Origin of the sequence: Lysobacter sp. CA196 (assembly GCF_052078695.1) — a bacterium.
Taxonomy (GTDB): domain Bacteria; phylum Pseudomonadota; class Gammaproteobacteria; order Xanthomonadales; family Xanthomonadaceae; genus Lysobacter.
Genome location: NZ_JBQJIN010000006.1, coordinates 110,900 through 167,167, shown reverse-complemented (window position 1 = coordinate 167,167; position 56,268 = coordinate 110,900). Strand labels below are relative to the sequence as shown.

At 67.8% G+C, this 56,268-nt stretch carries 48 protein-coding genes, 1 other RNA gene and 1 pseudogene (2 of these 50 only partly in view); 20 read left to right on the top strand and 30 right to left on the bottom strand.

Annotated features, from left to right (window positions below):
• On the top strand, positions 1–759 hold the end of the coding sequence (gene recN, locus ACTOWK_RS08280; protein ID WP_441329700.1) for a DNA repair protein RecN. 924 nt of this gene lie to the left of the window's left edge; only the last 759 of its 1,683 coding nucleotides appear in the window; the start codon falls outside the window, past its left edge; the stop codon is at positions 757–759.
• A gap of 161 nt (positions 760–920) precedes the next feature.
• On the opposite strand, the gene ACTOWK_RS08275 is transcribed toward recN, so the two are convergent.
• Together ACTOWK_RS08275 and fur are read right to left on the bottom strand one after the other, a co-directional pair.
• Positions 921–1,433 (bottom strand): DUF2199 domain-containing protein, encoded by a 513-nt coding sequence (locus tag ACTOWK_RS08275; RefSeq protein ID WP_441329699.1) that lies wholly within the window; start codon positions 1,431–1,433, stop codon positions 921–923.
• Positions 1,434–1,441: 8 nt separating this feature from the next.
• The gene (gene fur, locus ACTOWK_RS08270; RefSeq protein ID WP_031372717.1) at positions 1,442–1,843 is read right to left on the bottom strand and encodes a ferric iron uptake transcriptional regulator; all 402 of its coding nucleotides are present in this window, start codon (positions 1,841–1,843) and stop codon (positions 1,442–1,444) included.
• 221 nt (positions 1,844–2,064) lie between these two features.
• Between fur and ACTOWK_RS08265 the strand changes: the two genes are divergently transcribed.
• The gene (locus tag ACTOWK_RS08265) at positions 2,065–2,466 is read left to right on the top strand and encodes an outer membrane protein assembly factor BamE (protein ID WP_441329698.1); all 402 of its coding nucleotides are present in this window, start codon (positions 2,065–2,067) and stop codon (positions 2,464–2,466) included.
• A 99-nt stretch (positions 2,467–2,565) separates the two neighbouring features.
• Here ACTOWK_RS08265 and ACTOWK_RS08260 read toward each other — a convergent pair whose 3' ends face one another.
• Positions 2,566–2,847, bottom strand: a complete 282-nt coding sequence (locus ACTOWK_RS08260) for an RnfH family protein (protein ID WP_441329697.1) — start codon at positions 2,845–2,847, stop codon at positions 2,566–2,568.
• Between the two features lie 23 nt (positions 2,848–2,870).
• A complete protein-coding gene (locus ACTOWK_RS08255; protein WP_031372714.1) occupies positions 2,871–3,338 on the bottom strand; it encodes a type II toxin-antitoxin system RatA family toxin in 468 nt (155 codons plus the stop codon).
• A 424-nt stretch (positions 3,339–3,762) separates the two neighbouring features.
• Here ACTOWK_RS08255 and smpB point away from each other — a divergent pair, with 424 nt between their 5' ends.
• Entirely contained in the window at positions 3,763–4,275 is a 513-nt protein-coding gene (smpB, locus tag ACTOWK_RS08250) for an SsrA-binding protein SmpB (protein WP_441329696.1), read from the top strand.
• A 208-nt stretch (positions 4,276–4,483) separates the two neighbouring features.
• Here smpB and ACTOWK_RS08245 read toward each other — a convergent pair whose 3' ends face one another.
• From ACTOWK_RS08245 to ACTOWK_RS08235, 3 genes are read right to left on the bottom strand one after another with little or no spacing between them, the layout of a single operon-like run.
• Complete coding sequence (locus tag ACTOWK_RS08245) at positions 4,484–6,709, bottom strand: CHASE domain-containing protein (RefSeq protein WP_441329695.1); 2,226 nt, start codon at positions 6,707–6,709, stop codon at positions 4,484–4,486.
• Positions 6,710–6,764: 55 nt separating this feature from the next.
• The gene (locus ACTOWK_RS08240; protein ID WP_441329694.1) at positions 6,765–7,133 is read right to left on the bottom strand and encodes a hypothetical protein; all 369 of its coding nucleotides are present in this window, start codon (positions 7,131–7,133) and stop codon (positions 6,765–6,767) included.
• Positions 7,133–7,456 carry a hypothetical protein gene (locus ACTOWK_RS08235; RefSeq protein ID WP_441329693.1) on the bottom strand — a complete coding sequence of 108 codons (324 nt, stop codon included), beginning with the start codon at positions 7,454–7,456 and terminating at the stop codon, positions 7,133–7,135. Before ACTOWK_RS08235 ends, ACTOWK_RS08240 begins: the two co-directional genes overlap by 1 nt.
• Positions 7,457–7,643: 187 nt before the next feature.
• On the opposite strand from ACTOWK_RS08235, the gene ACTOWK_RS08230 reads away from it, so the two are divergent.
• The gene (locus ACTOWK_RS08230) at positions 7,644–8,015 is read left to right on the top strand and encodes a helix-turn-helix domain-containing protein (protein WP_031373591.1); all 372 of its coding nucleotides are present in this window, start codon (positions 7,644–7,646) and stop codon (positions 8,013–8,015) included.
• A 210-nt stretch (positions 8,016–8,225) separates the two neighbouring features.
• Positions 8,226–8,579: a transfer-messenger RNA gene (gene ssrA / locus ACTOWK_RS08225) on the top strand.
• Positions 8,580–8,752: 173 nt separating this feature from the next.
• Here the strand turns inward: ssrA and ACTOWK_RS08220 are convergent.
• From ACTOWK_RS08220 to ACTOWK_RS08190, 7 genes are all read right to left on the bottom strand, one after another.
• The gene (locus tag ACTOWK_RS08220) at positions 8,753–9,736 is read right to left on the bottom strand and encodes a hypothetical protein (RefSeq protein WP_441329692.1); all 984 of its coding nucleotides are present in this window, start codon (positions 9,734–9,736) and stop codon (positions 8,753–8,755) included.
• Between the two features lie 595 nt (positions 9,737–10,331).
• Entirely contained in the window at positions 10,332–11,171 is an 840-nt protein-coding gene (locus ACTOWK_RS08215; RefSeq protein WP_441329691.1) for a hypothetical protein, read from the bottom strand.
• Between the two features lie 297 nt (positions 11,172–11,468).
• Positions 11,469–11,738, bottom strand: a complete 270-nt coding sequence (locus tag ACTOWK_RS08210) for a DUF2845 domain-containing protein (protein ID WP_441329690.1) — start codon at positions 11,736–11,738, stop codon at positions 11,469–11,471.
• Positions 11,739–11,968: 230 nt separating this feature from the next.
• Positions 11,969–12,355 (bottom strand): hypothetical protein, encoded by a 387-nt coding sequence (locus ACTOWK_RS08205; RefSeq protein ID WP_441329689.1) that lies wholly within the window; start codon positions 12,353–12,355, stop codon positions 11,969–11,971.
• A gap of 224 nt (positions 12,356–12,579) precedes the next feature.
• On the bottom strand, positions 12,580–12,780 hold the full coding sequence (locus ACTOWK_RS08200) for a hypothetical protein (RefSeq protein ID WP_441329688.1): 201 nt from the start codon (positions 12,778–12,780) through the stop codon (positions 12,580–12,582).
• Positions 12,781–13,024: 244 nt separating this feature from the next.
• Positions 13,025–13,471, bottom strand: a complete 447-nt coding sequence (locus ACTOWK_RS08195; RefSeq protein WP_441329687.1) for a hypothetical protein — start codon at positions 13,469–13,471, stop codon at positions 13,025–13,027.
• A 298-nt stretch (positions 13,472–13,769) separates the two neighbouring features.
• A complete protein-coding gene (locus tag ACTOWK_RS08190; RefSeq protein WP_441329686.1) occupies positions 13,770–14,246 on the bottom strand; it encodes a GNAT family N-acetyltransferase in 477 nt (158 codons plus the stop codon).
• A 165-nt stretch (positions 14,247–14,411) separates the two neighbouring features.
• Here ACTOWK_RS08190 and ACTOWK_RS08185 point away from each other — a divergent pair, with 165 nt between their 5' ends.
• Positions 14,412–15,035 (top strand): antitoxin Xre/MbcA/ParS toxin-binding domain-containing protein, encoded by a 624-nt coding sequence (locus tag ACTOWK_RS08185; RefSeq protein ID WP_441329685.1) that lies wholly within the window; start codon positions 14,412–14,414, stop codon positions 15,033–15,035.
• Between the two features lie 34 nt (positions 15,036–15,069).
• Positions 15,070–15,546 carry an RES family NAD+ phosphorylase gene (locus ACTOWK_RS08180; protein WP_441329684.1) on the top strand — a complete coding sequence of 159 codons (477 nt, stop codon included), beginning with the start codon at positions 15,070–15,072 and terminating at the stop codon, positions 15,544–15,546.
• Positions 15,547–15,658: 112 nt separating this feature from the next.
• On the opposite strand, the gene ACTOWK_RS08175 is transcribed toward ACTOWK_RS08180, so the two are convergent.
• From ACTOWK_RS08175 to ACTOWK_RS08160, 4 genes are read right to left on the bottom strand one after another with little or no spacing between them, the layout of a single operon-like run.
• On the bottom strand, positions 15,659–16,432 hold the full coding sequence (locus ACTOWK_RS08175) for a DUF4166 domain-containing protein (RefSeq protein WP_441329683.1): 774 nt from the start codon (positions 16,430–16,432) through the stop codon (positions 15,659–15,661).
• Positions 16,359–17,915 (bottom strand): TIGR01777 family oxidoreductase, encoded by a 1,557-nt coding sequence (locus tag ACTOWK_RS08170; protein ID WP_441329682.1) that lies wholly within the window; start codon positions 17,913–17,915, stop codon positions 16,359–16,361. Before ACTOWK_RS08170 ends, ACTOWK_RS08175 begins: the two co-directional genes overlap by 74 nt.
• Before the next feature lie 13 nt (positions 17,916–17,928).
• The gene (locus tag ACTOWK_RS08165) at positions 17,929–18,366 is read right to left on the bottom strand and encodes a thiol-disulfide oxidoreductase DCC family protein (RefSeq protein ID WP_051884494.1); all 438 of its coding nucleotides are present in this window, start codon (positions 18,364–18,366) and stop codon (positions 17,929–17,931) included.
• 55 nt (positions 18,367–18,421) lie between these two features.
• Entirely contained in the window at positions 18,422–19,114 is a 693-nt protein-coding gene (locus tag ACTOWK_RS08160) for a GbsR/MarR family transcriptional regulator (RefSeq protein ID WP_441329681.1), read from the bottom strand.
• Between the two features lie 414 nt (positions 19,115–19,528).
• Between ACTOWK_RS08160 and lexA the strand changes: the two genes are divergently transcribed.
• The 4 genes and pseudogenes from lexA (at position 19,529) to ACTOWK_RS08140 (ending at position 25,635) form a co-directional block, all read left to right on the top strand.
• Positions 19,529–20,191 (top strand): transcriptional repressor LexA, encoded by a 663-nt coding sequence (gene lexA, locus ACTOWK_RS08155; RefSeq protein WP_441329680.1) that lies wholly within the window; start codon positions 19,529–19,531, stop codon positions 20,189–20,191.
• 8 nt (positions 20,192–20,199) lie between these two features.
• Positions 20,200–20,823, top strand: a pseudogene (imuA, locus tag ACTOWK_RS08150) (translesion DNA synthesis-associated protein ImuA); the annotation flags it as partial.
• A 232-nt stretch (positions 20,824–21,055) separates the two neighbouring features.
• Complete coding sequence (locus ACTOWK_RS08145; protein WP_441329679.1) at positions 21,056–22,495, top strand: Y-family DNA polymerase; 1,440 nt, start codon at positions 21,056–21,058, stop codon at positions 22,493–22,495.
• Positions 22,492–25,635, top strand: coding sequence for an error-prone DNA polymerase (locus ACTOWK_RS08140; RefSeq protein ID WP_441329678.1), 3,144 nt, complete (start codon positions 22,492–22,494; stop codon positions 25,633–25,635). Before ACTOWK_RS08145 ends, ACTOWK_RS08140 begins: the two co-directional genes overlap by 4 nt.
• 328 nt (positions 25,636–25,963) lie before the next feature.
• Here the strand turns inward: ACTOWK_RS08140 and pssA are convergent, their stop codons facing one another.
• The gene (gene pssA / locus ACTOWK_RS08135) at positions 25,964–26,578 is read right to left on the bottom strand and encodes a CDP-diacylglycerol--serine O-phosphatidyltransferase (protein WP_441329752.1); all 615 of its coding nucleotides are present in this window, start codon (positions 26,576–26,578) and stop codon (positions 25,964–25,966) included.
• A 311-nt stretch (positions 26,579–26,889) separates the two neighbouring features.
• Entirely contained in the window at positions 26,890–28,905 is a 2,016-nt protein-coding gene (locus ACTOWK_RS08130) for a 3-hydroxybutyrate oligomer hydrolase family protein (protein WP_441329677.1), read from the bottom strand.
• A gap of 142 nt (positions 28,906–29,047) precedes the next feature.
• Here ACTOWK_RS08130 and ACTOWK_RS08125 point away from each other — a divergent pair, with 142 nt between their 5' ends.
• Complete coding sequence (locus ACTOWK_RS08125; protein WP_441329676.1) at positions 29,048–29,713, top strand: response regulator transcription factor; 666 nt, start codon at positions 29,048–29,050, stop codon at positions 29,711–29,713.
• A gap of 360 nt (positions 29,714–30,073) precedes the next feature.
• On the opposite strand, the gene ACTOWK_RS08120 is transcribed toward ACTOWK_RS08125, so the two are convergent.
• Together ACTOWK_RS08120 and ACTOWK_RS08115 are read right to left on the bottom strand one after the other, a co-directional pair.
• A complete protein-coding gene (locus ACTOWK_RS08120) occupies positions 30,074–33,409 on the bottom strand; it encodes a hybrid sensor histidine kinase/response regulator (protein ID WP_441329675.1) in 3,336 nt (1,111 codons plus the stop codon).
• A 441-nt stretch (positions 33,410–33,850) separates the two neighbouring features.
• Entirely contained in the window at positions 33,851–36,037 is a 2,187-nt protein-coding gene (locus tag ACTOWK_RS08115) for a TonB-dependent receptor (protein WP_441329751.1), read from the bottom strand.
• Positions 36,038–36,353: 316 nt separating this feature from the next.
• Here ACTOWK_RS08115 and ACTOWK_RS08110 point away from each other — a divergent pair, with 316 nt between their 5' ends.
• Positions 36,354–37,751: a GntP family permease gene (locus ACTOWK_RS08110; protein ID WP_441329674.1), complete on the top strand. Its 1,398-nt coding sequence runs from the start codon at positions 36,354–36,356 to the stop codon at positions 37,749–37,751.
• 107 nt (positions 37,752–37,858) lie between these two features.
• Here the strand turns inward: ACTOWK_RS08110 and ACTOWK_RS08105 are convergent, their stop codons facing one another.
• Positions 37,859–39,949, bottom strand: coding sequence for a S8 family serine peptidase (locus tag ACTOWK_RS08105; RefSeq protein ID WP_441329673.1), 2,091 nt, complete (start codon positions 39,947–39,949; stop codon positions 37,859–37,861).
• A 508-nt stretch (positions 39,950–40,457) separates the two neighbouring features.
• Here ACTOWK_RS08105 and ACTOWK_RS08100 point away from each other — a divergent pair.
• Complete coding sequence (locus ACTOWK_RS08100) at positions 40,458–41,570, top strand: glycoside hydrolase family 99 protein (protein WP_441329672.1); 1,113 nt, start codon at positions 40,458–40,460, stop codon at positions 41,568–41,570.
• A gap of 218 nt (positions 41,571–41,788) precedes the next feature.
• Here ACTOWK_RS08100 and ACTOWK_RS08095 read toward each other — a convergent pair whose 3' ends face one another.
• Positions 41,789–42,331, bottom strand: a complete 543-nt coding sequence (locus ACTOWK_RS08095; protein WP_441329671.1) for a response regulator transcription factor — start codon at positions 42,329–42,331, stop codon at positions 41,789–41,791.
• Positions 42,328–43,536 (bottom strand): ATP-binding protein, encoded by a 1,209-nt coding sequence (locus tag ACTOWK_RS08090; protein ID WP_441329670.1) that lies wholly within the window; start codon positions 43,534–43,536, stop codon positions 42,328–42,330. The genes ACTOWK_RS08095 and ACTOWK_RS08090 overlap by 4 nt, the downstream gene beginning before the upstream one ends.
• Before the next feature lie 249 nt (positions 43,537–43,785).
• Between ACTOWK_RS08090 and ACTOWK_RS08085 the strand changes: the two genes are divergently transcribed.
• Positions 43,786–44,193: a hypothetical protein gene (locus tag ACTOWK_RS08085; protein ID WP_441329669.1), complete on the top strand. Its 408-nt coding sequence runs from the start codon at positions 43,786–43,788 to the stop codon at positions 44,191–44,193.
• A gap of 92 nt (positions 44,194–44,285) precedes the next feature.
• On the opposite strand, the gene ACTOWK_RS08080 is transcribed toward ACTOWK_RS08085, so the two are convergent.
• Complete coding sequence (locus ACTOWK_RS08080) at positions 44,286–47,030, bottom strand: TonB-dependent receptor plug domain-containing protein (protein WP_441329668.1); 2,745 nt, start codon at positions 47,028–47,030, stop codon at positions 44,286–44,288.
• 481 nt (positions 47,031–47,511) lie between these two features.
• Here ACTOWK_RS08080 and ACTOWK_RS08075 point away from each other — a divergent pair, with 481 nt between their 5' ends.
• A complete protein-coding gene (locus ACTOWK_RS08075; protein WP_441329667.1) occupies positions 47,512–49,269 on the top strand; it encodes a DUF1800 domain-containing protein in 1,758 nt (585 codons plus the stop codon).
• Between the two features lie 12 nt (positions 49,270–49,281).
• Positions 49,282–50,715, top strand: coding sequence for a DUF1501 domain-containing protein (locus ACTOWK_RS08070; protein WP_441329666.1), 1,434 nt, complete (start codon positions 49,282–49,284; stop codon positions 50,713–50,715).
• Positions 50,716–51,144: 429 nt separating this feature from the next.
• Here the strand turns inward: ACTOWK_RS08070 and ACTOWK_RS08065 are convergent, their stop codons facing one another.
• Positions 51,145–52,050: a LysR family transcriptional regulator gene (locus ACTOWK_RS08065; protein ID WP_441329665.1), complete on the bottom strand. Its 906-nt coding sequence runs from the start codon at positions 52,048–52,050 to the stop codon at positions 51,145–51,147.
• 156 nt (positions 52,051–52,206) lie between these two features.
• Between ACTOWK_RS08065 and ACTOWK_RS08060 the strand changes: the two genes are divergently transcribed.
• Positions 52,207–52,989: an SDR family oxidoreductase gene (locus ACTOWK_RS08060; protein ID WP_441329664.1), complete on the top strand. Its 783-nt coding sequence runs from the start codon at positions 52,207–52,209 to the stop codon at positions 52,987–52,989.
• 63 nt (positions 52,990–53,052) lie between these two features.
• Entirely contained in the window at positions 53,053–53,232 is a 180-nt protein-coding gene (locus ACTOWK_RS08055; protein WP_441329663.1) for a hypothetical protein, read from the top strand.
• A 43-nt stretch (positions 53,233–53,275) separates the two neighbouring features.
• Here ACTOWK_RS08055 and ACTOWK_RS08050 read toward each other — a convergent pair whose 3' ends face one another.
• The 3 genes from ACTOWK_RS08050 to ACTOWK_RS08040 form a co-directional block, all read right to left on the bottom strand.
• Positions 53,276–53,716, bottom strand: coding sequence for a hypothetical protein (locus ACTOWK_RS08050; protein WP_441329662.1), 441 nt, complete (start codon positions 53,714–53,716; stop codon positions 53,276–53,278).
• Positions 53,713–54,363, bottom strand: coding sequence for a DUF5671 domain-containing protein (locus ACTOWK_RS08045; RefSeq protein ID WP_441329661.1), 651 nt, complete (start codon positions 54,361–54,363; stop codon positions 53,713–53,715). The genes ACTOWK_RS08050 and ACTOWK_RS08045 overlap by 4 nt, the downstream gene beginning before the upstream one ends.
• 248 nt (positions 54,364–54,611) lie before the next feature.
• Positions 54,612–55,055, bottom strand: a complete 444-nt coding sequence (locus ACTOWK_RS08040; RefSeq protein ID WP_441329660.1) for a helix-turn-helix transcriptional regulator — start codon at positions 55,053–55,055, stop codon at positions 54,612–54,614.
• Positions 55,056–55,383: 328 nt separating this feature from the next.
• Between ACTOWK_RS08040 and ACTOWK_RS08035 the strand changes: the two genes are divergently transcribed.
• Positions 55,384–56,268, top strand: the 5' portion of a protein-coding gene (locus ACTOWK_RS08035; RefSeq protein WP_441329659.1) for a galactose-binding domain-containing protein. Its footprint extends 654 nt past the window's final position; the window shows 885 of its 1,539 coding nt (coding positions 1–885); the start codon lies at positions 55,384–55,386; its stop codon lies off the right edge, out of view.

Here is a 56,268-nt window from a genome sequence, read left to right as displayed (position 1 = left end):
ATCGGCCGCCTGCACGAGCTGGCGCGCAAGCACCGGGTCGCACCGGAACAACTGCCGGCCACCCGCGACGGCATGGCTGGCGAACTCGACCAACTGCGCAGCGCCGGCGACCGCCTGCAGGTGCTCGACGGCGAAATCCAAAGCGCGCGCGCGCAGTGGCGCCGCGCCGCCGACACCCTCGGCGAGGCGCGCCGCAAGGCCGCCAAGAGCCTGTCCGACACCACCAGCGTGCTGATCGGCGAACTCGGCATGGGCGGCGGGCGCTTCGACGTCGCCCTGGAACCGCTCGACGAGGACCGCCCCGACCCGCAAGGCGGCGAGCGCGTCGAATTCCTGGTCGCAGCCAATCCCGGCCAGCCGGCCCGGCCGCTGCGCAAGGTCGCCTCGGGCGGCGAACTCTCGCGCATCTCGCTGGCGATCGAAGTCGCGGCCTTCGGCCTGGACGCGGTCGCGACCATGGTCTTCGACGAGGTCGATTCCGGCATCGGCGGCGCCGTGGCCGAGATCGTCGGGCAGAAGCTGCGCGCGCTCGGCGCCAGCCGCCAGGTGCTGTGCGTGACCCATCTGGCCCAGGTCGCGGCCCAGGGCCATGCCCACTACCGGGTCAGCAAGGCCGCCAGCGAAGGCGTCACCCAGAGCGCAGTGCAGGTGCTCGGCGCCAAGCAGCGCGAGGAAGAACTCGCGCGCATGCTCGGCGGCATCGAACTCAATAAAGAAGTGCGCGCCGCGGCCAAGCGACTGCTGGCCGACGTGGTCTGAGGTCGGGGTGTTCGGGACTCGGGTCTCGGGACTCGGCGCCGACATCAAGCTCAGCCTCGGAGCCGCTTCGGCCTGTATCGATCGAACAAGCTCGTTCGGTTTGTATCAATCGAGCAAGCTCGTTCGGCTTGTATCAATCGAGCAAGCTCGATTGAGCCGCCTCAATCGAGGTCCGGCAGCCCGGTGAAGAACGCCGCCCGGTGCGGGGTGATGCCCTGGCGCTGCTCGTCTTCGAGCGGATGGCCGCTGTCGACCAGGCGGAAGGTCGGCCGGGTGTCGTCGTGCAACTGCACCCGCAGCTCCAGGCCGAGGGTGCTGAACTCGTAGACGCGCGGAATGTGGTTGGCGAGGGTCCCGGCGAACTCGGGCACGCGGTCGTTGCCGGGCTCGTCCCACATCATCCGCGCCAGGCGCCAATCGTGTTCGACCAACTCGACCCAGGCGCCGATGCAGTAGTCGTCGCCGCCTTCGACCGGCAACGGGATCACCCCGCGCACGAACAACTGGCCGCTGCCGATCGCGCAGAAGTTCGCGTCGCAAAAGGTGTCCGGCGCGCAGCGCGCGGCGTTGTCGAGGGCGTGGTAGGCGTCAGGAAAGGTGAAGGAATACTCCATGTCCGACAGCGCGACGAGTTCGCCGCAGCACGAGCACGGCAACATCGTCTCGCCGGACATATCGGCCTTCACTTCTTCTTGCGCACGTACAGGACCAGCGAGTGCTCTTCGATCTCGTAGCCGTGCTTGGCCGCGATCTTGCGCTGCAGCTCTTCGATCTCCGAGCTTTCGAACTCGATGATCTTGCCGCTGTCGATGTCGACCATGTGGTCGTGGTGATGGCCGCGGTCGAGTTCGTACACCGACTGGCCGGCCTCGAAGTTGTGCTTGAGCACCAAGCCCGCCGACTCGAACTGGGTCAGCACGCGATAGACCGTGGCCAGGCCGATGTCCTCGCCCTTTTCCAGCAACATCCGGTAGATGTCCTCGGCGGTCATGTGGCGCGGCTTGGACTGCTCCAGCAGCTCCAGGATCCGCAAGCGCGGATGGGTGACCTTGAGTCCGACGTTGCGCAGGTCCTGCGATTCCATGAGTGTTCCCTTCAGATCGATTCGGCCGGCGTTCGCCGTGCCTGGGTGTTGACCGGCTGGCCGTGGCCGCGGGCGGCTGCGCATGGAGCGGACGGGGCTGGCTGGGCCGGAATGGCGGATGAACGCGAGGGGTCTCCGCGCGCCGTGATCCGCCCTTGGTGGGTGCGGGCTTCAGTGTATCATCGGCCCCGTTGCCTTCGACTGCCGCAGAACCCTACCCGATGCGTAAGCTCCTGCTCGTCCTCTCGTTGTCCATGCTCACCGCCGGCTGCGGCATCATCTACAAGCAGCCGATCTACCAGGGCAACCTGCTCGAGAAGACCGCGATCGACCAGCTCCAGACCGGCATGACCAAGCAGCAGGTGCAATTGCTGCTGGGCACCCCCTCGGTCGAAGACCCGTTCCATCAGAACCGCTGGGACTACACCTCGACCCAGCGCGTCGACCGCCTCGGCCACACCGATCGCAAGAACCTGACCCTGTGGTTCGAAAACGACAGCCTGACCAAGTGGGAAGGCGACTACTTCGCCGAGCAGGACGAGCAGATCGCCCGCGCCTCGGTCAAGCAGTTCGGCCGCAACCTGGCCAAGGACAAGGATAAGGACAAGCGCCGCCGGCGCTGATCCCCGCCGCGCGGCCTTGCGGTCGCGCCGCCTGCCGCTGTTGCAATGCCCTGCCGGTCCGGCCGCTCTGCGTCCGGGCCGTCGTTGTTTGCCGGGTCGTTATTTCTTGATCGGGTGGTCGGCGGCGCGGCGACGGCGCGCTTCTTTCGGGTCGAGCTGCAGGGGCCGCAGCAGTTCGAGCCGGTCGCCATCGCGCAGCGGCGTGTCCGCCAGCGCCTTGACCCCGAATATGGCGTAGCCGCTGATTTCGGCGTTCGCACCTTCGGCATCCGTACCCCAACCGGCCGCGGCGAGCGCATCGGCCACCGTGGCGCCGTCGGTCAGTTCCAGGCTCAGCGCCTCGAAGCGGCGCGGCCAGGCACGGACCAGTTCGATCTTCACGGCTCGATCTTCACGGCCAGGCCTCAGGCCGGGCTCGGGCCGGTCACCGACGGCAGCGCCGGTTCGGCGCCGCGATCGGCGACCCGGACGAAATCGTCGACCATGCGGTCGGCCAGGCTCTGGAAACCCAGCGCCATGGCCGGCCCCAGCAGTTTCACCGCCGGCTCGAATTCCAGGGTCAGGGTGACCTTGCAGGCCGATTCGTCGAGGGCGTGGAATTCCCAGCGCCCGCCGAGCTTGCGGAACGGCCCGTCGACCAGCTTGAGCTCGATGTGGTGCGGCGGCGACAAGCTGTTGTGGGTGGTGAACCAGGTCCGCAGCGCGCCCAGGCCCAGGTCGAGCCGCGCCACCATGTGGGCCTCGTCGGCTTCGAGCACCAGCGCCTGCTCGCACCAGTCGAAACGACGCGGGTACGCGGCGACATCGTTGACCAGCGCGAACATGCGCGCGGCGGAGTGTTCGACGAGGGCGGAACGGCGAATCGTAGGCATGTGCTTATCGCAATAAGGTCCGCGGGGCGGATTTCAAGCGGGAAGTGGATGGATCGGCCGCCCCTGCAGTCGGCTGGCACCGTTCGAGTAACCGGGCCGAGAGCTCGCTTCAGGACAGGCATCGTAGCCGGGCGGCGGTCTTGGGTGGTGTCGAATCGAAGCCGGATCGTGGAGCTAAACAAACCCGTGTCGGTGGCAACCGCCCCGGGATCGTGGAATTTCAACCTGACCTACGGCCACTTCGGTTGCCTCCGGATCGTGGATCTTCATCCAAAACCGGAGACGGCTACTCAAATGGCCTCCGGATCGTGGACATCCTCATTCAAAACCCGGAACGACTACTCAAACCGCCTCCGGATCGTGGATCTTCATCCAAAACCGGAGACGGCTACTCAAATGGCCTCCGGATCGTGGACAATCTGTCATGGCTAAAAATACGAACAACAAGGCCGGCAAGGATAAAGGAAAGGGCAGCGCGGGCGGCACCATCGCGCTGAACAAGCGTGCGCGTCACGATTACCACCTCGAGGAACGCTTCGAGGCCGGTCTGTCGCTGCAGGGTTGGGAGCTCAAATCCATCCGCGCCGGACGCGCAAACATCACCGAAAGCTACGCCGTCATCCTGCGCGACGAGATGTTCCTGATCGGCGCGCAGATCAGCCCGCTGATCTCCGCCTCGACCCACGTGGTCGCCGAGGAACGCCGCACCCGCAAGCTGCTGCTGCACCGCGAGGAGATCGACAACCTGATCGGCCGCGTCCAGCGCGACGGCTACACGGTAGTGCCGACCGCGATGTACTGGAAAGGCAACAAGGTCAAGCTGGAAATCTCGCTGGCCAAGGGCAAGCAGAGCCACGACAAGCGCGAGGCGAGCAAGGAGCGCGACTGGGCGCGCGAAAAGCAGCGCGTGATGCGTAAGCACAACCGCAACGCCTGACCCCACGCTTCACCCGGCACGAAACACCCGGCCCGCCATCGCGGGCCGCGGCCGTTGGCGCCGGCGTGCGGAGTTTCGTGGTCGCGGCTCACGCCGCTCCTACAAGGATCGGGCTGCCGCTCTCGGGGCAGGAGCGGCGCAAGCCGGCTGCTCGCCAGGCTTTAACACACCGCCTTAGCGGCCCCTCTCAGCGCACGGCTCTGCAACCTCACTCCCCTCGCCCCGCCCCGTCGTGCGGCAGGGTGAAATGGAACACCGCGCCCTCGCCTTCGCGGCCTTCGGCGCGGATCGTGCCGCCGTGGCGCTCGACGATGCGCTTGACCGAGGCCAGGCCGATGCCGTGGCCGGCGAAATCCTCGACGCTGTGCAGACGCTGGAACGGCCGGAACAGCTTGTCGACATAGGCCTGCGGAAAGCCGGTGCCGTTGTCGCGCAAATAGAACTCGCGCACGCCGCTCGCGGTTTCCTGGGTGCCGAACTCGATCCGCGCCGGGTCGCGGTCGCGGGTGAATTTCCAGGCGTTGCCAAGCAGGTTGCCGAGCAGGTTGCGCAGCAGCGAGGCATCGCCGAACACCTGCATACCCGGCTCGATCGACGCCTCGACCTTGCGCTGGGCGTCGCCCATGCGCAGCTCTTCGATCACCTCATTGGCGATCCGGCTCAGGTCGACCGATTCGTGCTTGAGTTCGCTGCGCGCCAGGCGCGACATCTTCAGCAGCGCATCGATCAGATCGCCCATGCGCGCGGCGGCCTTGCGCACCCGCGCCAGGTAATCGTTGCCGGCGGCGTCGAAACGGTCGGCGTATTTCTCGCCGAGGATGCGGCTGAACCCGTCGATCGCGCGCAAGGGCGCGCGCAGGTCGTGCGAGACGCTATAGGCGAAGGCTTCCAGTTCCTGATTGGCCTGACTGAGCTCGCGCGTGCGCAGCGCCACGCGCGCCTCCAGGGTGCGGTTGAGCGCGTGCACGCGCGCTTCCGCGCGCAGGCGCTCGGTCACGTCCTCGACCTGGACCAGGCCGCTGATGTCCTGGCCGACGTTGCCGGGCACCGGCGAATAGGTCAGTTGCACCTGGCGTGCGACACCGTGCGGACGGCGCAGACGGCGCGTCGCCCGGTGCACGCCGTCCTCTTCGGTATGGCTGGTGCCGCCCGGCAACTCGGCATCCTCGTCCTCGAGCAGGCTGTCGAAACGCTGGCCGAGCAGATGCGGCGCGTCCAGGCCGACGATGGTCGACAGAGCCGGGTTGGAGTCGACGATGCGCCCTTCGCTGTCGAGCAAGGCCTTGCCGATCGCCGAATACTGCATCGCGCTGCGGAACCGGGTTTCGCTGCGGCGGAAGTCCTCGGTCATGCGCAGTGCGATGCTGCGCGCGCGCGATTCGGTGCGCGCCAGCATCAGCGCGATGCTGTACAGCAGCAACGCCGAGAACAGCCCAAGGGCGAACATGTTGCGCAGGCCTTCCAGGCGCGGCACCGCCTCCTCGACCGGCGCCGATTCGTATTCGATGCGCCAGGTACGGCCGTAGATGTCGAATGCGGCGCGGTGCACGAAGGCCGCGGTCACGTCGGTCTTCAGGTTCGGGCTGGCGTACAACAGTTCGTCGCGCCCGCCGGTTTCATCGAAGATGCGAAAGCGCATGTCGTCATGGGTGTCGCCCAGCGCCACCTCGACGAAGCTTTCCATCCGGAACGGCACATACACCCAGCCCTGCATTTCCGCACGCCGCAGCTCCAGGGTCTGCGGGCGCCCACCGCCCAGATACACCGGCAAGGCCAGCAGCATGCCGGTGTTCTTCTTGTCGCCGTCCTGGATCAACTGGATCTTGCCCGACAGCCAAGCCTGGCCCGAATCCAACGCCGCGGCCAGGGCGGCGTGACGCACGTCTTCGGCGTACATGTCGTAGCCGATCGCGGCCACGTTGGCCGGCGTCTTCGGCTCCAGGTACAGGATCGGCCCGTAGACCTCGCGCCGGCCCTGCGGCCGTATCGACAGCAGGCCGTAACCGGCGTCGCGCCATTCGTTCTGCAACTGCACCAGCAGCCGCTGCGGCACGTAACCACTGAAGCCCAGGCCCAGCGTCGCCGGAAACCGGCGCTGCATGTTCATGCCCTCGACATAGGCCTTCCACTGCGCCGCGGTCGGCCGCTGCACCGAAGCGAACAGGGATACGCCTCCGCGCGCGACCAGTTCGTAATTGACCAGACGCTGCTGGATCAGCTCGGTGACCTGCACGGTCTGGCTGATGAACTCGGCCTGGGCCGAGCGCAGTTCGCGGTCGCGCGCGATCCGCCACGCGGTGAACACCAGGATCAAGGCGCCGATCAGCACCGCCAGCGCGAGCAGATAACCGCGGCGCGGCATCAGGCCGGAAAGTTCGGAGTCGACCCCGTCGTTCGCGGGGCGGGCGTGGGCGGCCGGATCGGTCGTCGTCATCGCCGCAAGCATACCCGCCGACTTGTCTGCAAGGCATCACAGGCCCGCCCGCCGATCAACGGTCGTCGTGCGGTTTGTCGTGCTCGTGCCAGACCCCTTCCAGCAGCAGGCAGTTGATGCACTCCAGGTGCTCGGTCGCGACCTGCCGGCACAACTGCGGCCAGTGCCGCTGCTGGCGTATCGAGACGCCGGCCTCGTGTTGGCGGATCAGAAAACCCTCGATCTCGTCGGCCAGTTGCAGCAAGGCGCGGCCGTTACGGTCGGCACGCCGGGCCAGGCGCTCGTACGGCGACAAGCGCCGCCGTCGCCACTGCCACCAACCGGCCAGGCCCGCCGCGGCGAGCAGCAGGCACATTCCCAGGCCGAGCGCGACCGGCTGCAGCAGCACCGCGCCGAGCCCCTGCCCCCAATCGGAACCGGCCATCAGCCGTCCCCCTTCGGCAAGGCCATCAGCTCGACCGCCTCGACCCGGAACTCACAGGCTTGCGCCATCAGCAGCGCCCGCGCCCGGGTCGAAACATAGCCGCGCACCCGCATGCGCCGCAGCATCGCCGCCGACACCCCGGCCGCCGAGGCCGCCTCGCGGGCGGTGACGAAACAGGCGATATAGCGTTCGATGGGGTTGGGCGATTCGTGCTGCGCCCGCCTGCGCTCGACCCGGGAGCGCGGCGCCGAACGGGGCCGAGCGGCTACTTTCGCGGTCTTCCCGGCACTCCGCCGGGCCTTCTTTTTAGCTCTGCCTTCCATAGCCTGACCTCTGACTGGCATCCATGCCCAGCCAAGTTACCACCGCAAATTGCTCTTTTCAACGACCAAAAAGAGTGATCAATTTCGGGAAGCGTACGCAACAATGAGTTGCGCTATCCTCGCCCGGCCGACAGCCAGGGTGGGCGGCGCCACGTTTCAGCCCTGCAGGATGCTCCGGCGAGACCTCATGACCAACGCGCCTCACCAAGAATTCGCCAATCGGCTGCACCAGGCCCTCGACTTTTCCGGATTCGCCAAAGGCCGGGCCCGCACAGGCGCGCTATCCGCTTACTACGACGTCAGCCGCGAAACCGCCCGCAAGTGGCTGGTGGGCCTGGCCCTGCCCGAACTCGAGCGCATGCTGCAGATCGCCGTGCAGCAACACGTCAGCTTCGAATGGCTGGCGACCGGCCGCGGCACCATCGAAGGCAAATCGCTGTCGGTGCGCGAAAACGCCGCCAAATACAGCGACCCCGACGAACTGCGGCTGATGGGCCTGATGCGCAAGCTGTCGCGCAAGAAGCGCCGCGCCCTGATCGAACTGCTCGACGGCAACTGAGCCGGCGCGGCTACGGCCGCGACAGTCCGCGCATCCAGCACAACCACGACAGACGGCCGATCCGCGCCGGCCCATCGGCGCCGTCCGGCTCGCGCGCACGCCCGTGCGGCGAGCCCCGCGCCTGAATCGCCGGTGCGTCATTACACGGTAACGCTTGAGAACCCGCCGCCAGCCCCTATACTGAACACGTCAGCGATGGTTGCTGTCCCCGGGGGTGCACTGGCTTCGACGGGGGTCGCGAAATCACTTGGCGCATGCCGAGGGGGTAGCTTTCCTCGTAAATCCAGCTGCAAACTTTTAGTTGCCAACGACGACAACTACGCTCTCGCCGCTTAAGGCGTAAGCCCCGAAATTGCTTGTGTCCGTGCTCGCAATGTAGGGTCATTATCACGGAATCGCCGGGAGTGGTTGCCTGTCAGCACCCGGTCAACTCAAAACAGGCTGGCTCCTGGATGCGCTTTGCGCGCCGTGCTGTTCGGGGGCGAGATCTAACGGAGCGCTAAGCATGTAGTGCCGGGGATGGAGTGCCTTCGGACGGCGGTTCGATTCCGCCCACCTCCACCAATACCGATCCACGGATCGCAAACGAAGCTGGAAACCTCACGGTTTCCGGCTTTTTTTGTATTTGTACCAAGCGAACACCCCAGCTCCCGCCACCGGCATGGCCGCGCCCTCCAATGCCGCGAAGCCAGCGTCCCGCACGCGCGCCTCACTACTAGTTACTAGTTTCCAGCCGCTCACTTCCCGCACCCCGGCAACCGCCCTTCCGCATAGGCGATGGCGCGCCGTGCCTGGTCGTAGGCGGTGTCGGCGGCGCGCGGCAGCATGTGCTCGCGGCGTATCGGGTCGGCGCCGTGGCCGTAGGCGTATTCCACGCGCTCCAATTCGGCCAGGTGCTTGCGTGCCGGCGCCAGCCATTCCTCGACGCTGTGTCGCTCGCAAACCGAGGGCAGCTTGAGCAATAGCTCGATGGCTTCGCGGATGCGGCGGCTGGCTTCGCCTTCGAGGCCGGGAAGTTTTTCGTAACCGACCGCAGCGGCCTTGTAGGCATTGCCGGTCGCTTCGCTGCCGAGGTCGGACGGCCGCTCATGCAGTTCCGGCCGGAACCGCGGCGACGGCGGCGGCCGCGGCTTCGCCGACTGGATGTCCTTCCCGAACAGGGCTTCGGCGATCCGCTCGGACACCGTCTGTCCTTTGCCGGTGGTTTTACCCTCGTCGAACCAGTCGTGCAGCGGCGGGGGCTGCTCTCCCAGCGGACTGCGGCGTTCGAGCAACTTCTTGGCGTAGTACTGACTGCGTTCGCCCGGTGATCCAGGCACGCGCGGTGTCGCTGCCGGCGCCGGGTCGGCCGGCGCGTTGCGGGGGCGCAAGCCGAAACGATCGGGCGCCGGCTGTTCGGCGGCAGCCGGCTTTTGCGGGGACAGCGCTGCATTTTCGGGTTGACGCATCGATTCGCGCCGCGGACCCGGGTGCTTGCCGACCGGCGCTGCCGTGCCGGGGCGCCGGATGATCGGCTGCGAAACCGCAGGCGCCGGATCGATGCGCTCGATACGCTCGATACGATCGATGCGATCGATCAGCACCACCTCCATCGCCGACGCCGTCGACGGCAACGCGACCGGGCGAAGCAACAACGCACCGATCGACAACGTCGTCGCCACCGCGATCGACGAAGCGGCGATATGCAGCCTGCGTTCCTGGGAGAAATCCGTCCTGCTCATCCAACCTCAATCCGATGCCATTGCGACGACCGTTACGGCCGAACGACGCGCAGCCGAGCGACCGCCGAAGCTGCGAGGCAGCCGGCGAGCGATTCCATGGGGTATCAACATGCGACGAACAGCGGTGGGTCTGTTCGCTTTCGATCTTCACTCGGTGGTTCTGTTGCACCGCCGGCGCACCCGTTGTCGGGCGCGACAATTTGCAACCACGCCGGCCCGGATACTTCGCAGCCTTCGTAAGCGCGCATCACGGCGATCGACTGCGAACCGAACGATACAGAGAACACCGTCTCGCAGAGAATAAAAAAAGCGTTCGTTCGGGCGCCGGAAAGAAAACCGTGCATCGGGCGTTCACTATTCTTCGAACCAGGCGGCATCGGCGAGATAAGACGGCCGCGCAACAGCGGCCGGAGCGCACGCCTTCATGCGTGATTACTGGCGCAGGACCGCCCTGCCCGGTTCGCCAGCCCTACGCCCCATGCACACGACCGCCCTCAGCGGGCGATGCCTGCGACAATGAGCGCAACCGGCTCGAGGCCTGAGTGCGAACCGCGGCCGCGGAAAGCCGCCGAACCTCGCCCGCGCAGCAGTACCGCTAGTGCGCAGCGCCTTGAGCCATACCGCGTGCAGGCGTGAGCCAATCGAGGTGAATGCCGCGCATGCCGGTGCGGGCGACCAGGGCCTCGCGTTCGGCCGCACTACAGTCGCCTTCGAGCGCACCCGGCTCGAACAGGCTGTGCAGTTGCATCTGCGCGACCACATCGCCCAGCTGATGCACAGGCGCATGCAACTTGCTCGCCATCGCGACTGCCGCAGGCTCGTCGCCGCGCCCGCGCGCATCGACGATGTCGAGCAGGTCCAGGCGCCTGCCCAAGAACCACACCTCGCCGCGAAGCAAGCGGCGAGCCTCGGCAGCAAGGGGGCGGCTGCGCTCCCAGTCGCCCCGGACCGCCGCGCTTTCGGCCTGCCCCGTCAGGGTCTGGGCGACCAATCCCGAAAAGCCGGTAGGCCGCAACTGCGAAAGCAGCTGCGCGTAGATGCGTTCGGATTTCTCCCTTTCGCCTAGCTCGTTCGCAAGCCGGGCCACTTCCATAAGATGGATCCAACGTTCGGGGGGCATGTTCGGCAGGGCTTGCTCGGCCTGGCCCAGCAAAGTCGCGGCCTGGACGCGGTCGCCGACCAGGATTTCGATATCGATCTTGCTGAGCAAGGCCCGGTAACGCGAAGCCGGCGCATTGCCACGCGCGCAGCGTTCCTGGTTGCGGCGCGCTTCCGGCACCCGCCCCAGCGCCACCAGGGGCCATACGCGCGTGCAGGCCATTTGCGCATGCGCCTCCGATTCCGGTTGGCCCACAGGCAAAAGCGGCAACAAGCACTCGGCTTGATCGACGATCTCCAAACCCTCGGCATAACGCCCACGCAGGAACAACAGCATCGCCGCGTGCTGGTCCGAAAGAATGCCGAGGTTACCCTGGCGGCAACTGAATTAACGGCCGCAGCTTCAACGGCCGGGCATCGGCGGGCGGCTCTGGCTTGTAACGGCCGGGTTTGAAACTGCCGGGCTTGTTATTGCTGGGTTTGTTACTGCTTGGCTCGAAACCGCTTGGCTTGAAGCTGCTTGGCTGCAACGCCGCACAGCGCAGCCCTGATCTCAGGCTGCGCCGCTCCCGATACTTGACCCGGGATTATCTGCGTCGCGCTGCGGCGCTGTTGCGTGGGGTCGCGCGTTGGCTCAGAACACTTCCCTGATCTCGGTCACCTTGCCCTCTACGACCGTGATCAACACGCTCTTGCGGGGCAGGTAATACTCGAAGCGTTCGGCGACCGTCGCGCCGTATTTGTTCTGTATCGGCACGATGCGGTCCGGCTTGCCGGCCACCTGCTGGACCGTGCCGACGGTGTCGCCGACGTTGATCAGTTTGCTGCCGAAGGAAACAGACTGCGCCCAGGCCGGTGCGGCCAGGCAACTTGCCAGGATGAAAGCGATGACGATGCGGCGCATGGAAACTCCCTTTCTCGTGGGGGAAGTCGAACCGGCGTCGATCCGACCGGGATCAAACCGATGACCCTAGCGCAACGCGAGGCCGGACCGTCGATGGAGTTGTAACAGTGCGACGGACGCCGCATGCAGTCGCCCGACTTGCGAAGACCGGCATCGGGTGAACACCTGGACCGATCGCATACACCGGTCGGGGAGTCCCTACTCTCCCATCCCGATTCCCGATTCCCCGATCATCCCTTGCGCCGCCCCAGACGCCTGCGATTCGCCGACACCGTGCGTGCGACCGGTGCGAGCCCGGCCGACAGGATGCGCTCGCCGTTCTGGGCGCTACGCACCCACCAGTCGGCCGGCGACGGCATCGACCACGGCGTCCATGCACCGCTCATGAGGTTGAACCAGGCGTCGTAATAGGCCTCCCACAGCGCGCCCGACATCGCCCACGACCCCTGCAAGGCGGCGGTCCATTTTTCTTCGAGCATGCGCTGCCACTCGCGTTGGTCGAGGGCCGAAGGGTTGGCGCCTGCCTCGGCGAAGCGCGCCAGACGCTCGGCAATCACGAAAGGCGCCGAGTAGGCGACATTGGACAACTGCGTGGTCGAATGCGTTCGGCGGGTCATGGCCTGTCCCATCGTGTCGAAGAAGACCCAGTCTGCCAGGGCGATGCCGCGCCGACGTGACAGCGCATCGCATCGCGCAGGCCAGCCATTCGCTGAACGATTCAGTTGCACCTGTCTGATTTTCCGATCCTGAAAATCGCAAAAAAAGCCCGCCGTCGCCGGCGAGCCCAAGGAAACGAGAGAGAGAGAGAGAGAGAGAGATGAGGAGGACAGCGAACGACGGGTTACGCGGCAGGCCACTGCGGCTCGTCGGAGCCGTCGACGCGATTGAACAGGTGGTCCACGCGCTGGAAGAAATCGGAAATGCTTTCGAACACCTCGTGACGCAGCACCAGGCCGGTGGCCTCGCGAGTGAAGTACTTGAACACCCAGCCGTTGTCGGCGCGCTCGAATTCGCCGGTCTTTTCCGCGGGGGTCGGGGTCATGTCGGTCTCCTTGAAGTGCCGGCATCTTTCCCTGCCGGCGGGGCGTAGGCGTCGGGCCCGATGAATTATCGCAAGCCGCGCTCGCACGGCCTGAGATCGCCGAAAACGCGAAACCCCGGCGCGGGCCGGGGTTTCGGGGCATTGCGGATCGGTGCCGGCGACGGCTTCGAGCCGGGCCCGCCGCGGAGCGGATGTTCAACTCGCGGCGGCGTTCGCTCGATGCGAATCGTCGCCGCAAGCCCGGTCAACGCACCAGGCGCCCACGGAACGCCGGCACCAGGGCCCCTTCGGCCAACTTGCCGTTCGGCTTCCAGACCACGGTCTGGGCCGGAAAGGATTGGTCCTTCGCATAGGCCGCGGCCTTGCTCGCCAGCAATTTCGCCGCGCCGCGCGAGGCGGGGTTCCAGGCGAACACGCCCTCGCGGCCGTACCAGACCACCGGCGTCTGCGAGTCGAGGCGACGATCCGGGCACAAGGCGTAGTTGCGTTGTTCGATCACCCGCAAGGCCGCGACCGGAATGCTCTTGATCCCGGGCGAGGTGCGTTCGGGCGAATGGTCGGGACACACGCGCGACGCGCGCGCGATGGCGTCCTCGTAGACCTGGCGGTCGCCCGGGGCCGCCATGGCCGCGGACGCCGCGGCCATGGCCAGTACCAGCCCGGTGACGAAGATCTGCGATTGGCGGTTCATGCAAACTCCTTACGTTTAACGATTGCGTTGACGCGTTTCGAGCGACGGCCCAACCGCCATGCAGAGCATAGCAACCGTAAATGGCCCTTCGATGCAGTACCAATGGCGGATGGACTCCATCGCAGAACAACGCAGAACGGCGGCGGCGCAGGCCCTGCCACCGACCCGGCATGGCTCGGCCATTGGCCGCGAGGACGCTACCCGAAGCATCGGGCCCAGCATGTGAAACCCGGGTTTTCAACGCCGGCCGCAGGTTTTTCGCGCCGCTGCTCAGCCGCTGCGACGACTCTCGATCAATCTACGGCGAAGCCGTCCCATGGCCTGCGACCTCGCCTGCGGCCGCAGGACTGTCCGATGCGTAGATGTCCGGGACATAGCGCTCCATCAGCGTCTGCGGATAGTGCGGCACCGTGAAGCCATAACGGGCATAGAGCCCATGCGCATCGGCGGTCGCCAGGGTGAAACGACGCAGCCCCTGCAATTGCGGATGCGCCAACACCGCCTCGACCAGTTGCTTGCTGTAGCCCAGGCCGCGGCATTCCGGCAACACGAACACGTCGACCAGATTCGCGAAGGTGGCGTAGTCCGACACCACGCGTGCGAACGCGACCTGCCGGTCGTCGACGAAGCCGCCGAAACACAGCGAATGGGCGAGGGATTTCTCGACCAGGGCCAGCGGGATGCCCTTGGCCCAAGTGCTGTGCCCGGACAGAAACCGATGCACGAAGCCGACGTCGATGCGTTCGCGTTGCGAAGTGATGCGTAATTCGTTCATTCCCCTGTCTCGATGGCCGGTCGTCGAGGCGACCCGATGCAGCGGTGATTTTGCCGCCGATGCCCAGCTCGCGCATCGTCCGGGCCCGGGACCGGGCTCGCCGCCCACCGTGATGGCCGTCCAGTTTTGTGCTAGAGTGAGTCCCGATCCAGACAGAGCCACGCCATGAGCAAAGCCGCCAAGAAGCCCTCGCCGGCCAAGCCGCTCGCCAAGTCGGCGGGGCGCGCGCAGCCCAGCGTGCACGAAAGCAAGCTCGGCCTGCAGGAATCGCAGGCCTACCCGGCCTCGCAACGCCAGCGCGGCCTGTCGGTCAAGGAGCCGCCGCTGGACGTCCACGGCGCCCCCGCCACGCTCAAGGGCTATGTCAGTTATCTGCGCTCGGCCACGCCGCTGCAGCGCGTGGCGGCCGAACGCCAGGGCGTGCCGGCCCAGGTCGTGAAGCACATGGCCGCGAGCATGGAGCTGCCGGCGGTGCGCATGTTCACCATCCTCGGCATCGCCAAGGCCACCGCCGAAAGCAAGGCCGCGCAGCAGGCGCGTATCGCCGGCGCCAGCGGCCAGGCCGCGCTCGGCATCATGCGCTTGCTCGGCATCACCGAGGCCATCGTCGATGCGAGCACCGCCGAAGGCGCGCGCGGCTTCGATTCGGCCAAGTGGCTGGGGCGCTGGATCGAGCAGCCGCAACCGGCGCTCGGCGGCCGCAAGCCGGCCGACCTGCTCGACACCCCGACCGGTTTCGACGTCGTCGCGCGTTTGCTCGGCTCGCTCGAAAGCGGCTCTTACCAGTGACCTCCGGCGCAGCCGCAAGGACGAGGCCCGCCTCATGAAACTCTGGCGCATCGCCACCGAAACCCGTGCCTATCGCGCCGACGATCTCAGCGGCGCCGGCGCGGCGGCGCGGCCGGGGCGTTGGAACGACGACGGCCAGCGCGTGCTCTACACCGCCACATCGCTGGCGCTGGCGGCGTTGGAAACCGCGGCCTATGTCGACGCGCACGGCCTGCCCTTGAACCGGCACGTGGTGTCGATCGAGGTGCCTGCCGCGGTGTGGAAGGCGCGCATGCAGTTGTCGCCGCAGGAACTACCGGGCGCCTGGGACGCGGTGCCGGCCGGCATGGCCAGCGTGCGCGTGGGTTCGCAATGGCTGGCGAGCCAGGCCTCGGCGATCTTGCTGGTGCCTTCGGTGATCGTGCCGGAGGAATACAACGCCCTGATCAATCCCGAACACCGCGACGCGAAGAAACTGCGCGCGACCACCGGCCGGCGCTTCCACTACAACGTGTTGTTCCGGGTGGCCTGAGCCGAATCGGTGGAGCGCAGCGCCGTCGCCCGCCCCCGCGCCAGGCCGTCCATGGCCCCGGCGCCGTCCTTGTCGGCACTTCCTTGCGCCCTTGCCGGCGTCTCCTTCGCCGTCAGACCCGCGCCGCCTCCATGCGCTCGAAGGTTCCGTCCTGATGGAACAGCGGTCCGAACCACGGGTGCACGACATCGATGGTGACTTCGAAATGCGCTGCGTCGAGGTCTCTATGCACAAGAACGAAGCGGCCCGGCCAGAACGGCCGCGGCAGCGGCAAACGCAGGCCACGCCAGTGCAGGAAAAACCCCTGGTCGACGAACACCAGCCGGTTCGGCAGCACTTCCAGGCGCACGCGCATGCCCAGGCCGCCGCCGAAATGCTCGAGCAGCTCGCCGTTTTCGCCCAGGATCATGCGCGAGCGGAAACTGAACACCTCGTCGATGAAGTGATAGGTGCGGGTCTTGATCCAGCCCAGGCCGCTGCGCAAAGGCTGCACGTCGAAACGGAACGGCACTTCATCGGCGTTCTGGTGCGGCAGCACCCGCGCGTAGCGGATCGCGCGCGCGAACAGGCCGCCCAGGCGGGTGCAGCGCACCTGATGCATGTTGCCGACGTATTCGGCCTGGGCCTCGCCGTCGCCGAGGGTGAAGCGCGCCTGGATATGCGGATGCAGCAACTTCCAGCGCGCTCCGAGCGCGGCACGCAGCAATGCGGCGAGATCGCTGGATGCTTCGGGTAAACGCGTTTCGCCGCGCGAACCGGCAAGGCCGCCATCGGTCGTCGATGCTGCGCTCACCGGAGCTGCGCCGGCCGGCTTAAAGCAGGCCGGAATGGATGCGACCGGATTCATGTCGGCCGGATTCATGTCGGCCGGATTCAACAGTTCCATGTTGGTCCCCTGGGTGTTCGTCACCCGAATAAGTAGAACGGCAAGCACGTTCGCGACCGGCGCTTAGCGCGCTGTCCAGGTCGCGATGCAGGAAGCGATAACGCTGATCGAGCAGGCGACGCGGTTCGACCTTGGGGCCGTCGAGCAGCATCGTCGACATCTCGCCGAGCGCGAGCCGCAGCGGCCAGGCCGGCATGCGCAGCCAGGCCGGCCGATACAGGCTGTGCGCCAATGCGCGGGTGAAGTCGGCCTGACTGCAGCCACCCGGCGCGACCAAGTTGTAGGGGCCGCGGATGCCGACATGCTCGACGGCTTGTTCGACGAAACGCAGCACGTCGTCCAGATGCACCCAGGCGAACCACTGTTTGCCGTCGCCGAGCACCGCGCCGGCGCCGAGCGAGGCCGACAACGACAGCATCGGCAACACCCCGCCGCTGCGGTGCAGGACCAGGCCCAGACGCATCGTGGTCAGGCGCACACCCCACTCGCTGACCGGCGCAGCGGCGCGTTCCCAGTCGCAGCACAGCTCGCTGGCGAAGTCGCCGGCCTGCGCCGCCGGCTCGCGCAATTCCGGGCCGCTGCGGGCGTGCGCACCGTACAGGCCGACCGCACTGGCCTGCAGCCACAGCGCCGGCTTGCGTTGCGAACGCTCGCACCAGGTGCGCAAGGCATAGGTGGTGTCGAGGCGGCTCGCGCGCAGCGCACGCTTGCGCGCCGGCGACCAGCGCGGGCCGACCACCGGTGCGCCGGCTAGGTTGACCACCACGTCGATGGCCTCGTCGTCGCGCAGTTCGGCGGTGTCGGCGATGCAGCGCGCGCGGCCGCCGAAGCGCAGGGCGGCGCGGCGCGGATCGCGGCTGAGCACGGTCACCCGATGGCCGCCGGCGAGCAAGCCTTCGACCAGGGCGGTGCCGATGAAACCGGTGCCGCCGCTGATCAGGAAACCGGTCTGCGGCTGATCGGCGAGCAAGGCGCGCGGCGCCGGCTCGGCGGCGTTGACGCGCGCGGCGAGTCCGTCGCGCAGCGCCGACACGCCGATGCCGAGCGCCGCGGCGCTCAGCGCCCACGAGGCCCAACCGTGCGAGACCGGCAGCAAGGCGCTCGGCGCGCTCCAGTCCTGCGCGGTCGCCAGCGCGTACACGGCGAACATCGCGCCGCCGTTGACGGCGAGGACGGTGTGCAGCACGCGCTCGGTCGGCGGCAACAGGCGGGTCGCATCCTCGACGACGAAATCCCACAGGGTGATGGCGACTTCCACCAGCACCAGGCTCCACACCAGCGCCAGCCACAGGCCTTGCGGATGCAGCCAGGCGAACACCAGGAACAACGCGCCGTAGATGAAGGCGCGCGCCGAATGCAGTTTCAGTTCGAGCGCGGCGCTGCGGCGGTTGGCGAGTTTTTCCATCAGTTCGTGATGGGCGACGGTGTCGATCGCGCCCAGCACGACCTGGATCAGCAGCAAGGCGATGAAGACACGTTCCATGATCGCGCTCCGCTCAGAAGTGGGTCGGGCAATGCTCGTTGTCGCAGCGCGGCGCCGGCTCGTGCCCGGCCTCGCGATAACCGAGCCAGCGCGACACGCGGTGCCGGTTCGGCGCGATCCAGCGATAAGCGCGCGCGGCCATGCGCCCCGCTCCGGGCACGCGCAGCGGCCAGGTCAACCAGCCCAGGCCGACCGCGCGATAGGCCTCGGCGATGCCGGGCACGCCGATCCGCCATTCGCCGTTCGGCAGGCGCACGTGCAAGGCATTGCGCAGGGCTTCCAGCTCGAAACCCCATTGCGCGGCATCGAACTCCGGCGCGGCGATGTCGACCAGTTGCAGCCGGCCGCGGCGGTCGTGGGCCTTGAGCCGGTGCATCTCGGTACGGCACAGCGGACAAGCGTGGTCGTACAGGGCGATGACGGCGTGCGGGACGGGATCGTGCTTGCTCATGGCCTGCTCCTACAGTTATTTCGGTAATTAGAGAAATTACTGGGCAAAAAAACGCTCAGGACGGGTCGTCTGCAGCTCCCGCGCGGCCGGCGCGCGCATGGCGGGCTTCGGGCTGGCCGGCTTCAGGCTGGCTGGCATCAGGGCCTGCTTCGAGGTCATCGACCGCCTCGGCATAAGGCTCGACCGGCGGCGCCTGCGGAGGCGGCAGCGGTTTGACCGGGCCGCGCACGTACTGCTGGATGCGCGCGCCCATCTTGAGCAGCTTGATCAGGGTCTTGGGGTCGAGCCGGTTCATCTCGTCGATCCAGCTCGTGCCGGTCTCCATGAAGTCCAGCACCTCGCGCATGCGCTCCAGAGTGCGCTGGTCGCGCGGGTCGGCCGGGGCGACGGCGCTGTCGAGCACCGAGCTGCGCAGCATGCTCAGGGTCGGCTCGATCTCGCGCCGGCGGCGCTCCTGGACCACGGCACGGAAGATGTCCCAGACGTCCTTGTAGGTCTCGAAGTGGTCGCGGCGGTCGCCGAGCACGTGGGTGACCCGGGCCAGGTTCCAGCCCTGCAGTTCCTTGAGGCTGGTGCTGACGTTGGAGCGCGCCAGGCTCAGGGTCTCGCAGATCTCGTCGGCGGTGATCGCGCGCTCGGACAGGAACAACAGCGCATGGATCTGGGCGACGGTGCGGTTGACGCCCCAGCGGCTGCCCATCTCACCCCAGTGGAGGATGAATTTCTCTTGGAGCGGGCTGAGCTGCATGGGGTTTTCTCTTATTTCTGTTTAGACAGAAATTAAAGAATGATCCGGCCGGCGTCAATCTCCGTTCGTCGGGGCGTCGCCCTCCTGGGCTCTGGGTAGGAGCGGCGCGAGCCGCGACACGCAGCCGCAGCAACGACGCCGTTGCGATGCCAGACCATTAGAAGCCCGAATACGCAGGCCCTTCGGATCATTCCGAAGCGGCGCAGCTTTCGACCAGCGGCAACCTCCCGGCCAGACGTCGCGGCTTGCGCCGCTCCTACCCCAAGCCCCAAAACACGAAGCCCAAAGCACGAAGCCGCGATCTCACCCTGCGCGACCGGCCCGACGCAGGCTCGCCGAGCGAGCCGCCGGACCATCCGTCGGCTGCTTCGATCAAGTCTTACCGGCTTGCCCATTTGTTACTAAGATTAGTACATGAGCCTGACCGACACCCGCCGCGCCCTCCTCGCCTACCTGCGCGAACGCATCGCCGCCGACGGCCTGCCGCCGTCGCAGCAGGAGATCGCCGCGCATTTCGGCTTCCGCCAGAACCGCTCGGCCGGCTACCACTTGCAGGCCCTGCAGGCCGAGGGGCTGATCGAGCTGCTGCCCGGCCGCGCCCGCGGCATCCGCCTGGTCCACGAGGCCGGTCTCGACGGCGAGTTCGAGGCGCACGACGTCGACGACGCCTCGCGCGCGCCCACCACCAACGACCCGCGCCTGTCCCTGCCGGTCCTCGGCCGCGTCGCCGCCGGCGCGCCCATCGGCGCCGCCGCCGAGGCCGAAAGCCATGTCCTGATCGACCGTCTGCTGTTCTCGCCGCGCCCGGACTATCTGCTGCGGGTCAAGGGCGATTCGATGCGCGAAGACGGCATCCTCGACGGCGACCTCGTCGCCGTGCACCGCACCCGCGACGCCGCCAACGGCCAGACCGTGGTCGCGCGCATCGGCGAGGAAATCACCATCAAGCGCCTGAAGATCACCGCCGACGGCATCGAGTTGTTGCCGCGCAATCCCGACTACGCGCCGATCGTGATCGCCGCCGACGCCGACTTCGCGATCGAAGGCATCTACTGCGGCCTGGTACGCCGGGCCTGAGCGCGGCCATGAGCAACATCGTCGCGCTCGACCGTTTGATCGACACCCGCCAGGTCTGGCGCGGGCAGTCGGCGAACCTGGCGCCGTCCTCGCAATCCACCGGCCACGCCGCGCTCGATGCCGCGCTGCCGACCGGTGGCTGGCCCGAGGCGGCCCTGAGCGAGTTGCTGTTGCCGGCCAACGGCGTCGGCGAACTGGAACTGCTGTGGCCGGCGCTGGCGCGGCTGTCGCAGGACGATGCTCTGCACGGCGGGCGCATGATCGTGCTGGTCGATCCGCCGTTCGTGCCGTATGCGCCGGCCTGGCGCGATGCCGGCGTAGTACCGGCACGTTTGCAATGGATCCGCGCCCAGCATCGCGACGCCTTGTGGGCGACCGAGCAATGCCTGCGTTCGGGCGCTTGCGCCGCGGTGCTGTGCTGGCCGCAGCGCGCCGACGACCGCGCGCTGCGCCGACTGCAGGTCGCGGCCGAGACCGGGCAGTGCCTGGGCTTCGCCCTGCGCGATAGCCGCGCTGCGCTAAACCCGTCGCCGGCGGCCTTGCGCATCGCCATCGACACCGCACCGCGGCAGTTGCGCGTGCTCAAATGCCGCGGCGGCAATGCGCCGACCCGGCCGATCGCGTTCGCCCATGGCGCGCGCGACGTCATGGGCGAGGCTGTAGTTACGGCGCGTATCGAAGCCGAGCGCATCGATGCTCTCCACAGTGGCAGCGGCAGCGACCGCGAACCGAACCGCAGCGAAGCCGCCGTCGTGCAACCGATCCGCCTCGCCGCGCAGCCGGGCCCAAGCACGCGGCATGATCCATCGCCGCCGGCGCGTCCCGCGCCGGTCCTGACCCTGCACCCGCGTTGAGCCGGCGAAGATGCGCTGGGCCTGCCTGCTTTTGCCGCAGTTGGCGCTGGACGTAGTCCAGCGCGGACATGCAGAACCGGAGCGCGCATTGGCCCTGGTCGACGGCCCGCAGGCGCGGCGGCGCCTGTATGCGGTCAACGCCGGCGCTCGCGCGCTCGGCCTGAAACCCGGCATGTCGTTGATCGCCGCGCAGGCGATCGCCGATGGTTTCCAGACCGTCGACTACGACCCGCAAGCCGCCGAACAGGCGCGCCAGTTGCTCGCCGCCTGGGCCTATCGCTACAGCTCGCAGGTCAGCACCGCCTTTCCCCATGCGATCGTGCTCGAAGTAGGACGCAGCCGGCGTTTGTTCGGGCCTTGGCCGCAGTTGCGCGAACGTCTCACCCAGGAGTTGCGCGAGCTGGGCTTCCGCCATCGCATCGCCGCCGCGCCCAACCCCCATGCCGCGCGCGTGCTGAGCAATATCGAAGACGGCCTGTGCTGCGACGAAGACCGGCTCGATGCGATGCTGGCGAAGTTGCCGATCGAACGCTGCGGCTTCGACGCCGACACGGTCGAAGCCCTGCAGCGCATGGGCCTGCGCAAACTCGGCGCGGTCTTCGCCCTGCCGCGCGCGCCGCTGGCGCGACGTTTCGGCCAGGAAGTGCTGATCCGCCTGGACGCCCTGCGCGGCGCGGCGACGCCGCCGCTGCTCTACTTCCAACCGCCGGACGCCTTCGACGCGCGCATCGAACTCGGCCACGAAGTCGAATCCAGCCTGGCCCTGTTGTTTCCCCTGCGCCGGCTCACCGCCGACCTGTCGGCGTATCTGTCCGGCCGCGACGGCGGCGTCGAGCGCTTCAAGCTGATCCTCGAACACGAGCGCCACGCCCATCACCAGAACCACCCGCCGAGCGAGATCGCGGTCGGCCTGCTCGCACCGGAGCGCGATGCGACGATGTTGTTCGAACTCGCACGCGGGCGCTTGCAGCAGGCGCAACTGCCGGCGGCGGTGGTCGGTCTGCGCCTGCTCGCCGAGGCCTTGCCGCCGTTCGTGCCGGCGCGACGCGACCTGTTCGACACCCGCCCGCAACAGGCGCTGCCGTGGACGCAGTTGCGCGAACGCCTGCGCGCACGGCTCGGCGACGACGGCGTGCAAGGGCTGGCGCCGCAAGCCGACCATCGTCCCGAACGCGCCTGGCGCAGCCTGCCCGGCGACATCGCCGCGCGCACCGACAAACACGCACGCAAAGTGCCGCGCCCGGGTTGGCTGCTGCGCCAACCCGAGCCGCTGCACGACAAGATCGCTCGGGTCCTGGCCGGCCCGGAGCGCATCGAATCGGGCTGGTGGGACGAAGACGACGTGCGCCGCGACTACTACCTGGTCGAAACCGTCAAAGGCCAGCGCGCCTGGGCCTACCGCAGCGCCGGCGGCGACGGCCCGCTGATCCTGCACGGCTGGTTCGCATGAGCACTCCGCCCAGCAGCACCCTGTCCAGCAGCACCCTACCCGACTACGCCGAGCTGCATTGCCTGTCGGCCTTCAGTTTCCAGCGCGGCGCCTCGATCGCCAGCGAGTTGTTCGAGCGCGCGCAGATGCTGGGCTACAGCGCCCTGGCGATCACCGACGAGTGCAGCTTGGCCGGCATCGTGCGCGCCTGGCAGGCGGCGAAACAGACCGGGCTGGCGCTGATCGTCGGCAGCGAGATCCGCATCGACGGCGGGCCCAAAGTCGTGCTGCTGGTCGCCGAGCCGGTCGGTTACGCCTCGCTGTGCGGCCTGATCACCCAGGCGCGGCGACGCGCGAAGAAAGGCGAATACCGCTCGCTGCGCGAGGATTTCGATGGCCGCTGCGAAGGCCTGCTGGCGCTGTGGCTGCCCGACGGCGACGAAGCCGACGACGCCCACGCGGCTTGGCTGCGCGAACGTTTCGGCGCGCGCCTGTGGCTGGCGGTGGAGCTGCATCGCGGCCCCGACGACGACACTCGCCTGGCCGAACTGCAGGCGCTGGCCGCGCGCCATGGCCTGGCGACCGTCGCCGCCGGCGACGTGCATATGCACGAGCGCGCACGCCGCCCGCTGCAGGACGTGCTGACCGCGATCCGCCATCGCACCACCGTCGCCGAGGCCGGGCACCGCCTGTTCCCGAACGGCGAGCGCCACCTGCGCATCCGCAAAGCGCTCGCGGCGATCTACCCGCGCGCGATGCTCGAAGAAACCCTGCGGATCGCGGCGATGTGCCGCTTCGACCTCAAGCGCGATCTCGAATACCAATATCCGCACGAGCTGATTCCGGCCGGCGAAACCCCGAAGAGCTGGCTACCGCGCCTGGTCGCGAAAGGCGCCGCGGCGCGTTGGCCGGGCGGCGTGGCGGCGGATGTGCGGAAACAGATCGAGCACGAGTTGCGCGTCATCGCTCAGCTTAACTACGAGTCCTATTTTCTCACCGTCCACGACATCGTCGCTTTCGCCCGCTCGAAGGACATTCTCTGCCAGGGCCGCGGTTCGGCGGCGAATTCGGTGGTCTGCTATGCCCTGGGCATCACCGAGATCGACCCGGTCCGCATGGGCATGCTGTTCGAGCGCTTCATGTCGATCGAACGCAACGAGCCGCCGGACATCGACGTCGACTTCGAGCACGAACGGCGCGAGGAAGTACTGCAATACGTGTTCAACCGCTACGGCCGCGAACGCGCGGCGCTGACCGCGGTGGCGATCAGCTACCGCGGCCGCAGCGCGGTGCGCAACGTCGCCGCCGCCCTGGGCATGCCGCAAGACCAGATCGGCGAGCTGGCGCGCACGCTCGACCGCTGGAGCGAGGACGTGCCCTTGCCCGAGCATCTGCGCGAACGCGGCTTCGACCCGGATTCGCCCCTGCTGCAACGCGTGGTCGCGCTGTCCGCGCATCTGGTGCGGCACGGCTTCCCGCGCCATCTGTCGCAGCACCCGGGCGGTTTCGTGATCTCCGAGCGGCCGCTGCACACCCTGGTGCCGGTCGAGAACGCGGCGATGGACGATCGCACCGTGGTGCAGTGGGACAAGGACGATCTCGATGCCCTGGGCATCCTCAAGGTCGACTGTCTGGCCCTGGGCATGCTGACCGCGGTGCGCAAGACCTTCGCTTCGCTCAAGCGCCAGGGCCACGGCCAGCTCGACATGGCCGGCATCCTCGCCCGCGGCGAGGACGAAGCGGTCTACGACATGATCTGCGAGGCCGACACCATCGGCGTGTTCCAGATCGAATCGCGCGCGCAGATGTCGATGCTGCCGCGGCTGCGTCCGCGCACGTTCTACGACCTGGTGATCGAGATCGCGATCGTGCGGCCCGGGCCGATCCAGGGCGACATGGTCAATCCCTACCTGCTGCGGCGCAAACTGCAAAAGAGTGAAATCGAATATCCATCGGAAGATCTTCAGGGCGTGCTCGAACGCACGCTGGGTATCCCGTTGTTCCAAGAGCAAGTCATGCAGATCGCCGTCGTCGCCGCCGGCTACACGCCCGGCGAGTCCGACGAGCTGCGCCGCTCGATGGCGGCCTGGAAACGCCACGGCGGGCTCGAACCGCATCGCGACAAATTGCGCGAGGGCATGCTCAAGCGGGGCTACACCGAAGACTTCGCCCACCGCATCTTCGAGCAGATCAAGGGCTTCGGCAGCTACGGCTTTCCCGAGTCGCACGCCGCCAGCTTCGCCCTGATCACCTATGTCAGCTGCTGGCTCAAGCATCACCACCCGGCCGCGTTCGCCTGCGGGGTCATCAACTCGATGCCGATGGGCTTCTACACGCCCGGGCAGATCCTCCACGACGCGCGCCGTCACGGCGTCGCGGTGTTGCCGGTCGACGTGCGCTACAGCGAATGGGACTGCACCCTGGAGCCGGTGCACGGCCGGGTCGGCAAGCATCCGCATGCGATCCGCATGGGCTTGCGCCTGATCAACGGTTTCGACGAGGCCTCGGCCGATCGCATCGCCGATGCGCGGGTGCGGGCGCCGTGGCGCGACGTCGAAGACCTGTGCGCACGCGCCGCCATCGATGCGCGCGTACGCGCCCTGCTCGCCGACTCGGGCGCGCTGCGCGCGCTCGCCGGCCATCGCCACCGCGCGCGCTGGGCGGTCGCCGGTGTCGACACGCAATTGCCGCTGTTCGCCGGCGTGGCCCGCGACGAGACGCCGGTGTCGCTGCCGTTGCCGACCGCCGGCGAAGACGTGCAGGCCGACTACGCCCTGCTCGGCACCACCCTCGGCCGTCATCCCTTGTCGCTGCTGCGCAGCACTCTGCACGCGCGGCGCTGCCGGCGTTCCTCGCAACTGGCCAAGACCGAGACCGGCACCCTGATACGTTTCGCCGGCTTGGTGACCGTGCGTCAGCATCCGGAAACCTCCGGCGGGGTGACCTTCCTCAGCCTTGAAGACGAGGACGGCACCGTCAATGCGATTGTCTGGCGCGATCTCGCCCAGCGCCAGCGCCGGGTCCTGGTCGAAGCGCGGCTGATGGCGATCGACGCACGCCTGGAACGCGTCGACGGCGTGCAGAACCTGATCGTCTCGCGCATGGAAGACCTGACCGCCCTGCTCGGCAGCCTGAGCACGCATTCGCGCGACTTCCACTGAAGCGTTGCAATGACTTCGATGCGGGAAACCGAAAGCTAAAGCTAAAAGCAAATCCCCCCTGCCCCCCTTTTCCAAAGCGGGGAGAGGCCTGGTGGGGACGCTCGGGGGGCGCCACTGATGAGCGGCTGGGTAGCGAGAGAGCAAGCGACAACGAATGCCGACGGCTAAGGACTCAGCACTCCCCGAGACCCATCCCCACCATTGCGGCTCTCACCTCTGAAAAAGCACCGATGCTGCTCCCCCTTTGAAAAAGGGGGGCTGGGGGGATTTGCTCCTGCCCCATCGAACGCCACCGCTTTCGACACAGGAACTGCCATAAGGCCTTCGCTCAGGGCTTGGGAATGCGTAAAGTCTTGCTGATCATCAGCGAGCCCGACAGCGCGAACATCAGCACCAGCGGATGGAACTGCCAGGGCCCGAGCTTGAACATGCCCAGCCACAGGTCTGAGCCGATGTCGCCCTGCACCGCGGCGATGGCGAGCACGATCACCAGCAGCAGGCTGGTCGGGATCGGCGTGCCCTCGAAGTATTTGACCTTGCCCTCGTCGCCGGCCAGGGCCTCGGCGGTGACGTTGTAGCGCGCCAGGCGGCTGACGCCGCAACCGACGAAATAGCTCAGCACCACCCAGTCCCAGCCGCCCTGCAGGCCGCAGGCATAGGCCAGCGCCGCCGGCGCGACGCCGAAGGAGATCACGTCGGCCAGCGAATCCAGCTCGCGCCCGAGCGTGGACGAGGACTTGCGCCAGCGCGCGACGCGGCCGTCGAGGGCGTCGAAGATGAAGGCCAGCGGGATCAGCGCCATGCCGATCATGAGGTCGCGCACGCCGCCTTCCTGCAGGAAACGCATCGCAGCGAAGATCGCGCCGGTGCCGCAGAAGGCGTTGGCGAGGGTGAACCAGTCCGCGAGATGGAATTCGCGGAGCATCGAAAAATGACGCGCCAGGCGGTGCTGCTCCGTGGCGAACGGCGGTGGGGCCGTCCAGGAAGGGCGTTCAGCCTGCCAAAGCCTATGCGCCCGCCGCAAGAGGCGGAGGTCGCAAAGGCATCGATCCTCGCCGGCATCGGCCCTCGGCATACCCCCTCGCAAGCGGCCGCGCCCCGGCAATCAAGCGCACGGCGAACCGCGCAGGGCCTGCTCGGACCTGCGCGGCGGCGGTTGTGCGCGGATCAAGGCCTCGTTCGCGCCCGGCTTGCGCGCCGATGAACGCCACGTTCGCGCCTGCTCGCGCGCCGATGAACGGCGCGCAGGGGCCCTCAGCGCGGGATCGCCAGGTCGGCGGCCTTCAAGGCTTGCCCTTGCGCGCGCGGCGCGGTCTCGATCAGCGCATCGGCCGGCAAGGGCTGGCCCTGGTCGAGGTGCGCGTCGACGCGGTCGAGCGCCTCGTAGATATACGGCAACAACGGCAGGTAACGCGTGCTCAGCGCCGGCAGGCCGAGGAAGGCGTCGAAGTGCTGGACGTTGCGCACCTGCCAGTAACGCACCTGCGCACTGGACCGGCGCGCCATCGCCACATAGGGCGCGCTGCTGAAGGCCGGCGGGATCAGGCCGTCGTCGAGGCCGTGCACGACCACGATCGGCAGGTCCTTGCGCGGCGCGGCGGCGCGGGTCGCCTCGATGCCCTTGCGCACGCGCTGCTGCGCGGCGGCGAGCGCTACGCCGCGCTCGGCGTCCTGCTCGCTCCCCGGTTCACTGAGGCGTTCGCCGTTCCATAGTTCGCGCAGGCCGGCCAGTGGTGCGAGACGCTGCCCGGCCTGCGCCGCGTCGGGGCCGAACAGATACACGCCCGCGCCCGGCGGAATGCCGCTGGCATCGGACCACCAGGCGGCACGTTCGGCTTCGCTTGCTACGCGTTCGCTGATCGGCGCGCCCGGGGCGACCTGGCCGGCGCCGTAGACGTAGCTGACCCAGGGTTGGTCGGGATTGCGCGTGCGCGGCGGCTGCGCGGCGCTGAAGCGGCCGTAGGCCGAGGCATAGGTCGCCGCGACCGCACGCCACAGATCGAAGTTGACCGACAAGGCGCCGGCGCGCAACGCTTCGTCGCTCCAGCCGTTGCTGCGCATGCGTTCGTAGGCGGCCTGCGCACGCACCTCCGTGGTCGCCTGCCCGGCGGCATCGCCGAGCATGCCCAGGGCGGCGGCGTAGTTGCAGAACGATTCGGCGCTGTCGCCGCTGATCGGCGCCACCGGCATCGCGCCGAGCGGCTTGTGCAACAAGGCGCAGGGCATCAGCAAGGCGGCTTCGGTGGTGTAGTCGTACAACGGCCGCGCGCCTTCGACGTAGACGTTCGGCTCGCCGGCCACCACCGCGTCGAGCCAATGCTTATCGAGCCCGTCCTTATCGTGCGTGCTTTTATCGGGCCGGCCCTCGTCGCCGAGTTCGGCCGCTCGCAGCACCGCGCCGCCGCCGTTGGAAATGCCGACCGCGATCACCCGCGTATTGGCGAAGGTGAAAGGCGCCTGTTTCGGGAAGGCCTGGTCGAGCGAGCGCAAACCGAACTGCGCGGCCTGACGCACGTGCCGTCCCCAGTCGGCCTCGGGGTTGTCGCGCGAATGCGCATGCTTGAAGGCAACGCCCTTCGAAGCCTCGCGTTCGCCTGCACTCGGAGTAAAGGCCAGCCCGCCTTCGGAGACCGGGCCGGTGGTGCCGTCGGCGCGCACGCCGATGCCGGCGTCGAAATCGAAATAGTCGGTGCCCGCGCCCTTGTCGGTGTAGGCCACCGCGCAGCCTTTCGGCAGACCCCAGGCACCGGCGACCGCGATCGAGCCGTAGATGCCGCGCGAGCCCGACGAGGCGCTGACCACCAGGCAACGTTTCTTGGCGTCGAACTCATCGGGCACCTGCACCAGCACGCGATGCGGCTGCTTGGCCCCGCTCAACGTGGCGAATGCGCTGAACTCGCGCCCGGGCACGCGCGCGACGCTGCCGTAGAGTTCGCCGTAGCCGCCGCCCGGGGCGAGATCGGCGATGCCGCGCCAGTTCGTCCACAGCGCGCGCCGACGCAACTCCGCAGCGGAGGGATGTGCAGCGTCGGCGAACGCCGGCGGCACCATCGCACGCAAGCCGTCGAGGCCGAGGCCGGCGCTGAGCAGGTCGTCGTGTTCGCCGCGATGCTCGGTCTGGCGTTCGGCGCTGAACATCGATGCGGCTTCCTGGCGGGCGTTCGGGGCGGCAGGGCGCTGCTTGGCGGCGACCGCCACCGGCGATACCGCGCAAGCCAGCAGGACGAGGGCGGCGGTGGCCGCGGCGGTGCGAAGGGATTGGGCGCTCATCCTCGCAGGCTAGCAAGTCGCGCCCGGCGCCTCATCGTACTTTCGTACAGCCTGCCGTTCCTGCGCCCGCCGTTCGTACAGTCAGCCTTGCATACGGCGCGGCGGCCGCGGCCGATGCGCCCGGCCTGCTAGGCTTAGGGCGATGCCGACCCTGCTGATCGCCGACGACCATCCGCTGTTCCGCGCCGCGCTGCGCCAGGCCGCGGCCGATGCCGTGCCCGACACCGCGATCCGCGAAGCCGGCACGCTCGACGACACCCTCGCCGCGCTCGAAGCCGAGCCCGGCATCGATCTGGTCCTGCTCGATCTGCACATGCCCGGCAACCACGGCCTGGCCGGGCTCGCGGCGATCCGCGCGCAATACCCGGGCACCGCAGTCGCGGTGGTGTCGGCCAACGACGATCCGCGCGTGGTGCGGCGTGCGCTCGACCACGGCGCCGCCGGCTATCTGCCCAAGAGTTCCGGCCTGGACGAATTGCGCGATGCGATCCGCGCGGTGCTGGCCTGCGAGCAATGGCTGCCGGCTTCGTTGCGCGTCGCGGTCGCGCGCACTCACAGCGAGCGCGGCGACGCCGACCTCGCCTCGCGTCTGGCCAGTCTGTCGCCACAGCAATTCCGGGTGCTGACCCTGGTCGCGCAAGGCCTGCTCAACAAACAGATCGCCGATCGCCTCGACGTGCAGGAACGCACGGTCAAGGCGCATCTGTCGGCGATCTTCGACCGCCTCGGCGTGCGCAACCGCACCCACGCCGGCGTGGTCTTGCGCGAACTCGAATTGTCCGACCCGGCGCGGCGAATCGAAGACTGAGCGCAAGCGTCGGCTCGGACGTTGCGCGTCCGCCGCTCGACCCCGGATGGCTTGGTGGCGCTTAGCGTCGGACACTCGCGCCGTCAAGACTGCGCACGCCATCGCGAATCGTGATAGGCCTGCGACGAAGTGCGCGGCGCCGACGTTGGCACATTCAGGCTGTTTACCGTTTTTGTCGTCCGTGTTGTCCACACAGCCTGTGGACAAGCCTGCGGACAGTTATCTGCGAACCATAGCGAATGCATTGCTACACAAGCATTGCAATAGAGTTGGCGAGAAAATGACCAGCTGATTTTCTTGACTTTGCTCACGCTTGGTCACCACCCGCAATCCGGCCCGACGACGGCCCGGCGAGGCTGTTCAGCGTGCGATTCCGCCGGCGGCGAGCAAGCGGTCGAGCACCGATTTCAGAGCCAGCGGCTTGACCGGTTTGGCCAGCAGCGACCAGCCGGCGGCATGCACCGATTGCCGCACCGCAGCACCGGTGTCGGCGCTCAACAGCAGGCAGGGCCGCGCGCCGAACTCGCCGCTGAGCCGTTGCGCCAGGGCCACGCCGGTGTCGTCGTCGTCGAGGTGGTAGTCGAACAGCCACAGCGCCGCGGGTTGCTCGCGCATGGCCCGGCGCGCGTCCTCGCCGACACTGGCGGTGACCACCGCGCAGCCCCAGCGCCGCAGCGTCTCGCTCAATGCGCTCAAGGCCTGCGGGTCGTTGTCGACCGCGAGCACGCGCAGCCCGGCGATGCTGCGCGCTTCGCTGGCAGGCGCCATCGCTTGCGGCGCGGGCAGGCTCGGCACCCGCACGCCGAACGCGGTGCCGTGGCCGACGCGGCTGTGCAGGCTCAGCGGCGCGTCGAGCAGCTGCGCAATGCGGTCGGCGATCGACAGACCCAGGCCGAGGCCCTGCCCCGGCGCGTCCTCGCCGCGGCGGAATTCCTCGAAGATCATCGTCCGCTGCTCCGGCGCGATGCCCGGGCCGCTGTCGTGCACTTCGATCGACAAGCCGCCGGCGCGCCGGCGCACGCCGATCAGCACCCGTCCCTGCGCGGTGTAGCGCACCGCATTGGCGAGAAAGTTCTGCAATACCCGGCGCAACAACTGCGGGTCGCTGCGGGTCCACGCGCGCGAAGCGACATAGCGGAAACGCAGGCCGCGCGCGGCGGCGATCGCGCCGAACTCCGAGGCCAACGGTTCCAGCACTTCGGCCAACGGAAATTCGCGCGGCTGCGGCACCAGGCCGCCGGCCTGCAAACGCGACATGTCGAGCAAACCGGTCAACAAATCGCCGGTGGAATCGAGCGCGCCGCCGATCTGGGCCACGGTCTCGCGTTGCGCCGGCTCGGCGAGCTGTTGCGCCAAGGCATCGGTGAACAACTGCGCGGCGTGCAAGGGTTGCATGAGGTCGTGGCCGACCGCGGCGAGGAAGCGGCTCTTGGCCTCGTTGGCGCGCTCGGCCTCGCGGGTCGCGACTTCGAGGTCGGCGGTGCGCTCGGCGACGCGCTGCTCCAGGGTTTCGTTGGCCTGGATCAGGCCCGCCTCGGCGCGCCGGAACGCGGTAACGTCGGTGAAGGTGGCGACGAAACCGCCGCCGGGCATCGGGTTGCCGCGGATTTCGATGATGCTGCCGTCGGCGAGCACGCGCTCGGACAGATGCGCGGTGCCGGCGCGCATGAAGCCCAGGCGCCGTTCCAACGAATATTCGATATCGGCCTGCATCGGCAGGCGCTGCATCGCCCAGCGCGCGAGATCGGCGATCGGCCGGCCGACCTGCAGCAACTCGGCCGGATAGCCGAACAACTCGGCGTAGCGGCGGTTCCAGGCGACCAGGCGCAATTGCGCATCGACCACGCTGATGCCCTGGCTCATGTTCTGCAACGCCGCTTCGAGCAAACGCTGATTGAAACGCAGGTCGGCCGAGGCCTCGCCGACGATCGCCGCGACCGTGTCGAGGTCGCGCCCGGCCTCGCGCCGCGCCGCGTCCAGCAACACCCGCGCCGAGGCCGAACCGAGCACCGCGGCGAGTTCGCGCTCGACCCCGGCTTCGACCGTGGCGTCGACCGCGCCGCCGGCCGGCACGCCGTCGAGCAATTGCGCGACCCGTTCGCGCGAGAGAAAGCGCAGGCCGGCGTCGCGCAAGGTCTGCGCATCGAGCCCGCGGCGCGCGTGGCGCGGCGATTCGCGCCGCCATAGCGCCATCAACACGGTCGCCAAGGTGCCGATGAACAAGCTAACGCCGACCGCACGGCCGAGCCGGCTCCAACCGGTCAGACCGAACAAGCGTTCCGGCGCCAGCCAGTGCCAGCCGAACGGACCCTCGTGCAACCACGGTGGCGTGAAGCCGCGCGCCTCGTACAACATCGGCAGCAGCAACACCCAGGCCCAGCCGGCGAAGCCGGCGACGATGCCGGCGAAGGCCGCACGCGCCGGCGTCTGTGGCCGCCACACCGCGAACGCGAGCGCCGGCGCCAAGGTGGCCAAGGCCGAGAACGACACCGCGCCGACATCGGCCAGCGCCTCGCTGCCGGCGATCAGCCGGCTATAGCCCCAGGCCAGCAGCATGATCGCGACGATGCCGGCGCGGCGCAGCGCGAGCACGCGCCCGCGCAAGTCGTCGTTGCGCGCCCAGGCGCCGCGCAGCAGGCCCGGCGCGAACCAGTGGTTGCCGATCATCAGGCTCAGGGTCAGGGTGCTGACCACGACCATGCCGGTGGCGGCGCTGAGCCCGCCGAGAAAGGCGAACAGCGCCAATGACTCGTGCCCTTGCGCCAGCGGCAAGGCCAGCACGTACAGGTCCGACGGCACCTGGCTGCCGAGCAGGGACTGGCCGACCTTGGCCAGCGCCAGCACCGGCAACGCGATCAGCAGCAGGTACAGCGGGAACTGCCAACGCGCGGTGCGCACGTCGGCTTCATCGCGGCATTCGACCACCGCGACGTGGAACTGATGCGGCAGGATGAACATCGCCAGCCCGCCGAGCAGTACCAGCGGCACGAAACCGCCGGCCGGCTGCGCCGGTGCGTCGACGACAGCGGCTGTCGCCTGCGGCAAGTCGCCGAGCCCGAACCAGACGAAGGCGCCCAGCGCGAGCATCGCCGCGAGCTTGAACACCGATTCGAAGGCCATCGCCAGGACCAGGCCGCGGTTGTGCTCGGCCGCGCTGGCGCGGCGGGTGCCGAACAGCATCGCGAACAAGGCCATCGCCAGGGCCACGTACAGCGCGCTGTCGCGCCAGGCCGGCAGCGCGCCGCCGTCGGTCGCGCTCGTGGTCAGCATCGCAAAGCTCATCGCCACGGCTTTCAGCTGCAGGGCGATGTAGGGGATCAGGCCGAGCGCGGCGATCAAGGTCACCAGCGCGGCGAGCCAGGCGTCCTTGCCCAGGCGCGTGGCGATCAGGTCGGCGAGCGAGGTCGCGTTGGTTTCGCGCGCCAGCTTGACCAGCTTGACCATGAAGCCGAGCGCGAGCGCATAGAACAGGATCGAGCCGAGGAAGGTCGGCGGCAATGGCCAACCGTAGCGCGCCGCCTGGGTCACCGTGCCGTAGAAGGTCCACGAGGTGCAATGCACCGCGAGCGACAGCGCGTAGATGTGGCGCCAATGCCGCGCCAGCACGTTCGGCCGCCGCTCGGCGAACAGCGCGGTACCGAACATCAGCGCCAGCCAGGCCAGGCTGGCGAGAGCGACGACGGTGAGGCTCAGCATGAGGCGGCGACGGGACGCATCGGCGCAGGATAGCGCAGCGCTTCGCCGCGGCGGATGGGGGTTGGATTGGCTGGGCTGCGGCTTTGGCTGTGGAACGGCGAAAGCAAAGGCAAAGGCAGAGGCAAATCCCCCCTGCCCCCCTTTTTCAAAGGGGGGAACAGCATAGGTTTTGGGTGGAGAATGATCCCCTCCTCAAGCACTCCCCTCCTCGTGGAGGAAGAACGGCGCGAGCTTCGGAAGCGAACGAATCGCCCCGAAGTACTTCCCCCTTTGAAAAAGGGGGACCGAGGGGGATTTGCTCTCAGCTCTCAGCTTTTCGCTTCTTGCTTCTCGGCTTTCGCTTCTCAACGTCCGAGTTCAAGCCGAGCAAAACGAATCCCCGCCATCCCTGGCAGAGGATTCACGCCGCCACGGCGGCGTCGTCGGTCGCCGTGGCAACGATCAGAACGCGTACTTCACCGACAGCGTGTACTGGCGCGGCGGGCCGTAGAAGCCGGTGTAGACGCCCAAGGCCGAGTTGAGGCTGTAACCGGTGGTGCGGTATTCCTTGTCGGCCAGGTTGGTGCCCTGCAGCGACACCGTCCACGGGCCCGGGCTCTTCCAGGTCACGCCGGCGTTGACCAGGCCATAGCCGTCTTGGGTGATCGGCACCGCGCCGGTGCGGATGATCTCGGTGGTCGCCACCACGTCGCTCTGGTAGCTATAGCCCACGCGCGCCGACAGGTTGCTGCCGTCGCTCAGGTCGGTGCGGTATTCGACGTTGAGCGCGCCGGAGAAATCCGGGGCGTTGGTGAACTCCTGCTCGTCGGCGATGTTGACGCCGGCGTAGATGAACTCGTCGTACTTGGCGTCGAGCCAAGCCAGGTTGCCCGAGATCAGCCAGTGCTCGTTCGGCAGCCACTGATACTCGACTTCCAGGCCCTGCACCGTGCCGGAACCGGCGTTGGTGAAATCGCCGAAGAAAGCGTCGTTGGTGCCGTCGCCATTGCTGTCGTAGGCGGTGAACACCGACAGCTGAATGTCTTTGTAGTCGTTATGGAAATAGGCCAGGTTCAAGAACAGGCGCTGGTCGAAGAAGGCCATTTTGCTGCCGACTTCGAAGCTGTCGACGACCTCGTCGTCGAAGGGCTCGGCCGAACGCGGCACCGCCGCGGCCTGGGCGCGGATGTTGTAGCCGCCGGACTTGAAGCCGCGGGTGGCCAGGCCGTACAGCAAGATGTCGGGCGCGATCTGGTAGTCGAGCGAGATCTTCGGCGAGGTGTTCTTGAAATTGATCTTGCGGTCGAAATTCGCCGCGACCAGGCCGTTGGGCACGCTGAAGCTGGCGTCGCGGTAGCCGCGGTTGAGCACCTTGGCGCGCTTGTCCTCGTCGGTGTAGCGCACGCCGACGTCGAGCTTGAGCTTGTCGGTCAGGTCGAAGGTCCAGTCGGCATAGGCGGCGATGCTCTCGGTGAAGACCGTGCCCTGGGTGTCGCCGAAGCTGAGGTTGAAGAAGTTGTTGAGCACCTGGCCGCCGGCCTCGCCGTCGAAGGCGTACACGCCCATGACGCCGCGGGCGCGGCCGCCGCCGTCGTAATTGGCCTGCAATTCGTGGGTGATCTGCTGGTCGCTGTAGAACGCCTTCACGTCGGCGATCTTGTTCTGCAGGGTGTCGAAGTCGATGTTGGTCTCGGTATCGGACTCGCGCTTGGCCAGCACGTACTTGAAGCTCCAGTCCTCGCTGGCGCGCCAGTTGACCGTCGCCGACGCGCCCTTGATGGTGGTGTCGTTGATGTTCGGCATGCCGCTGCGGATGTCGTAGCGCGAATTCAGCGGCGCCTGGCCCGGGGCGAAGCGGTTGGCGGCGAGCATCTTGGCGCCGCGCACGCCGGACTGGTCGTCCATCCAGTCGAAGGCGAACTGGATGTCGAGCGCGTCGCTGACGTAGGCGCCTAGGCTGCCGCGCAGGGCGAGAATCTCTTTATCGCTGACGTCCTGGCCGGTGACGACGTTCTCGCCGAAACCGTCGCGATTGAGGCTGGCCACCGAGAGGCGGCCGCGCAGGGTCGCATCGCCGCCCTGGGTGCTGCCGCCGATGGGGCCGGCGATGGCGGCCTTGACGTCGAGCTGGCCGTAGTTGCCGACGGTGACCGAAGCGAAGCCGTCGAGCGAGGTCGGCAGGCCGCGCGAGATGTACTTGATCGCGCCGCCGATGGTGTTCTTGCCGTACAGCGTGCCCTGCGGGCCGCGCAGCACCTCGATGCGCTCGACGTCGAACACATCGAGCAAGGCGCCCTGCGGGCGGGCGATGTAGACATCGTCCATGTAGATGCCGACGCCCGGGTCGACGCCCCACAGCGGATCGGACTGGCCGACGCCGCGGATATAGGCGGTGATGGTGCTGCTGGAACCGCGCGCGGCGTAGATGGTCAGGTTGGGCACCTGCGCGTCGAGATCGCTGAGGTCCTCGACATTGAGCCGGTCCAGCGCTTCGGGCGTGAATGCGGTGATCGCGACCGGCACCTCCTGCAGAGTCTCCTCGCGCTTGCGCGCGGTCACGGTGATCGAACCCAGCGTCTTGGCCTGCGCCTCGGCGGCCGGCGCGGCTTCCTGCGCCCAGGCGGCCGGCGCCAGCAACGCGCCGGCGATGGCCAGGCTCAGCGTGCTGTGACCGATCTTGCTGCGTGTCTGCTTGCCTTGCTTCACGTGTGTCTCTCCCCTTGTAGCGGCCGTTTGTAGCGGCCGTTCGTAGCGATCGCGATGGGCCGGTGTCCGCACCGCCGCCATTCCGCCCCCACGCGAGAATGGCGGCGGCAGCTGGACGAAGGCCCCCGTCATGCCGCGCAGACTATGAGGACGCGGTCACGTCCGGCAGCTGTACCTTCGGACAATGCCCCGCCCGCCCGCGCTTGCCGACACTGCGCGCACCGACGGGCCTGGACGTTCGTCACGGGGAAACAAACCGATGGCATTCGTGATCGTGCTGGCCGCGCTGTGCTTCCTGATGTATGTCGCCTACCGCGGCCACAGCGTGATCCTGTTCGCGCCGGTGGCGGCGCTCGGCGCGGTGCTGCTGACCGACCCAAGCCTGGTCGCGCCGATGTTCACCGGCCTGTTCATGGACAAGATGGTCGGCTTCCTCAAGCTGTATTTCCCGGTGTTTCTGCTCGGCGCGGTGTTCGGCAAGCTGATCGAGGTCTCGGGCTTCTCGAAGTCGATCGTCGCCGCGACCATCCGCCTGCTCGGGCGCGAGCGCGCCATGCTCTCGATCGTCGCGGTCTGCGCCCTGCTCACCTACGGCGGGGTGTCGCTGTTCGTGGTGGTGTTCGCGGTGTATCCCTTCGCCGCCGAGCTGTTCCGCCGCAGCGACATCCCCAAGCGCCTGATCCCCGGCACCATCGCGCTCGGCGCCTTCACCTTCACCATGGACGCGCTGCCGGGCACGCCACAGATCCAGAACATCATCCCGACCGCGTTCTTCGGCACCGACACCTGGGCGGCGCCTTGGCTGGGCCTGATCGGCGGCGTGTTCATCCTGATCGTCGGCCTGCTGTATCTGAATTGGCGCCGCCGGGTCGCGCTGCGCGCCGGCGAAGGCTACGGCGAGAATCTGATCAACGAGCCGGCGCCGTTCGCCGGCGGCCGCCTCGCCCATCCGGCGGTCGCGATCCTGCCGCTGCTGCTGGTCGGTCTCGCCAACAAAGCTTTCAGCGTGTGGCTGCCGCAGGTCTATGGCGCGCAGCACAGTTTCGACCCGGCGGTGATCGGCGATGCCGCGCCGGTGGTCCAGGAGGTATCGAAGATCGCCGCGATCTGGGCGGTCGAAGGCGCGCTGTTGATCGGCATCGCCGCGGTGATCGTCTGCGCCTGGAAGCCGGTGACGGCGAGCTTCGCCGAAGGCAGCAAGGCGGCGATCGGCGGCGCCCTCCTCGCGGCGATGAACACCGCCAGCGAGTATGGTTTCGGCGCGGTCATCGCAGCCCTGCCGGGTTTCTTGGTGGTTGCCAATGCCTTGGCCGCGATTCCGAACCCGCTGGTCAACGAAGCGGTGACGGTGACCGCGCTGGCCGGCATCACCGGCTCGGCCTCGGGCGGCATGAGCATCGCGCTCGCGGCCATGGCCGACAGCTTCATCGCCAACGCGAACGCCGCCGGCATCCCGATGGAGGTGCTGCATCGCGTCGCCGCGATGGCCTCCGGCGGCATGGACACCCTGCCGCACAACGGCGCGGTCATCACCCTGCTCGCGGTGACCGGCCTGACCCATCGCCAGGCCTACCAGGACGTGTTCGCGATCACCCTGATCAAGACCCTGGCGGTGTTCGTGGTGATCGGGACGTTTTATGCGACGGGCGTGGTGTGAGTTTCGCGTTCGCCTGCATCGAGGCTTGGATGCGCATCGCGGCCCTCACCCCTGCCCCTCTCCCGCGTGCGGGAGAGGGGTTCTGGGTCATTACGACTTGAACTGAATCAGCTGCCGGCGCAGTTGTAGCAGACCAGGGCGAAGTCCTGGTCGGTGTCGTCGCCGGAATTCGGCAGTGCGTTGGAGTTGATGTCGGTCGCGCGCACTTCGACGTTGACGCTGCCGCCATGTTGCGCGGCCTGCAGGAACACGCCTTCGCCGTTGTTCCTGGCGTCGGCGCTGCCGCCGGCCACCGACCAACCGCTGCTGGAGAACACGTTGCCGAGGTAGGTGCTCGCGCCGGCGGTGACACGCAGGTCCAGGTTGTTGTTCCAGGCCGGGGTGGTGCCGCCGAGGCCGTGGCCGGGCGCATCGGTCCAGACCAGCATGATCCGGATCGGCTTACTCGGGTCGGCCGCGGTGAAGCTGCGCGTCCAGGTCTCGCCGCTGGCGTTGAACACACGGCTCTGGTCGACGTATTGCACGCTCTGCGCAGGCTGCAATACCGGCTTGATCAGCATCCGTCCCCAACCCTGCTTGCTGTCGGGCGCGGTGCCGAGAGTGCCGCCATCGGCATCGAGACGGCCGATCAGGTTCTGCGCGACCGCGGTGTACGCCGCCTTGGTCAAGGCCGGGCTCGGATCGACGCCGAAGCGCGTGCGGTAGTACTGCACGAACAGCGCGCTGGCGCCGGCGACCTGCGGCGAGGCCATGCTGGTGCCGCACATCAGGCCGTGGCCGCTCGCGCTGTTGGCCGAATCGATCGAACACCCCGGCGCGACCATGCTCGGTATACGCCGGCCGTCGAGCGCCGGGCCGTGCGCGGTGTTGCTCGACAAGTCGTTGATCGCGGTCAGTTGCACCGTGGCCGAGGTCTGGCCCTTGGTCGAGCCGATGGTGAAGGTGTTCTTGGCTTCGTCCGGCGTGCCCTGGCTCTGGGTGCCGCCGTTGCCGTTCATGAACGACAATACGTAGTTCAGCGGTTGATCGCCGGGCGCATCGGGGTCGGCATCGCGCACACCGACATCGACCTGGCGGGTGGCGTTGTCGTAACCGCGCGGCGTACCGGCCGGGCCCCAACTGTTGCCGGAGATCACCGCGCGGTTGCGCACCGACTGGGTCATCAACAGCAACATGCCGCCGGCCTGGCTGTAGGTCGGCGAATAACGCTGTTCGACCAGCTTGGCGCCGGGCGCCACGCCGAGGCCGCGACGGAAGCTGCCGTTCGCGGTGCTGACGCTGACGTTGGAGGCGCCGTCGCCGGCCATGATCGCCGCGGTGTGGGTGCCGTGCGCGCTGCTCGCCGCGGCGCCGCAGGTGCTGCCCACGCAGGTGGTCATGCGCGCGGCGAGGTCGGGATGGGTGTGGTAGATGCCGCTGTCGACGTTGGCCATGGTCACGCCGGTGCCGTCGACGCCGATCGAGGTCAGATAGGCGCTATAGCCGGGCAAGGCGAGATTGCTCGCGTCGAGGTTGCCGGCGTTGATCTGGCTGCTGATCTCGCCGCGCAGGCCGCCGTCGGTCGGCACGCTCTGCACGCTGTACACGCCCGGGGTCTGCGCCAGCGCCGCGATGCGGTCGGCCGACAGGCGCAGGGTCTGCGCCTGCAGATGGCGATCGATGGCGCGCGCGTCGGCGCCGACCTTGCCGGCTCCGAGCACCTCGAGCGCGGTGACGAAGCCGGAGTTGCCGCGACGGCTGATCACGTCGACTTCGACCGGCCCGGTCACGGCCTTACGCAGTTCGGCCTTGCGCAGTTCGGGCTGCACCCGGTACGCCGGCAGGAAATCGCCGCTCCAACGCACTTCGGGACGGCCGGCGAGCCGCGTCAAGGCATCGCGACGGCCCCAGGCGACATAGGTATAGGGATGGATGTATTGCACCGGCTCCAGACCGGCACGGCGCAGTTCGTCGAGCCAGCCCTGGCGCACCGGGCCGCCGAACTGGATCAGGCGCCAGTCTTCGCCATCGGCGCGTGTGCGGCCCCAGGCGCTGCTGGGCTGCACCGGCGTGGATGCGAGCGGGTCGAAACGCAATCCGCCCAGGTCGAGTTCGAAACGCGGGTCGGCCGCGGACGAGGCGGCCGGTGCCGAAGCAGCGGTGGCGGCGAGGCCGATCGCTACGGCGATGGCGAGATGCAACAGACGACGGTCGGTCATGCGAGTTCTCCTGAAGTTCCATGGAACGCCGTCGTTGCCGACGGCGGCTCGGGCTAGAGAGTGCTGAAGCGACTGCGGGCGTCCCTGCTGGCGTCGTGGGACGGCTACCGACACTGCGCCCGCACCGGAGCGGCGTCCACGCGAATACGAACGGCGTTCCGGCAGCGACGTTGAGTGACATCACAGAAAGCGAAGCGCGTCGCTCGGTGTCGGCAACGCATCGCCGCGGCCTGAGACGGCGGTCGCGGCTTGCGATGCGGCCGGGTTCGGCCGCCCGCCGGCGGGCGGGCTTGCAGCGCGACCGTCTGGCCATCCAAAGAATTCCAAACGAATCGAAAAATATTCGCCTTCGACGGCCTGCCGGCGAGCGCAGCCGCGAAATCGCCGGGGACGCGATGGGTTTCGACAATTTCGACAATGGCAAAACCGCTCGCTGCCGCTGCGCGAACGCTGTGCGCGAGGCCCGCGGCGTCCTATAGTCGGGCGGTCGTCGCTGCCCCATTCGTCCATGCGCCTGCTCTTGCTGCGTTGCCTGTTGTCGATCGTCTCGCTGCTGTCGCCGCTGTCCGCCTTGGCGGCCGATGCGCCACAGGCCTTGAACCCACGCGCGATCGCCTTCTACTACAATTGGTACGGCAGCCCGAAGCTCGACGGTGCGCCCTTGCATTGGGCGCACGATGTGCTGCGCGAGAACGACCGCGACCGCACCAGCAAGCGACTGCCCGGCGACGGCGACATCTCGGCCAATTTCTATCCGCAGCTCGGCGAGTACAGCAGCGCCGAGCCGGCGGTGATCGAACGGCATATGGCGATGATCGCCTCGGCGCGGATCGGGGTGATCGCGGTGACCTGGCTCGGCGTCGACGACCCGAGCTTCAAGAGCCTGCGCCCGCTGTTCGAGGCCGCGCAGCGCCACGGCGTGCGGATCTGCTTCCAGATCGAGCCGGCCGCGCGCAAGACCGCCGCCGATGCGCGCGCCTCGATCCGTTATCTGGTCGAGACCTTCGGCGCGCACCCGGCCTTCTATCGCGACCCCGACAGCCAGCGCCCGCTGTTCTTCGTCTACGACTCCTATGTCATCGACGCCAAGGACTGGGCGCAGGTGCTCGGCCGCGACGGCGCCGACAGCATCCGCGGCACGGCTTTCGACGCCGACGTGCTCGGGCTGTGGGTCGGCGCCGACGAGCACGCCTTCTTCGAGCGGTCCGGCTTCGACGGTTTTTACACCTATTTCGCCAGCCGCGGCTTCAGCTACGGCGCCACCCCGGAGCACTGGCCGCAGTTGCAACGCTGGGCCAAGGCGCACGGCAAGATTTTCATCCCCTCGGTCGGCCCGGGTTACATCGACACCCGCGTGCGCCCGTGGAATGCCAAGAACACCCAAGACCGCGACGGCGGCCGCTATTACGACGCGATGTTCCAAGCCGCGATCGACAGCGGCGCGCCGTTCATCGGCATCACCTCGTTCAACGAATGGCACGAAGGCACCCAGATCGAACCGGCGGTAGCGTTCAAGCACCCGGCCTTCGACTATCTGGACTACGCACCGCGCGCGCCGGAGTACTACCTCGAACGCACCGCGCATTGGTTGCAGCGTTATAAGTCCGCGGCTCCCAAATAGCGCAGCACCGCTTCACGGGTAGGAGCGGCGCGAGCCGCGACCAACTGCAGCGGTGATCGAAAGCGCGGCCTCCGCAGTCTGGATAATCGGCTCGTTCTTAAGGCTTACAGCCGCCTACACGGCTCTCGGATAGGACGCTTGCGTACCCCTCTGCGGTTGGTCGCGGCTTGCGCCGCTCCTACCCTTTACAGACGCAGCGTCCTGCGGATTCGTCGTCGCTATCTCTCGCGCACCGGCCGCTTGGCCAGGCGCCGCTGCAGGGTGCGGCGGTCGACGCCGAGCACGCGCGCGGCGGCGGAGACGTTGCCGCCGCATTCGGCGAGCACGCGCTGTACGTGCTCCCAGCCCTGGCGCCGCAGCGATTGTGGGTCGAGCGGCGGTTCCGGCGGCGGCGCTTCCGCCACGGGCGATTCGAACGACTGCGCCAGCGCATCGATATCGAAGGGCTTGGGCAGATAGTTCCAGGCGCCGCGGCGCATCGCATCGACCGCGGTGGCGATGCTGGCATAGCCGGTCGCGAGCACGATCCGCGCTTGCGGACAGCGCTCGCGCAGATCGCGGATCAGCAGCAGGCCGTTGTCGGCGCCGAGCTTGAGATCGAGCAGGATGCCTTTGGGCGCGAACTCGTCCAGCGCCGCCAGTGCGCTCGCCGCGTCGTGGCGCGCCTGCACTTCGACGCCGCGACGCTGCAGCAAGCGCGCCAACACCTGGCAGAAGGCCAGGTCGTCGTCGATCAACAGCATGCGTTCGGGCAGGCTCATGCCGGTGACCTCGTCAGCGGCAGATCGACCTCGGTGACGCAGCCGCCGCCCTCGCGTTCGAACTGGCGTACGCGGCCGCGGCTGCGTTCGATGCTGGCCTTGGAAATCATCAGGCCGATGCCGAGTCCCGGGCCCTCGCTGTCGTGGCGCGGGCGCGCGGCGATGCCGGCGGGGCCTGCGCCGCGGTCGAGGATCGTCACCACCAACCAGCCCTCGCGCACCTGCGTGGCCACCTCGACCGGCTCGTCGCGGCCGCGCGCGGCGTTGGCGTCGGCGGCGTTGTTGATCAGGTTGATCAGCGCCTGCGGCAGGGCCGCGTCGATGCGCACTTCGCGCTCGGCCGCGCCGCCATGGAACACCGCGGTCGCATTCGGCCGCAGCAGCCGCCAGCGATCGACGCAGGCGTGGACGAAACGGTCGGCGTCCTCGACGGTGGCTTCGCCGGCGGCGCCGCGGCGCGCCATCTCGGCCAGCGCGCGCACATGGTCGCGACAATGCGCGAGCTGGCCGCGCAACAGTTCGACGTCCTCGCGCGCCGGCGGCGCGTCGCTGGCGATCCAGTCGTCGACCAACAGGCTCATCGTCGCCAGCGGCGTATTGAGTTCGTGCGCGGTGCCGGCGGCGAGCGAGCCCAGCGCCGACAGCGACTCGTCGCGGATCGCGCGTTCGCGCGCTTCCGACAATCGGCGGCGCTGGTCGCGCACGATCGCCATGAAGCGGCTCAGCACGCCGCCCATGATCACCGCCGAGAGCAGGAAGTTGACCCACATGCCGGTCACGTGCAGCTCGAAATCGCCGCCGTGCACGTGCGGCAGCGGCACATGGTGTTGCAGCAGCCAGGTGTAGAGCGCCGCGGTCAGTACGGTCAGGCCGAGCATCGGCGCGATTTCCAGGCCGATCGCCGCCACCGCCACCGGCACCAGGTACAGCGACACGAAGGGGTTGGCCGGGCCGCCGGAGAAATACAGCAAGGCGGTCAAGGCCAGCAGATCGACCAACAACTGCAGGACCAACGCGCGCGCGCCGGCGTTGCGATGGCGCAGCCACCACACATGACTGACCACGTTGAAGGCCAGCAGGCCGGCCGAAATCGCCAACAAGGGGCGGGCCGGAATCGGCAGATTCAGACGCTCGACGACATAGGCGACCGTGAGCATCTGCCCGGCCACCGCCATGTATCGCAGGTAGATCAGCAGGTGCAGCACGACGATGTCCGTGAACGGGGTGCGGCGATTATCGCATCGCGCCGATCCGGCGGCGCCGATCCGACCGCGCCGCTCGGGCCCAGGCCCGCCGGCACCTGCGTCATCCGGCCGCAGCCGCGGCTTGCGTGACGCCCCTGTCAGTTCCGACAGCCCGCGGCCCCGGCCGAAGCCTGCACGCTATCCTCGGCCGGCCAGAATCGTCTGGCCCCATCAGGAACGGACCTCATGAAATCAAAGGGATTGGCTCTCATGAACACCCTGTTCGGCGGCGCTCTCGTCGTCGCCTGCGCCGTCGCACTCGTATCCACGCCGGCAGCGGCGCAGCCGAGCGCCCAAGCCATCACCGGGCCGGTGCTGTACTGCTTCGTCAGCCCGAACGACCAGCCGCCGGTGGGCAACTTCGGCCGCTGCACCTCGTTCTATCCGGCCAGCAGCTACACCGCCGCGTTCGAGATCCGCAATCTGCCGACCGGCAGCTACAGCTATGTCTGGACCACCGAGATGGGCCTGGTGCTGCCCTGCACCGCCTCGCGCTGCAGCCAACAGTACCGCGGCGGCATGGCAATCTCCGACATCGTCAATGTGACCTATACCAACCTGGCCACCGGCGAAGCCAAGACACTGAGCCGCTCGGTCGCGATCAACGGGCCGTTCTGAGCGCAGGCTCCGCCACGTCCATTGGATAAGAGAAAGCGGGCCTCGGCCCGCTTTCTCTTTGTCGATACAAGACTCGCGCCTGCGCCGCGTCCTCAACGGAAGCGGTAGTCGAGCTCCAGCCAGAACTGACGGCCGTACGGGTCGTAGTTGCCGACCGGATAGAACGGCCAGCCGCCACCATTGCGATCCGCCGGCGGCTTGGAGTCGCGCAGGTTGTTGACGATGAAGGCGACCGAACCGCGCTCGTTGAAGCGATAGGAAACGCTGCCGTTGTAGCGCGTGTACGGCGCAATGCGGCCGCTGCCGTCGCTGTTGGGCAGGCTGCCGTAACGCAGGGCGACCAGGTTGGACGTCCAGGGGCCGATGTTCCAGGTCACGCCGGCATTGACCTTGCTGCGCCAGTCGGTCGCGTCGAGCGAATCGCGGCGGTCGGTCTTCTCGTCGTCGGAGAACTGCTGGTAGTCGTGCTTGAGCACCAGGGTGTAACCCAGGCGGCTGCTGAAATCGCCGTAGCGGCCGGCGCTCCAGCGGAAGTTGCTCTTCAGGTCGATGCCGTCGGTGCGTTCGGACGCAGCGTTGATCGCGTTGATCAGCACGCGACGCACCTGGTTCGGCTGCACCGCGGCATCGGCCGGGTTGCGCAGCACGCGGCTGAGCGCGTTGCGGCACAGCGGCGAGTCGATGTCGCGGCTCTCGCCGCCGACGGTCGCGCCGAGGCGGCAATCGGCCTCCTCGCGCAGGATGCGGCTGCTGCTGAGGTTGGTGACTTCGTCTTCGAGACGGATGCTGTAGTAGTCCAGCGACACGTCGAAGCGTTCCGACGGCGACCAGACCAGGCCGAAGCCGTAGGACTTGCCGCTTTCCGGCTTCAGATCGCGGTTGCCGGCGCTGGTGTAGTCGATCGCCAGCCCCGAGTAATCGCAGTCGTCGTAGGGCTGGCCGGCGGTGCGGCAACGCCAGTAGTCGGTCATGCCCGGGTTATAGCCGCGCGTTTCCGCAGCGAAGATGTAGTTCATGTCCGGCGCGCGGAAGCTGGTCGAGGCGCTGGCGCGCAGCAACAGGCTGTCGAACGGGCGGTACTCCAGGCCGGCGTTCCAGGTGGCCTTGCCGGATTTGCGCCCGGCGAAACGGAACTCGTCGTAACGCGCCGCCGCCGATGCGGTCAGAGTGCTGAAGACCGGTACGTTGATCTCGGCGCCGATCGCGTAACGATCGCGCTCGCCTTCCGCGCGCGTACCCGAGCTGGTATTCCAGAAAGTGCCGTTGCCCAGACGCGCATCGGGGCGGTTGCTATAGCCCTGGTTACCGGCTTCGAGCACGCCGGCGAAACCGACCGTGCCGGCCGGAAGCTCGAACAGGTCGCCGTTGACGGTGAAGCTGAGGTTCTGGATCCAGGCCGCGTTCTCGCTTTCGTAGAACCCGGTCAGGCGTTGGTAGTCGGCCGGCGTCAGCGGTTGGTACAGGCGCGCGGGATTGGGGTTGTACACGCCGATGCCGTTGCGCGTGCCCAGGCGCGGGCCCAGGTAGAACTCGTTGATACCGCTGAGGAACTGGCGGCGCTTGGTGCGGTTTTCGTAGCGGCCGCGGTTGTAGGCGACTTCATAGTCCCAGCCCGACTCGCCGAAGCTGCCGCGCAGGCCGGTGGTGAAGGCCCAGGAGCGTTCGAGGAAGCGATTATTGTTGGCGTGCGCCGAGCCGATCTCTTCCGGAGCGATGCGGCGGTACCAGATTTCGTTGAGGCCGCTGGCCTGGTTGTAGAAATAGTTGTTGTCGGAGGTCCAGCTCGGCGCGCGGGTGTTGTTCTCGATGCTGGAAACGCCCAGTTGCAGGTCGGCGAACAGCTCGGTGCTGTCGCTGAGGCGCCAGGTCAGCGAGCCGTAGGCATCGGCGTTCTTCTTCTGGGTCTGCACGGTCCAGAACGCCGGCGAGGCCTCGTTGCTGCCGCAGTACCAGCCTTGGCGCGGGTTGCGCGTGCGCTGCACCGAACCGTGGTACAGCCCGGACACCGCATTGCAACCCGCGCCAGGGTCGATGAAGCCATTGCTTTGCGCATTGCGCCGGTAAGCCACCTGGGTCGGCAACAACGCCGTACCCGAGGGTTGGTCGAGCAAGGAATCCATGAAATCGCGCTGGTCGCCCCAGATCGCCTGGCGATGCAGCAGCTCGATGCCGAACACCACGTCGAACCGGTCGCCCGACAAGCCGCTGACCACCTGCAGGCGCTGGTTCTGGCCGCCGCCCTGCTCGGTGCCGCCGACGCGCAGGTTGACCTCGGTGCCTTCGAACTTGTCCTTGAGGATGATGTTGACCACGCCGGCGACCGCATCCGAACCGTAGATCGCCGAGGCGCCGCCGGCCAGCACTTCGATGCGCTTGATCAATGCGGTCGGGATGTTGGCGAGGTTGACGACATTGACCGAGCCTTCATAGGCCAGCGGGTAATCGACCAGACGCCGGCCGTTGACCAACACCAGGGTGTGGTTGGGGCCGAAGCCACGCAGGTTGATGGTGTTGGCCGCCGGGGTGAAGGTGTTGCCGAAGTCCTCGCCCTGCACCGAGCCGGTGTTCTGGGTCAGCGCGCTGATCGCGTCGAACGCGCTGCGATACCCCTGCGCGTCGATTTCTTCCTTGCTGATGATGGTGACCGGCGACGGCCCTTCGAGGGTCGCGCGCGGGATGCGCGAGCCGGTCACCACCACTTGTTCGAGATTGGTCGCGGCCTGGTCGGCGGGCGGTGCGTCCTCGGCCGCAGCCGCGCCGGATGCGGTGATCGCCGGCAAGGCCAGGGCAAGAAAAACGGAAAGCGGACGGCGTCGCAGCCGCAGGACAGCGTGCATGGGAAATCCTTGGCAGAGGGTGGTGCCAGGCCGCCGGGTGCTGCGATCCCCGGGCACTCGCGGCTGGCGTTCGATTCATCTTTGTTGCTATGCAGCACACACTGAAATGAAGGCGCTGCATCTGCATATGGCGACCGGGAATTTGCGTTGCGCCGCAGAGCCTGCCGACTGCGTAGGAACGGCGATGTGCGCTGGCGCACGAACCCGATGCGAGCCGTTCGTGAAGGCAGTGTCGGCAAACAGACAGAATCGGCAAAGCCTCACGCAATGCGATCGGACCCGTACTCGTTGTTCGCGTGACGTCTCGCACGTTCGCGGCGATAACTGCGCCGTCGTGGTGAATTCGTCGTCACCGGTGCGCATTCGAACAGTGACGCAGCGCATCCCGGGCCGGAATGATCTGTGACGCAACCAAGACTTTGACGCTTGCCCGCGGCATAAGCTCGCGCTCCCCGACACGACCGATGACAGGAGCGCGCCGATGACCCGCTCGATTACCGCCTCCGAACAGGCCGCGATCCGCACTCGACTGCAGGATCGGTACGGCACGCTCGGACGCAGCACGCCGTCGAAAGCCGCGCGCGCCAAACTCGACGCAAGGCTGAGCGCCGCGCCCGACTTGCAGGTCGCGCCGATGCTGGTCTCGCCGCTGGACCTGCCGCGTCCGCCGTTCGTGGTGCGCGCGCTCGCCAGCCTCAGCTACGGCGCCACCGCGCAATCGATCAGCGAGTTCAACGCGCTCGGTACCACCGACACTCAGCGTTTGGCCAACTACGTCGACTGGCAGTTGGACTGGGCCAACATCGACGACAGCGCGGTCGAGACGCGTTTGCTCAACGCGGGCTATACCACCCTGGGCAAGTCGCTGACCCAGTTGTGGGCCGACCACGTCAAACCGAACCCGGCCTACGAAGTGCGCATGCGCCCGGCTTGGGAGGCGCAGCGCGCCGCCCTGGTGCGTGCCGTGCATTCCAAGCGTCAGCTGCGCGAGGTCATGGTCAATTTCTGGCACGACCATTTCAACGTCACCGCCAGCGACTACGACGCCGGCCCGGTCTACGTGCACTACCAGCGCGACGTGCTGCGCCCGCATGCGTTCGGCAATTTCCGCGCGATGCTCGAGGAAGTAGCCAAAAGCACCTCGATGCTCTACTACCTCGACAACGCCTCCAACACGCGCGCCGGCCCGAACGAAAACTTCGCCCGCGAGCTGTTGGAACTGCATACGTTGGGCGCCGAGCATTACCTGGGTTTCATGGACCCGTTCCAGGTTCCGCCCGATGCTGAAGACCCGACCTACCCGGCCGGCTACACCGACATCGACGTCTACGAGACCGCCTCGGCCTTCACCGGCTGGTCGATCAAGAACGGCCATTGGCAGTACCCGACCGAAAACGACGGCAGCTTCGTCTATCGCCAGGCCTGGCACGACGCCGGCCCGAAGTTCCTGCTCGGGCGAATGCTCTATCCCGAGCAGCCGGCGCTGAAGGACGGACGCGACGTGCTCGACCGTCTCGCCAGCCACCCCGGCGTGGCCCGCTTCATCTGCAAGAAACTGATCCGCCGTTTCGTCAGCGACACGCCGAGCGCGGCCCTGGTAACCAGCGCGGCGGCGATCTTCCGCCAGAACTGGCGCAGCGCCGACCAGATCGCGCTGACGGTGCGCCACATCGTCTTGTCGAGCGCATTCGCGCAGGCCTGGGGCCTGAAATCGCGGCGCCCGTTCGAGGCGGTGGCCGCGGCGATGCGCACGCTCGGCAGCGACTGGACGATTGCGGTCGGCACGCCGAAGAGCGACGAGTTCGCCTGGCGCATGGGCTTCACCGGCCACGCGCCCTACGAATGGCCGGCGCCGAACGGCTATCCCGACACCCAGGCCGCGTGGTCGGGTTCGGGCAGTTATGCGATGACCTGGAAGATCCTCAACTGGATCACCGAAACCCAGGACGGCGGCGTGCCGATGGCGCCGATCCTGACGACCACGCGCAGCAAGGTGCCGTCGTGGACGCCGGCCAAGCTGGTCGATTTCTGGTGCAAGCGCATCCTCGGCTATCTGCCGACCGCGGCGCGGCGCCAGACCTTGATCGCCTTCATGGCCCAGAACGGCGACCCGCTCACCTACGTGGTCACCGACACCAACACTTGGGCCGCGAGCGACCTCAAGCGCCACTACAACCAGGACCGGCTGCGCAGCATGGTGTCGCTGATCCTGATGTCGCCCGAATTCCTCAGCCGCTAGCAGGCCGCCGACATGACGCTGACCCGACGCGAGTTTCTCAAAGGCACTGCCGCCGTCACCGCCGGTGCGGTGGGCGGCCCCGCCCTGCTGTTCGCCAACCCCGCCTTCGCCGCCGCCAACGGCCACGACACCGTCGTGCATCTGTTCCTGCGCGGCGGCCTGGACGGCCTCAACCTGGTCGTGCCGATCAGCGGCAACGACCGCGGTTTCTACGAGCAAGCGCGGCCGAATCTGTCGATCGCCGCGACCGGCACCTACGGCGCCCTGCCGTTGACGCTCGGCACCGGCGCCGCCACCGGCTTCGGCCTGCATCCGTCGGCAAGCGGCCTGCGCGATCTGTGGAACGCCGGGCACCTGGCCATCGTGCACGGCTGCGGCCTCGCCACCAGCGTGACCCGCAGCCACTTCGATGCGCAGCTCTACATCGACCTGGGCACGCCCGGGCAACAAGGCATCGGCAGCGGCTGGCTGACGCGCGCGATGAATACGCAACCGAACCTGAGCGGCGCAGAAAAACTGCCGGCGCTCGGCGTGGCTTCGCGGCAACCGGCCGGGCTGCTGGCTTCGGTGCAGGCGCTGACCATGGCCAGCCCGAGCGACTTCGCCCTCAATGCCGGCGCCTGGTCGTGGCAGACCGCGCGGCCGGATTCGCCGATGGGTTTCCGCGGCGTCAACGAAACCCTGGCCAGCCTGTGGGCCGGAACGACCGCGCTCGAGCTCGGCGGCCAACGCGCCGATCGCGCCCTGCAGGTGATCGCGCGCCAGTCCTACAGCGCGCCGCCGGCGGGCTGGCCGAGCAATGGCTTCGCGCAACAGCTGTGGACCATCGCCCAGTCGATCCAGTTCGACCTCGGCCTGCACTACGCCACGCTCGACCTCGGCGGTTGGGACACCCACGACGGCCAGGGCACGGCCGGCAGCGGCTACCACTACTACCAGAACAAGATCGCCGAACTCTCGCAGGCCTTGTCGGCGTTCTATGCCGCGTTGGATGCGAGCGGACACGCCTCGCGGGTGACCGTGGTGGTGCAGTCCGAATTCGGCCGCCGCGTGCGCGCCAACGCCAACGGCGGCACCGACCACGGCTACGGCAATCCGGTGCTGGTGCTCGGCGGCCCGGTCAACGGCCGGCGTTTCTACGGCACCTGGTCCGGGCTCGACCCGGAAATCCTGTCGCCGCATTTCGGCGACGTGCCGGTGACCACCGACCATCGCCAGGTGCTGTCGGAGATCCTGGTGCGGCGGATGGGCAATACCGACCTCGCCACGGTGTTCCCCGGCTACACCGGTTATGCGCCGCTCGGCCTCGTCCGCGACTTCGGCACCTTGGCGAAACCGCTGCCGGAGCTGCGCCGGCTGTACAAACCGGCGGCGAAACCCGCGGCAGTGGACGATCCGGATTTGCTGGAGCGCTTGCTGCGTTACATGCGGCAGTGGGTGGATTGAATCGGAACTGCCCGCGCGCTGGCTGAGGGGGCCTTGCTTCTTCTTGTGGGGCGAGCAGGAGCAAATCCCCCGCACTACACATTCGCAATCTTCACCGACTACATCGGGCGCCGCCCCTTTTGTAAAGGGGGCGATCAGGTCAGCGCTTGCTGTCTGTTCGCTCTTCCTTGATGCAACCCCAAGTTCTCTTCCCCCTTTTGCAGAGGGGCCAGGGGTGATTGCTATTGCTGACGCAAGAGCAAATCCCCCGCGCTATGGCTTCGCGGTCTTCACCGATTCCCGTAGGGCGCCGCCCCCTTCTCCAAAGGGGGCTAAGCATCAGCGCTCGCTGCGTATTCACCCAACCCTATTTCGACTCCCCACACGCCTCCCCCCTTTGAAAAAGGGGGGCCTGGGGGGATTTGCTGTTGCTGTTGCTGTTACCCCCGACTACATCCCCCCGAACTTCTCCGCGAACAGCACCGATACCCAGTCGACGAAGACTCGCACGCGCGGCGACAACTGCCGATGCTGCGGGTACAACACCGATACCGGCACGCCGGCGCTGCGGTAGTCGCTCAATATCTCCAGCAACCGGCCATCGCGCAGATGCGGTTCGATGTGATGCCGCGGCAACTGGATCAGCCCGCAGCCGCGCAAGGCCGCGGCGACATAGCATTCGGCTTCGTTGACCGAAATCCATGAGCTCAACGCAATCTCGCGCGGTTCGCCGTCGACGATGAACTCGAACGGATAACGCACATCGCGGTTGCTGGAGAAAAAACCTACCGACTGGTGCGCCGACAATTCGTCGGGATGCTGCGGCGTACCGAACTGCGCCAGATAGTCGGGGCTCGCGCAGGTCGCCTCCGGCATCACCGCCAAGCGCTTGGCGATCAACGACGAATCGCGCGGATTGCCGGCGCGCACCACGCAATCGATGCCTTCGCGCACCAAGTCGACCAGGCGGTCGCCGCTGCTGATCGCCAGGTCGATGTGCGGGTAGCGAGCGCGGAATTCGTTGATCCGCGGCAGGATGATCCCGGTCGCGTGCGAGCCGTGCAGGTCCAGGCGCAAGGTGCCTCGCGGATTGCTCGCGACCGCGCGCAGCGCCGAATCGGCATCGTCGAGTTCGGTCAGGATATGCACGCAGCGTTCGTAATAGGCCTGGCCGTCGAGGGTCGGCCGCACCTGGCGGGTGGTGCGTTCGAGCAGGCGCACGCCCAGGCTCGCCTCCAGTTCCTTGATCGCATGGGTCGCGGTGGCCTTGGGCAGATCGAGCACACCGGCGGCGCGAGTGAAGCTGCCCAGCTCGACGATGCGGGTGAACAGGCGCAGGGCCTCGAAACGGTCCATGGCGGGCTCCCGGGCGGCCAGCGGCAGCCATTGTTGGCGATTGTTGAATTGTATTGCCAATCAGGCCTGGTTTATCCAGAAAAGAACAACCGGCAGACTGCCTCCACCGCGGAACCCCTGGCATCCCGCCACCGCCGCCCCACCCGGAGTCCAGCCATGTCGCCCACCCAGCCCGCCCCGACCTCGCTTGCATCGACCCCATCGGCCCAGGCCAAGACCGCCCTAGTCACCGGCGCCTCGCGCGGCATCGGCCGCGCTATCGCCCTGCGCCTGGCCGCCGACGGCTATGCCCTGGTCGTCAACTACGCCGGCAACGCCGCCGCAGCTGACGCCGTGGTCGCGCAGATCCGCGACACCGGCGGCCAGGCCATCGCCGCCCAGGGCGACGTCGCCGATCCCGCTGCGATGGAGCGCGTGTTCGGTCTCGCCCTGCAGACTTACGGCCGCCTCGACGCGGTGGTCAACAGCGCCGGCGTCATGCCGTACGTACCGATCCAAGGCGGCGACCTGGCCGAGTTCGACCGCGTCATCGGCACCAACCTGCGCGGCAGCTTCGTCGTGCTCGGCCTGGCCGCGCAGCACCTGGGCGACGGCGGCCGCATCGTCGCCCTGTCGACCAGCGTGATCGGCAAGGCCTTCCCGACCTACGGCCCCTACATCGCGTCCAAGGCCGGCGTCGAAGGCCTGGTGCACGTGCTCGCCAACGAACTGCGCGGCCGCAACATCACCGTCAATGCGGTCGCTCCCGGCCCGGTCGGCACCGAGCTGTTCCTGCACGGCAAGAGCGAAGAACAGATCGCCCACTTCCGTGGTTTGGCGCCGCTGGAACGCCTCGGCACGCCGGAAGAAATCGCCGCCGCCGTGTCCTTTCTCGCCGGCCCCGACGGCAGTTGGGTGAACTCGCAGGTGCTGCGCGTCAACGGCGGCTACGTTTTCTGATCGTCCGCGGCGCGGATTTCGCCGCGCCGTCTCTCCGAGCTCGCACACGTTTATGCGCGCGGCGTGCGCAACGGCGACTGCGAGGCCGCATTTGCCGCCGGTTTCCGCATGCACGTCGACCCGGCCGGCGACGGTTGCGACGTCGTCAGCGCGGTCGGCGACCGCATCCGCGCCGAGTTCCTGCATCGCATCAACTTGGGCGATCTGTTCGCGCCGTGTCTGCGGCCGGACGCTCAAGCCTGACGCATGCCGCAGCGCACGTCGGCATCCGCTACCCCGCCATGGCTCAGGTTTCGGGCTTGGACGCGTCGAGCTCGAAGCAATGCTCGCCGGCCGGATGACGCCAGCCGCGCGGGTACCCGTCTGCCGCAGCGCGGCGCCCAGCATCCTCGCGCCCGGTGTCGGTGGCGAAGGTCGCGCACAGGCGGAAGCGACCTGCCTCACCGGCGACGTAGCGGTAAGGCGCGGCGCTAACCGGATCGACCGTGCTCAGGGCCACGCCCGGCTGCTTCGCCAGGCTCGGCAGATCCGGCGGCAGGCGCGAATGCTGTTTCCAATAGTCGCGCACCTCGTCGTTGATGCGGTCGAGCTCGTGGGTGCGGCGTTGGTCGAGCCGCGCCTCGCGCTGCGTGCCCGGGCCGCCCATGACCGCGATCGCCGCGGTCACCGCCGCCGCGATCGCTACTGCGGCTGCGATCAGCAGCCAACGTCCGACCGGTGCGCTCATGCCTGGCTCTCCTCGCGACGCAGGTCCCACAGGTAGTAACCGAATACGCTGCCGGCGATGCCCCCGACCACCAGCACCTTCAACACGAAACGCAGGCTCAGCTCGCCGCCGAGCAGGTTGTAGACCAATGCGGTCATGTCGCCGATCAACACCGTCGCGGCGATGAACAAGGTCAGATAGGTCAGCCAGCGCCGCACCGGCGACAAGCGCTTGATCGGATGTCGCGCGACGTCCTGCGCGACCCGGTGCGAGACGAAGGCGAACACCGGGAAGGCGATCACCAGCGCCGACACCGACCAGCGCAGCGAGTCGTCGACGCTCTTGCGCCAGAATTCGTAGCCGTTGTCGGCGGCGTCCGGCCAGGCGATGTTGATCAGGTCGAACAACAGGCGGCCGAAGTTGTAGGCGACGAAATACAGGGTGCTGAACATCACCAGGTAGGCGAAGGCCTCGCGCGCCGACAGCGAGGCGCGCGGCTTCGGCACCGGCAACACGAAGCCGACGTCGGCGTAGGCATCGAGCGCGCCGCGGGTCTGCTCGGCGCTCCAACCGGCCGCCGACAGCGCCTGCGCCGTGGCCTCCTTCGATTGCCCGCGCAACAAGGCTTCGCGGACGAAGCGCTCCAGTTCCAGACTTCCCGAGGCCATGGCCACCGCTCCATAGAAGGACGCCTGGAATGTAGCAGCGCCGCAGCCGCAGCGCGCAAGCGCCGGCGAGGTAGCGGAAAACGCTACCCGCGGGTATCCGGGTCGCTACCTGCGTCGATCCGACTGCTCGGCCCGCACGCGCAAGCTGCCGCAATCCTTCAGGCCCGAGGAACGGGAGCGGCGCAAGCCGCGACCGCGCGGCAACGGTCAGCGAGGCATCGACCCATCAAGAACCAAGCGCGACGACCTCAGGCGCTGCCCGACTCCGTGGTTTCGCGATTCCGCACCGGCCGGGTCACCTGCTTTTCCACGCACGGCGGCAGCCCTTCCGTCGCCTGCGCGGCGTCGCGCCGATAGACGCTCGGCGGCACGCCGACCAGTTCGGCGAAACGCGTGCTGAAGGTGCCCAGCGATGCGCAGCCGACCTCGAAGCAGACGTCGGTGACGCTGAGGTCGCCGCGGCGCAGCAGCGCCATCGCGCGCTCGATGCGCCGCGTCATCAGATACGAATACGGCGATTCGCCATAGGCGCTGCGGAACAGGCGGCTCAGATGCCCGGCCGACATACCGACGCCGTGAGCGAGCGCTTCGACATCGAGCGGCTGCGCGTACTCGCGGTCGATGCGATCGCGCACGCGCCGCAGCCGGGCGAGGTCGCGCAGGTAAGTCGTCGTGTCGGCGCCATGAGTCATCTGCGGAATCCTGCCATGCCGTGCAGGAGACGCCTAGCGCAGCCGGCACGCGTCGCCTCGTCCGCGCCGGGCCATCGAACCGAGCCACCGAACCGCGATCCGAAACTGCGGACGAGTGCTCTTAAATCGCTTCCCGACGGGGCTCAGGGTCGGCTCCGCGCTCCCGCGCTGCACTAATCTCGCGTTTGGATCGATCTAAACGCCTTCGATCGATTTCCGCCGCGGCGGCGCCCGCCGTTGTTCCGGCCCGTTCGGGTCGCCCACCGCCGTGGTCATCGCGGCGTCCGATCGTTGCGCCGGCTTCCTTCGCATCATCAAGGACATCCTCATGCAATCGAGACAGAGCGCTCCACCCCGGCCGGGCCTGCCGTTCGCAGGCCTGCCGTCCACGAGCTTGCAATTCGCGGGCCTGCTGCTGTGCCTGGGCTTCACCGGCACCGCCTCGGCCGCCAACCTCGCCTTGAACAAGCCCGCCACCGGTTCGGCCGCGTGCAACGCCAACGAGGCGCCGGCGAAGGCCTTCAACGGCAGCACCGGCGGCGGCAACAGCGACAAGTTCTGTTCCGCAGCCAGTAATCGTTGGTTGCAAGTCGATCTCGGCGCCAGCCGTTCGATATCGAGCTTCGTGGTCAAGCACGCCGGCGCCGGCGGCGAGCCGGCTTCGTTCAACAGCAAGAGCTTCAACATCCAGACCTCGGCCAACGGCAACGCCTGGAGCACCGCGGTCAGCGTGAGCAACAACACCGCCAACATCAGCACCCACCCCATCGCGACGACCAGCGCGCGCTACGTCCGCCTCAACATCGCCACGCCGACCCAGGGCAGCGACACCGCAGCGCGCATTTACGAGTTCGAGGTCCACGACACGCCGCCGGCGAGCGAGAAGCTGGTGCAGGTGCTCGACCAGGTGCCGCAGTTCGGCATCTACCGCAGCACCGAGCCGACCACCTACACGCCGCCCGCGGGCGTGCTGATGTGGAAGCGCGGCACCGAATACGCGCGCAAGCTCAGCGACGCCGAGAAGGCCAAGATCGGCGACGACGTCGCTCTGCGCATCACCTACCACGCCCAGTGCGATCCCTACGACCGCTTCGCCTCGGCCTTCTTCATCAGCACGCCCAAGGGCAGCGCGCCGACCGTCGACACGCCGCGGGTGACCTTCACCGATTTCATTTCGCCGTTCAGCGACATGTGGCAGGGCGCGAAGGCGACC

What these genes read in the sequence shown, in the direction of transcription:
- ACTOWK_RS08275 (WP_441329699.1), bottom strand. Translation starts at nt 1,433, where the DNA reads ATGTCCGGCGAGACGATGTTGCCGTGCTCGTGCTGCGGCGAACTCGTC.
- fur (WP_031372717.1), bottom strand. Translation starts at nt 1,843, where the DNA reads ATGGAATCGCAGGACCTGCGCAACGTCGGACTCAAGGTCACCCATCCG.
- ACTOWK_RS08265 (WP_441329698.1), top strand. Translation starts at nt 2,065, where the DNA reads ATGCGTAAGCTCCTGCTCGTCCTCTCGTTGTCCATGCTCACCGCCGGC.
- ACTOWK_RS08255 (WP_031372714.1), bottom strand. Translation starts at nt 3,338, where the DNA reads ATGCCTACGATTCGCCGTTCCGCCCTCGTCGAACACTCCGCCGCGCGC.
- smpB (WP_441329696.1), top strand. Translation starts at nt 3,763, where the DNA reads ATGGCTAAAAATACGAACAACAAGGCCGGCAAGGATAAAGGAAAGGGC.
- ACTOWK_RS08245 (WP_441329695.1), bottom strand. Translation starts at nt 6,709, where the DNA reads ATGACGACGACCGATCCGGCCGCCCACGCCCGCCCCGCGAACGACGGG.
- ACTOWK_RS08240 (WP_441329694.1), bottom strand. Translation starts at nt 7,133, where the DNA reads ATGGCCGGTTCCGATTGGGGGCAGGGGCTCGGCGCGGTGCTGCTGCAG.
- ACTOWK_RS08235 (WP_441329693.1), bottom strand. Translation starts at nt 7,456, where the DNA reads ATGGAAGGCAGAGCTAAAAAGAAGGCCCGGCGGAGTGCCGGGAAGACC.
- ACTOWK_RS08230 (WP_031373591.1), top strand. Translation starts at nt 7,644, where the DNA reads ATGACCAACGCGCCTCACCAAGAATTCGCCAATCGGCTGCACCAGGCC.
- ACTOWK_RS08220 (WP_441329692.1), bottom strand. Translation starts at nt 9,736, where the DNA reads ATGAGCAGGACGGATTTCTCCCAGGAACGCAGGCTGCATATCGCCGCT.
- ACTOWK_RS08215 (WP_441329691.1), bottom strand. Translation starts at nt 11,171, where the DNA reads ATGCTGTTGTTCCTGCGTGGGCGTTATGCCGAGGGTTTGGAGATCGTC.
- ACTOWK_RS08210 (WP_441329690.1), bottom strand. Translation starts at nt 11,738, where the DNA reads ATGCGCCGCATCGTCATCGCTTTCATCCTGGCAAGTTGCCTGGCCGCA.
- ACTOWK_RS08205 (WP_441329689.1), bottom strand. Translation starts at nt 12,355, where the DNA reads ATGACCCGCCGAACGCATTCGACCACGCAGTTGTCCAATGTCGCCTAC.
- ACTOWK_RS08200 (WP_441329688.1), bottom strand. Translation starts at nt 12,780, where the DNA reads ATGACCCCGACCCCCGCGGAAAAGACCGGCGAATTCGAGCGCGCCGAC.
- ACTOWK_RS08195 (WP_441329687.1), bottom strand. Translation starts at nt 13,471, where the DNA reads ATGAACCGCCAATCGCAGATCTTCGTCACCGGGCTGGTACTGGCCATG.
- ACTOWK_RS08190 (WP_441329686.1), bottom strand. Translation starts at nt 14,246, where the DNA reads ATGAACGAATTACGCATCACTTCGCAACGCGAACGCATCGACGTCGGC.
- ACTOWK_RS08185 (WP_441329685.1), top strand. Translation starts at nt 14,412, where the DNA reads ATGAGCAAAGCCGCCAAGAAGCCCTCGCCGGCCAAGCCGCTCGCCAAG.
- ACTOWK_RS08180 (WP_441329684.1), top strand. Translation starts at nt 15,070, where the DNA reads ATGAAACTCTGGCGCATCGCCACCGAAACCCGTGCCTATCGCGCCGAC.
- ACTOWK_RS08175 (WP_441329683.1), bottom strand. Translation starts at nt 16,432, where the DNA reads ATGGAACTGTTGAATCCGGCCGACATGAATCCGGCCGACATGAATCCG.
- ACTOWK_RS08170 (WP_441329682.1), bottom strand. Translation starts at nt 17,915, where the DNA reads ATGGAACGTGTCTTCATCGCCTTGCTGCTGATCCAGGTCGTGCTGGGC.
- ACTOWK_RS08165 (WP_051884494.1), bottom strand. Translation starts at nt 18,366, where the DNA reads ATGAGCAAGCACGATCCCGTCCCGCACGCCGTCATCGCCCTGTACGAC.
- ACTOWK_RS08160 (WP_441329681.1), bottom strand. Translation starts at nt 19,114, where the DNA reads ATGCAGCTCAGCCCGCTCCAAGAGAAATTCATCCTCCACTGGGGTGAG.
- lexA (WP_441329680.1), top strand. Translation starts at nt 19,529, where the DNA reads ATGAGCCTGACCGACACCCGCCGCGCCCTCCTCGCCTACCTGCGCGAA.
- ACTOWK_RS08145 (WP_441329679.1), top strand. Translation starts at nt 21,056, where the DNA reads ATGCGCTGGGCCTGCCTGCTTTTGCCGCAGTTGGCGCTGGACGTAGTC.
- ACTOWK_RS08140 (WP_441329678.1), top strand. Translation starts at nt 22,492, where the DNA reads ATGAGCACTCCGCCCAGCAGCACCCTGTCCAGCAGCACCCTACCCGAC.
- ACTOWK_RS08130 (WP_441329677.1), bottom strand. Translation starts at nt 28,905, where the DNA reads ATGAGCGCCCAATCCCTTCGCACCGCCGCGGCCACCGCCGCCCTCGTC.
- ACTOWK_RS08125 (WP_441329676.1), top strand. Translation starts at nt 29,048, where the DNA reads ATGCCGACCCTGCTGATCGCCGACGACCATCCGCTGTTCCGCGCCGCG.
- ACTOWK_RS08120 (WP_441329675.1), bottom strand. Translation starts at nt 33,409, where the DNA reads ATGCTGAGCCTCACCGTCGTCGCTCTCGCCAGCCTGGCCTGGCTGGCG.
- ACTOWK_RS08110 (WP_441329674.1), top strand. Translation starts at nt 36,354, where the DNA reads ATGGCATTCGTGATCGTGCTGGCCGCGCTGTGCTTCCTGATGTATGTC.
- ACTOWK_RS08105 (WP_441329673.1), bottom strand. Translation starts at nt 39,949, where the DNA reads ATGACCGACCGTCGTCTGTTGCATCTCGCCATCGCCGTAGCGATCGGC.
- ACTOWK_RS08100 (WP_441329672.1), top strand. Translation starts at nt 40,458, where the DNA reads ATGCGCCTGCTCTTGCTGCGTTGCCTGTTGTCGATCGTCTCGCTGCTG.
- ACTOWK_RS08095 (WP_441329671.1), bottom strand. Translation starts at nt 42,331, where the DNA reads ATGAGCCTGCCCGAACGCATGCTGTTGATCGACGACGACCTGGCCTTC.
- ACTOWK_RS08085 (WP_441329669.1), top strand. Translation starts at nt 43,786, where the DNA reads ATGAACACCCTGTTCGGCGGCGCTCTCGTCGTCGCCTGCGCCGTCGCA.
- ACTOWK_RS08080 (WP_441329668.1), bottom strand. Translation starts at nt 47,030, where the DNA reads ATGCACGCTGTCCTGCGGCTGCGACGCCGTCCGCTTTCCGTTTTTCTT.
- ACTOWK_RS08075 (WP_441329667.1), top strand. Translation starts at nt 47,512, where the DNA reads ATGACCCGCTCGATTACCGCCTCCGAACAGGCCGCGATCCGCACTCGA.
- ACTOWK_RS08070 (WP_441329666.1), top strand. Translation starts at nt 49,282, where the DNA reads ATGACGCTGACCCGACGCGAGTTTCTCAAAGGCACTGCCGCCGTCACC.
- ACTOWK_RS08065 (WP_441329665.1), bottom strand. Translation starts at nt 52,050, where the DNA reads ATGGACCGTTTCGAGGCCCTGCGCCTGTTCACCCGCATCGTCGAGCTG.
- ACTOWK_RS08060 (WP_441329664.1), top strand. Translation starts at nt 52,207, where the DNA reads ATGTCGCCCACCCAGCCCGCCCCGACCTCGCTTGCATCGACCCCATCG.
- ACTOWK_RS08050 (WP_441329662.1), bottom strand. Translation starts at nt 53,716, where the DNA reads ATGAGCGCACCGGTCGGACGTTGGCTGCTGATCGCAGCCGCAGTAGCG.
- ACTOWK_RS08045 (WP_441329661.1), bottom strand. Translation starts at nt 54,363, where the DNA reads ATGGCCTCGGGAAGTCTGGAACTGGAGCGCTTCGTCCGCGAAGCCTTG.
- ACTOWK_RS08040 (WP_441329660.1), bottom strand. Translation starts at nt 55,055, where the DNA reads ATGACTCATGGCGCCGACACGACGACTTACCTGCGCGACCTCGCCCGG.